The 57671-nt window shown below is 28.9% G+C and carries 51 protein-coding genes, 1 tRNA gene, 3 rRNA genes, 1 riboswitch and 1 other annotated feature (1 of these 57 running past the window's edge); of the genes, 47 read left to right on the forward strand and 8 right to left on the reverse strand.

Going from position 1 to position 57671, the window contains the following annotated elements:
• Positions 1 to 100 precede the first annotated feature (100 nt).
• From dnaA to AACH12_RS00045, 9 genes are all read left to right on the forward strand, one after another.
• Positions 101 to 1444: a chromosomal replication initiator protein DnaA gene (gene dnaA / locus AACH12_RS00005; protein WP_338536042.1), complete on the forward strand. Its 1344-nt coding sequence runs from the start codon at positions 101 to 103 to the stop codon at positions 1442 to 1444.
• A 234-nt stretch (positions 1445 to 1678) separates the two neighbouring features.
• Positions 1679 to 2785, forward strand: a complete 1107-nt coding sequence (gene dnaN / locus AACH12_RS00010) for a DNA polymerase III subunit beta (RefSeq protein WP_338536043.1) — start codon at positions 1679 to 1681, stop codon at positions 2783 to 2785.
• A gap of 33 nt (positions 2786 to 2818) precedes the next feature.
• Positions 2819 to 3061: an RNA-binding S4 domain-containing protein gene (locus tag AACH12_RS00015; protein WP_338536044.1), complete on the forward strand. Its 243-nt coding sequence runs from the start codon at positions 2819 to 2821 to the stop codon at positions 3059 to 3061.
• A gap of 254 nt (positions 3062 to 3315) precedes the next feature.
• Positions 3316 to 4428 (forward strand): DNA replication/repair protein RecF, encoded by a 1113-nt coding sequence (recF, locus tag AACH12_RS00020; protein ID WP_338536045.1) that lies wholly within the window; start codon positions 3316 to 3318, stop codon positions 4426 to 4428.
• Between the two features lie 13 nt (positions 4429 to 4441).
• Positions 4442 to 6355 (forward strand): DNA topoisomerase (ATP-hydrolyzing) subunit B, encoded by a 1914-nt coding sequence (gyrB, locus tag AACH12_RS00025; protein ID WP_338536046.1) that lies wholly within the window; start codon positions 4442 to 4444, stop codon positions 6353 to 6355.
• 13 nt (positions 6356 to 6368) lie between these two features.
• Complete coding sequence (gene gyrA / locus AACH12_RS00030) at positions 6369 to 8819, forward strand: DNA gyrase subunit A (RefSeq protein WP_338536047.1); 2451 nt, start codon at positions 6369 to 6371, stop codon at positions 8817 to 8819.
• Positions 8820 to 9017: 198 nt separating this feature from the next.
• Positions 9018 to 9332 carry an STAS domain-containing protein gene (locus tag AACH12_RS00035; protein ID WP_338536048.1) on the forward strand — a complete coding sequence of 105 codons (315 nt, stop codon included), beginning with the start codon at positions 9018 to 9020 and terminating at the stop codon, positions 9330 to 9332.
• A gap of 22 nt (positions 9333 to 9354) precedes the next feature.
• The gene (locus AACH12_RS00040; protein ID WP_338536049.1) at positions 9355 to 9762 is read left to right on the forward strand and encodes an ATP-binding protein; all 408 of its coding nucleotides are present in this window, start codon (positions 9355 to 9357) and stop codon (positions 9760 to 9762) included.
• Between the two features lie 37 nt (positions 9763 to 9799).
• Positions 9800 to 10612, forward strand: a complete 813-nt coding sequence (locus AACH12_RS00045; RefSeq protein WP_463670993.1) for a SigB/SigF/SigG family RNA polymerase sigma factor — start codon at positions 9800 to 9802, stop codon at positions 10610 to 10612.
• Between the two features lie 63 nt (positions 10613 to 10675).
• Here the strand turns inward: AACH12_RS00045 and trpS are convergent, their stop codons facing one another.
• Positions 10676 to 11656, reverse strand: a complete 981-nt coding sequence (gene trpS / locus AACH12_RS00050; RefSeq protein WP_338536050.1) for a tryptophan--tRNA ligase — start codon at positions 11654 to 11656, stop codon at positions 10676 to 10678.
• A 715-nt stretch (positions 11657 to 12371) separates the two neighbouring features.
• Between trpS and AACH12_RS00055 the strand changes: the two genes are divergently transcribed.
• The 8 genes from AACH12_RS00055 to nadC all read left to right on the forward strand — a co-directional run bounded on the left by AACH12_RS00055 (position 12372) and on the right by nadC (position 22596).
• Positions 12372 to 13905 (forward strand): 16S ribosomal RNA (locus tag AACH12_RS00055).
• Positions 13906 to 14021: 116 nt separating this feature from the next.
• A tRNA-Ala gene (locus tag AACH12_RS00060) sits at positions 14022 to 14097 on the forward strand.
• A 565-nt stretch (positions 14098 to 14662) separates the two neighbouring features.
• Positions 14663 to 17588, forward strand: a 23S ribosomal RNA gene (locus AACH12_RS00065).
• 175 nt (positions 17589 to 17763) lie between these two features.
• A 5S ribosomal RNA gene (gene rrf, locus AACH12_RS00070) occupies positions 17764 to 17880 on the forward strand.
• The 16S, 23S and 5S rRNA genes sit together here with 1 tRNA gene alongside, the layout of an rRNA operon.
• 522 nt (positions 17881 to 18402) lie before the next feature.
• Positions 18403 to 19074: a GntR family transcriptional regulator gene (locus tag AACH12_RS00075; RefSeq protein WP_338536051.1), complete on the forward strand. Its 672-nt coding sequence runs from the start codon at positions 18403 to 18405 to the stop codon at positions 19072 to 19074.
• 250 nt (positions 19075 to 19324) lie between these two features.
• Positions 19325 to 20239, forward strand: coding sequence for a quinolinate synthase NadA (gene nadA / locus AACH12_RS00080; RefSeq protein WP_338536052.1), 915 nt, complete (start codon positions 19325 to 19327; stop codon positions 20237 to 20239).
• Positions 20232 to 21749, forward strand: coding sequence for an L-aspartate oxidase (gene nadB, locus AACH12_RS00085; protein WP_338536053.1), 1518 nt, complete (start codon positions 20232 to 20234; stop codon positions 21747 to 21749). The genes nadA and nadB overlap by 8 nt, the downstream gene beginning before the upstream one ends.
• Before the next feature lie 13 nt (positions 21750 to 21762).
• Positions 21763 to 22596, forward strand: coding sequence for a carboxylating nicotinate-nucleotide diphosphorylase (gene nadC / locus AACH12_RS00090; protein WP_338536054.1), 834 nt, complete (start codon positions 21763 to 21765; stop codon positions 22594 to 22596).
• A gap of 725 nt (positions 22597 to 23321) precedes the next feature.
• On the opposite strand, the gene AACH12_RS00095 is transcribed toward nadC, so the two are convergent.
• Entirely contained in the window at positions 23322 to 23486 is a 165-nt protein-coding gene (locus AACH12_RS00095) for a uracil-DNA glycosylase (protein WP_338536055.1), read from the reverse strand.
• A gap of 94 nt (positions 23487 to 23580) precedes the next feature.
• On the opposite strand from AACH12_RS00095, the gene murI reads away from it, so the two are divergent.
• The 3 genes from murI (at position 23581) to serS (ending at position 26218) form a co-directional block, all read left to right on the forward strand.
• Positions 23581 to 24363: a glutamate racemase gene (gene murI / locus AACH12_RS00100; protein WP_463671006.1), complete on the forward strand. Its 783-nt coding sequence runs from the start codon at positions 23581 to 23583 to the stop codon at positions 24361 to 24363.
• A complete protein-coding gene (locus AACH12_RS00105) occupies positions 24360 to 24626 on the forward strand; it encodes a hypothetical protein (protein WP_338536057.1) in 267 nt (88 codons plus the stop codon). The genes murI and AACH12_RS00105 overlap by 4 nt, the downstream gene beginning before the upstream one ends.
• A 75-nt stretch (positions 24627 to 24701) precedes the next feature.
• Positions 24702 to 24889, forward strand: a binding site (T-box leader).
• Positions 24890 to 24943: 54 nt separating this feature from the next.
• Entirely contained in the window at positions 24944 to 26218 is a 1275-nt protein-coding gene (serS, locus tag AACH12_RS00110) for a serine--tRNA ligase (protein ID WP_338536058.1), read from the forward strand.
• A gap of 151 nt (positions 26219 to 26369) precedes the next feature.
• Here serS and AACH12_RS00115 read toward each other — a convergent pair whose 3' ends face one another.
• Positions 26370 to 27554, reverse strand: a complete 1185-nt coding sequence (locus tag AACH12_RS00115) for a pyridoxal phosphate-dependent aminotransferase (protein ID WP_338536059.1) — start codon at positions 27552 to 27554, stop codon at positions 26370 to 26372.
• Between the two features lie 206 nt (positions 27555 to 27760).
• Between AACH12_RS00115 and AACH12_RS00120 the strand changes: the two genes are divergently transcribed.
• The 7 genes from AACH12_RS00120 (at position 27761) to rsmI (ending at position 33734) form a co-directional block, all read left to right on the forward strand.
• Positions 27761 to 27973: a hypothetical protein gene (locus AACH12_RS00120; RefSeq protein ID WP_338536060.1), complete on the forward strand. Its 213-nt coding sequence runs from the start codon at positions 27761 to 27763 to the stop codon at positions 27971 to 27973.
• A 63-nt stretch (positions 27974 to 28036) separates the two neighbouring features.
• On the forward strand, positions 28037 to 29479 hold the full coding sequence (locus tag AACH12_RS00125) for an aminotransferase class I/II-fold pyridoxal phosphate-dependent enzyme (protein WP_338536061.1): 1443 nt from the start codon (positions 28037 to 28039) through the stop codon (positions 29477 to 29479).
• A gap of 87 nt (positions 29480 to 29566) precedes the next feature.
• A complete protein-coding gene (lepB, locus tag AACH12_RS00130; protein WP_338536062.1) occupies positions 29567 to 30124 on the forward strand; it encodes a signal peptidase I in 558 nt (185 codons plus the stop codon).
• A gap of 22 nt (positions 30125 to 30146) precedes the next feature.
• Positions 30147 to 31124 (forward strand): DNA polymerase III subunit, encoded by a 978-nt coding sequence (locus tag AACH12_RS00135; RefSeq protein ID WP_338536063.1) that lies wholly within the window; start codon positions 30147 to 30149, stop codon positions 31122 to 31124.
• A gap of 1 nt (position 31125) precedes the next feature.
• Complete coding sequence (locus AACH12_RS00140; RefSeq protein WP_338536064.1) at positions 31126 to 32148, forward strand: PSP1 domain-containing protein; 1023 nt, start codon at positions 31126 to 31128, stop codon at positions 32146 to 32148.
• Entirely contained in the window at positions 32120 to 32893 is a 774-nt protein-coding gene (locus AACH12_RS00145) for a tRNA1(Val) (adenine(37)-N6)-methyltransferase (RefSeq protein WP_338536065.1), read from the forward strand. The genes AACH12_RS00140 and AACH12_RS00145 overlap by 29 nt, the downstream gene beginning before the upstream one ends.
• Positions 32868 to 33734, forward strand: coding sequence for a 16S rRNA (cytidine(1402)-2'-O)-methyltransferase (gene rsmI / locus AACH12_RS00150; protein ID WP_338536066.1), 867 nt, complete (start codon positions 32868 to 32870; stop codon positions 33732 to 33734). The genes AACH12_RS00145 and rsmI overlap by 26 nt, the downstream gene beginning before the upstream one ends.
• Before the next feature lie 112 nt (positions 33735 to 33846).
• Here the strand turns inward: rsmI and AACH12_RS00155 are convergent, their stop codons facing one another.
• Positions 33847 to 34092 carry an AbrB/MazE/SpoVT family DNA-binding domain-containing protein gene (locus AACH12_RS00155; RefSeq protein WP_338536067.1) on the reverse strand — a complete coding sequence of 82 codons (246 nt, stop codon included), beginning with the start codon at positions 34090 to 34092 and terminating at the stop codon, positions 33847 to 33849.
• A gap of 161 nt (positions 34093 to 34253) precedes the next feature.
• Here AACH12_RS00155 and AACH12_RS00160 point away from each other — a divergent pair, with 161 nt between their 5' ends.
• The 6 genes from AACH12_RS00160 (at position 34254) to rsmA (ending at position 40025) form a co-directional block, all read left to right on the forward strand.
• Positions 34254 to 34649, forward strand: coding sequence for a hypothetical protein (locus tag AACH12_RS00160; RefSeq protein ID WP_338536068.1), 396 nt, complete (start codon positions 34254 to 34256; stop codon positions 34647 to 34649).
• Between the two features lie 48 nt (positions 34650 to 34697).
• Complete coding sequence (gene metG, locus AACH12_RS00165; RefSeq protein ID WP_338536069.1) at positions 34698 to 36629, forward strand: methionine--tRNA ligase; 1932 nt, start codon at positions 34698 to 34700, stop codon at positions 36627 to 36629.
• Between the two features lie 21 nt (positions 36630 to 36650).
• Complete coding sequence (locus tag AACH12_RS00170) at positions 36651 to 37418, forward strand: TatD family hydrolase (RefSeq protein ID WP_338536070.1); 768 nt, start codon at positions 36651 to 36653, stop codon at positions 37416 to 37418.
• Between the two features lie 75 nt (positions 37419 to 37493).
• Complete coding sequence (locus AACH12_RS00175; RefSeq protein ID WP_338536071.1) at positions 37494 to 38546, forward strand: 3D domain-containing protein; 1053 nt, start codon at positions 37494 to 37496, stop codon at positions 38544 to 38546.
• A 16-nt stretch (positions 38547 to 38562) separates the two neighbouring features.
• A complete protein-coding gene (gene rnmV / locus AACH12_RS00180; RefSeq protein WP_463670994.1) occupies positions 38563 to 39123 on the forward strand; it encodes a ribonuclease M5 in 561 nt (186 codons plus the stop codon).
• 26 nt (positions 39124 to 39149) lie between these two features.
• On the forward strand, positions 39150 to 40025 hold the full coding sequence (rsmA, locus tag AACH12_RS00185) for a 16S rRNA (adenine(1518)-N(6)/adenine(1519)-N(6))-dimethyltransferase RsmA (RefSeq protein WP_338536072.1): 876 nt from the start codon (positions 39150 to 39152) through the stop codon (positions 40023 to 40025).
• A gap of 72 nt (positions 40026 to 40097) precedes the next feature.
• On the opposite strand, the gene AACH12_RS00190 is transcribed toward rsmA, so the two are convergent.
• A complete protein-coding gene (locus tag AACH12_RS00190) occupies positions 40098 to 40646 on the reverse strand; it encodes a Holliday junction resolvase RecU (protein ID WP_338536073.1) in 549 nt (182 codons plus the stop codon).
• A 366-nt stretch (positions 40647 to 41012) separates the two neighbouring features.
• On the opposite strand from AACH12_RS00190, the gene AACH12_RS00195 reads away from it, so the two are divergent.
• Positions 41013 to 43217: a M6 family metalloprotease domain-containing protein gene (locus AACH12_RS00195; RefSeq protein ID WP_338536074.1), complete on the forward strand. Its 2205-nt coding sequence runs from the start codon at positions 41013 to 41015 to the stop codon at positions 43215 to 43217.
• A gap of 509 nt (positions 43218 to 43726) precedes the next feature.
• Complete coding sequence (locus tag AACH12_RS00200; RefSeq protein ID WP_338536075.1) at positions 43727 to 43957, forward strand: glutaredoxin family protein; 231 nt, start codon at positions 43727 to 43729, stop codon at positions 43955 to 43957.
• 99 nt (positions 43958 to 44056) lie between these two features.
• Here AACH12_RS00200 and AACH12_RS00205 read toward each other — a convergent pair whose 3' ends face one another.
• Positions 44057 to 44734, reverse strand: a complete 678-nt coding sequence (locus AACH12_RS00205) for a Crp/Fnr family transcriptional regulator (protein WP_338536076.1) — start codon at positions 44732 to 44734, stop codon at positions 44057 to 44059.
• A gap of 197 nt (positions 44735 to 44931) precedes the next feature.
• Here AACH12_RS00205 and hcp point away from each other — a divergent pair, with 197 nt between their 5' ends.
• Both hcp and AACH12_RS00215 read left to right on the forward strand, forming a co-directional pair.
• On the forward strand, positions 44932 to 46572 hold the full coding sequence (hcp, locus tag AACH12_RS00210; RefSeq protein ID WP_338536077.1) for a hydroxylamine reductase: 1641 nt from the start codon (positions 44932 to 44934) through the stop codon (positions 46570 to 46572).
• A gap of 294 nt (positions 46573 to 46866) precedes the next feature.
• Entirely contained in the window at positions 46867 to 49380 is a 2514-nt protein-coding gene (locus AACH12_RS00215) for a DsrE/DsrF/DrsH-like family protein (protein ID WP_338536078.1), read from the forward strand.
• A 437-nt stretch (positions 49381 to 49817) separates the two neighbouring features.
• Here the strand turns inward: AACH12_RS00215 and AACH12_RS00220 are convergent, their stop codons facing one another.
• Positions 49818 to 50468 carry an anaerobic ribonucleoside-triphosphate reductase activating protein gene (locus tag AACH12_RS00220; protein ID WP_338536079.1) on the reverse strand — a complete coding sequence of 217 codons (651 nt, stop codon included), beginning with the start codon at positions 50466 to 50468 and terminating at the stop codon, positions 49818 to 49820.
• An 11-nt stretch (positions 50469 to 50479) separates the two neighbouring features.
• A complete protein-coding gene (locus AACH12_RS00225) occupies positions 50480 to 52333 on the reverse strand; it encodes a ribonucleoside triphosphate reductase (protein ID WP_338536080.1) in 1854 nt (617 codons plus the stop codon).
• A 116-nt stretch (positions 52334 to 52449) separates the two neighbouring features.
• A riboswitch (cobalamin riboswitch) is annotated at positions 52450 to 52631 on the reverse strand.
• A gap of 138 nt (positions 52632 to 52769) precedes the next feature.
• Between AACH12_RS00225 and AACH12_RS00230 the strand changes: the two genes are divergently transcribed.
• The 10 genes from AACH12_RS00230 to AACH12_RS00275 all read left to right on the forward strand — a co-directional run.
• Positions 52770 to 53036: a metal-sensitive transcriptional regulator gene (locus AACH12_RS00230; protein ID WP_338536081.1), complete on the forward strand. Its 267-nt coding sequence runs from the start codon at positions 52770 to 52772 to the stop codon at positions 53034 to 53036.
• Positions 53037 to 53286: 250 nt separating this feature from the next.
• Positions 53287 to 53442 (forward strand): rubredoxin, encoded by a 156-nt coding sequence (gene rd / locus AACH12_RS00235; RefSeq protein WP_338536082.1) that lies wholly within the window; start codon positions 53287 to 53289, stop codon positions 53440 to 53442.
• 24 nt (positions 53443 to 53466) lie between these two features.
• Positions 53467 to 53877 (forward strand): Fur family transcriptional regulator, encoded by a 411-nt coding sequence (locus tag AACH12_RS00240; protein WP_338536083.1) that lies wholly within the window; start codon positions 53467 to 53469, stop codon positions 53875 to 53877.
• Positions 53878 to 53936: 59 nt separating this feature from the next.
• Positions 53937 to 54317: a desulfoferrodoxin gene (locus tag AACH12_RS00245; RefSeq protein ID WP_338536084.1), complete on the forward strand. Its 381-nt coding sequence runs from the start codon at positions 53937 to 53939 to the stop codon at positions 54315 to 54317.
• Positions 54318 to 54375: 58 nt separating this feature from the next.
• Positions 54376 to 54885 (forward strand): ferritin, encoded by a 510-nt coding sequence (locus tag AACH12_RS00250; protein ID WP_338536085.1) that lies wholly within the window; start codon positions 54376 to 54378, stop codon positions 54883 to 54885.
• A 102-nt stretch (positions 54886 to 54987) separates the two neighbouring features.
• A complete protein-coding gene (locus AACH12_RS00255) occupies positions 54988 to 56181 on the forward strand; it encodes a sensor histidine kinase (protein ID WP_338536086.1) in 1194 nt (397 codons plus the stop codon).
• Positions 56162 to 56821, forward strand: coding sequence for a response regulator transcription factor (locus tag AACH12_RS00260; RefSeq protein ID WP_338536087.1), 660 nt, complete (start codon positions 56162 to 56164; stop codon positions 56819 to 56821). Before AACH12_RS00255 ends, AACH12_RS00260 begins: the two co-directional genes overlap by 20 nt.
• Positions 56822 to 56949: 128 nt before the next feature.
• Positions 56950 to 57123, forward strand: coding sequence for a Flp family type IVb pilin (locus AACH12_RS00265; protein ID WP_338536088.1), 174 nt, complete (start codon positions 56950 to 56952; stop codon positions 57121 to 57123).
• 76 nt (positions 57124 to 57199) lie between these two features.
• The gene (locus AACH12_RS00270; protein ID WP_338536089.1) at positions 57200 to 57586 is read left to right on the forward strand and encodes a TadE/TadG family type IV pilus assembly protein; all 387 of its coding nucleotides are present in this window, start codon (positions 57200 to 57202) and stop codon (positions 57584 to 57586) included.
• A 51-nt stretch (positions 57587 to 57637) separates the two neighbouring features.
• Positions 57638 to 57671: the 5' portion of a pilus assembly protein TadG-related protein gene (locus AACH12_RS00275; RefSeq protein ID WP_338536090.1), read on the forward strand. The gene runs 851 nt beyond the window's last position; 34 of the gene's 885 nt are visible here — the first part of the coding sequence; it begins with the start codon at positions 57638 to 57640; the stop codon falls past the right edge of the window.

Below are 57671 nucleotides of genomic sequence, written 5' to 3' on the forward strand. Positions count from 1 at the left end.
ATCCACATTTTTTGTTGATAACATGTGGATTATAATTATTTTAATAGTAAATTTTATAAAAATTATAATTTTTTTTATGCTTTATTCTTTAGGAGGATTTATGAACATCAAGGAAATATGGAAAAACACACTATTAGTAATGAAAACCGAAGTGACAGAAGTTAGTTTTAATACATGGCTTAAAACTATTGAACCAATTACAATCAATGAAAATGTATTTATCTTATCAATACCAAATACTTTCAATAAGGAAATTGTAGAAGGAAGATATTCCTCTTTAATTGCAAATGCCGTAAAGCAAATTACTAATAAAAACTATTTACTTGAATTTATAGTTCCTAGTGAAAGTTCTAGTACAAATTTAACAATTGATAAAGATATTGAGCGCACAAAAATTATTAATTCTAATCTTTTTGATAAACCAATACTTAATCCAAAATACATTTTTAACGAATTTGTAATTGGTAACAGTAATCGATTTGCTCATGCTGCTTCTCTTGCAGTTGCTGAGTCACCAGCTAAAGCATATAATCCTTTATTTATATATGGAGGGGTTGGACTAGGAAAAACTCATCTTATGCATGCTATAGGACATTATATTTTAGAAAAAAATCCTGCTGCAAAGGTTGTTTATGTCTCAAGTGAAAAATTTACTAATGAATTAATTAATTCTATAAAAGACGATAAAAATGTTGAATTTAGAAATCGATATAGAACTATCGATGTTTTATTAGTTGATGATATTCAATTTATCGCTGGTAAGGAAAGAACACAAGAAGAGTTTTTCCATACTTTTAACGCTTTATATGAAGCTAATAAACAAATAATAGTTTCAAGTGATCGACCACCAAAAAATATTCCTACTTTAGAAGAAAGATTACGTTCTAGATTTGAATGGGGATTAATTACTGATATACAGGCACCTGATTTCGAAACTAGAATCGCAATTCTAAGAAAAAAGGCAGAAACTGATAATATTCAAATTCCTAATGACGTATATGAATTTATAGCTAAAAATATTAAATCAAATATTCGTGAACTAGAAGGAGCTTTGACTAGAATTATTGCATATTCTTCTCTTACTAATAAAGAAATAAATGAAGATCTTGCGCTCGAAGCTTTGAAAGATATAATTTCTTCTTCTAAACCTAAAAAAATTGATTCTGAGTATATTATTAAATTTATTTCTGAATACTTTAATATTAAAGAAGTTGATTTAATTTCAAAAAAGAGAACTAGAACAATTTCATATCCAAGACAAATTGCTATGTATATTTGCAGAGAACTCACTGATTTATCACTTCCTAAAATTGGAGAAGAATTTGGCGGAAGAGATCATTCTACCGTAATTCATGCATATGATAAAATTTCAAATGAAATGAAAAACAATTTAGATACAAATAATAAAATTAATAAAATGATTAAAGATATACAAAATGAATAATTAACATAATTATGTTAGTTATTATTTATAAATTGTTTATAAGTTTTATCATTTTTTATATACTGTTTTTTATAAATATAACTATAGTTATTAACATGTTAATATTCTTTTAAATTGTTATCAAAACTATATTCTGTTCGTTATTAACATATTAACAGTGCCTATTACTATTACTATTTATTATTATTATATATATTTATCTCATTTATAACATTCTTTAAGGAGGTTATCCACATGAATTTCTCATGTAACCAAACTATATTATCTGATTCTATTAATATAGTTCAAAAAGCTGTTTCTTTAAAAACTACAAAACCGATATTAAAAGGAATTCTTTTAAAAGCCTATAATAACCAATTAAAGCTAGTAGGTAATAATTTAAGTATTGGTATTGAAAATACCATAGAAGCTAATGTAAAAAAAGAGGGATCAATAGTGATATCTTCAAAACTATTTGGAGAAATTATTAGAAAATTACCTAATGAAACTATTAACTTTAGTGTTAATGAAAATAACGTAATTGATATTACTTGTTTAAATACTAAATTTTCTATACAAGGTCAATCAGCTCTTGAATTTCCTGAAATTGAAGAAATAGATAATACTGAAGAATATGAAATTAATTCGCTTATATTTAAAAATATGATTCGTCAAACTATATTTGCAATAAGCTTAGATGATTCAAGACCTATACTTACAGGTTCGTTAATTGAAATAAAAAATGATAATTTATCAATGGTATCAATTGATGGATATAGATTATCATTAAAAAATATTTCAATTGATTCAGATTTTGTAAATAAAGCTGTAATACCAGGAAAAACATTAAGTGAAGTAAATAAAATATTATCTCAATTAAATGAAAATAATGAAAAAATAAAAATTTCTATAACTGATAAGCATATAATGTTTAACATAGAAAAAATTAAAATAATATCAAGATTATTAGATGGAGAATTTATTAAATATGATCAAATTATTCCAAATGAATTTAATAGTATTGTAAAAATTAATACTTCTGAATTACTGCGTAGCATAGAAAGGGCTTCTCTTTTAGCAATAGAAAGTAAAAGTAATACAATAAAAATGATATTTAAAAACTCTAATTTAAATATATCTACTAATGTTGAAATAGGTAGTGTTGATGAAAATGTAGATATCGAATTAAAAGGTAAAGAAATTGAAATAGGTTTTAATCCTAAATACTTAATGGATGCACTAAAAATTATAGACAGTGAAGAAGTAATAATGAAACTTACTACAAGTGTTAGTCCTTGTATAATTAAACCAGTTGATGACGAAAGTTATACTTATTTAATTTTACCAGTTCGATTATCATAAAGTAATTTTAAGCATAAAATTAATGGAGGAAAAATGAAAGTTATTGAAATAAAAACAGAATTTATAAAATTGGATCAATTTTTAAAATTTTCAAATGTTATTGGCTCTGGTGGAATAGCAAAATTAATAATAAAAGATGGTCTTGTAAGAGTTAATGATGAAGTGTGCCTTCAAAGAGGAAAGAAAATAAGAAATAATGACTTAGTAGAAATAAGTTTTTATGATGATAATGGAAATATTGATAAAATTATAAAATTAAAAGTTAAACAAATATAATAAGTTGAAAGTAGGAATTTTTCCTACTTTTTAATTTGTTATGAGCTTAAACACTTTCAGCGCTTTGCCACGGGCTTTTAGCCCTATGCAAAATTATAAAATAATTCGTTTTCGTGAGTTAACTCACTACACTACTTATTTTATAATTTTACGCACTGCTTTTATTTTTCGCGAGATTTGTTTATTGCTTTTTAAAAGTGTATAATGGAGTAGTTTAGAATTGCATTTATTTTGCATAATAATAGGAGTGAGAAGTGTATATTAAAGAGATCAAACTTATAAATTTTAGAAATTATGAAGAATTAAAAATTGATTTTTCTAATAACGTTAATATTATTATGGGAAATAATGCTCAAGGGAAGACTAATTTAATTGAATCTATTTATTTATCAGGGTTTGGTAAATCCTTTAGAACTTCAAAAGAAAATGATATTATTAATATAAATAAAGATTTTTTATTTGTTAGAATTACATTTGTAAAAAAAAATAGAGAAAATACTATTGAATACAAAATAATAAATAATAAAAAAAAGGAAATTAAAATAAATAATAATAGTATAAAAAAAATTTCAGATTTACTTGGAATAATAAATATTGTTATTTTTTCTCCAGATGATTTAAAATTGATTAAAAATTCTCCTTTAGAAAGAAGAAAATTTATTGATAGAGAATTAAGTCAAATGAATAATGCGTATTGTAAAAATTTAATAGAATATCATAAAATTCTAAATCATAGAAATAAACTGCTTAAACAAATATTTTTTAATAATAAATTAAAAGATACTTTAGATATATGGAATAAAAAATTAGTTGAAATTGGGATTGTTATAATTATAAAAAGAAGAGAATTTATAAAAAATTTATCTTCTATATCAAATAAAATTCATAAAAATATTACTAATAATTTAGAAAATCTAAGTATTATATATGAACCAAATATAAAAAGTAGTTTATCAAACAATAATAAAAATATAGAAATTGAATTTAGTGAATTATTAACTAAAAATATTGAAGTAGATATAAAAAGAGGTTATACTTCAATTGGTCCACATAGAGATGATATAAGTTTTTTTATTAATGATATAGATGTAAAAAAATATGGATCACAAGGTCAACAGAGAACTTCAGTACTTTCATTAAAATTATCTGAAATAGAATTAATTTACAATGAAACGAAAGAATATCCTATTTTGTTACTTGATGATGTTATGAGTGAATTAGATATAAATAGACAGAATGATTTAGTTAAAACTTTAAATAAAGTTCAAACTATAATAACCACAACAGATGTTAATAATATTCATATAAATAATATTAATAAATCAACTTTATTCAAAGTTGATTCTGGAAAAATAGTAAAAATATAGTCTGGGGGTAAAAATGACTAATAAAGTAAATCAGGAGTATAATGCTGATCAAATACAAGTTTTAGAAGGACTTGATCCAGTTAGAAAAAGACCGGGAATGTATATTGGTTCAACAAGTTCAAGAGGATTACATCATTTGGTTTACGAAATTGTAGATAATAGTATTGATGAAGCAATGGCAGGTTTTTGTAGTGAAATTGATGTCATAATAGGAAAAGACAATACCATTAGTGTTACAGATAATGGTAGAGGTATGCCAGTAGATATGCATCATAAATTAAAAAAATCTGCAGTTGAAGTAATACATACAGTACTTCATGCAGGTGGAAAATTTGGCGGCGGCGGTTACAAGGTATCTGGTGGTCTTCATGGTGTAGGTGCATCAGTAGTAAATGCACTTTCTGAATGGTTTATTGTAGAAGTAAAAAGAAATAATAAAATTTATGAGATAAAATTTGAAAGAGGAAAAAAAACAAGTGATTTAAAAGTTATTGGAGAAACTGATATAACTGGTTCAAAAACAATATTTAAACCAGATCATTTAATTTTTGAAAATTTAATTTATGATTATTCTATTTTAGAACATAGATTAAGAGAATTAGCTTTTTTAAATAAAGGTATAAAAATAAATCTTTCAGATGAAAGAAATGAGGAAATTAAGAAAATTTCTTTTCATTATGAGGGTGGAATAAAAGAATTTGTTAGCTATTTAAATAAAAATAGAACTACTATCCATGAAAAAATAATATATGGAGAGCAAGTTAATTTAAAAAATAGTGTTGAAATTTCTCTTCAATACACAGATGGATATAATGATAATGTTTTTACTTTTGCTAATAACATAAATACGCACGAAGGTGGAGTTCACTTAAGTGGATTTAAAAGTGCATTAACTAGATCAGTTAATGATTATGCAAGAAAAAAAGGTATTTTAAAAGAAAAAGATGATAATCTTAATGGTGAAGATATAAGAGAAGGTATTACAGCAATAATATCAGTTAAACTTGAAGATCCTCAGTTTGAAGGACAAACTAAAACAAAGCTTGGAAATAGCGAAATTAGAGGAATTGTAGAATCTTTTACTTTTAGTATGGTATCAGATTATTTAGAAGAAAATCCTATTGAAGCAAAAGTAATAATAGAAAAATGCCAAAGAGCTGCAAAAGCAAGAGAAGCTGCAAGAAAAGCAAGAGAATTAACAAGAAGAAAAGGTTTACTTGATGGTTTTACACTTCCTGGTAAACTAGCAGATTGTTCTGAGAAAGATCCTAGTCTTTGTGAAATATATATTGTCGAAGGGGATTCTGCCGGTGGTTCTGCTAAACAAGGTAGAAATAGAGCAACTCAAGCAATACTTCCTCTAAGAGGAAAAATTTTGAATGTTGAAAAATCTAATTTTGCTAGAATATTTAATTCTACTGAAATTAGAGCAATGATTACAGCATTTGGATGTGGAATAGGTGATGAATTTAATATAGAAAAACTAAGATATCATAAAATTGTTATAATGACGGATGCCGATGTAGATGGAGCTCATATTTCAACACTTCTTTTGACATTTTTATTTAGATATATGAGACCATTAATTGATAACGGTTATATTTATATAGCACAACCACCACTTTATAAAGTTAAAAAAGGGAAAACAGAGCATTACACATATTCTGATAAAGAGTTAGAATTATTATTAGCAGACATAGGAAAAACAGGAATAAGTATTCAAAGATACAAAGGTCTTGGAGAAATGAATCCTGAACAACTTTGGGATACTACTATGGATCCAGAAACAAGAACTATGATTAAAATAAATATAGATGATGCTATTGATGCTGATTTAACTTTTTCCACATTAATGGGTGAAAAAGTTGAGCCTAGAAGAGAATTTATTGAAGAAAATGCTAAGTATGTTACAAATTTAGATTTTTAGAGGGGTAATAATTTTGGAAAATAGAGATAAAATTATTAATATTGATATTAGTAAAGAAATGAAAAAATCTTATATTGATTATGCTATGAGTGTAATTGTTAGCCGTGCACTTCCAGATGTTAGAGATGGATTAAAACCAGTTCATAGAAGAATATTATATTCTATGAATGAAAATAATTTTACTCCAGAAAAACCACATAGAAAATCAGCGCGTATTGTCGGTGATGTACTTGGTAAGTATCATCCACATGGTGATTCTTCTGTTTACAATGCCATGGTTAGAATGGCTCAAGAATTTTCTATTAGACATCCATTAATTGATGGACATGGTAACTTTGGATCTATTGATGGAGATAGTGCAGCTGCAATGAGGTATACTGAAGCAAGGATGACAAAACTTGCAACAGAAATGCTTAGAGATATAGAAAAAAATACAGTTGATTATACAATGAATTTTGATGAAACTTTAAAAGAACCTGTTGTACTTCCATCTAGATTTCCTAATCTATTAGTAAATGGTTCAAATGGTATTGCTGTTGGTATGGCAACGAGTATTCCTCCACATAATTTAGGTGAAATAATTGATGGTACAATAAGATTAATTGATTTTCCCGATAGTAATGTAGAAGATTTAATTGAGATTGTAAAAGGACCTGATTTTCCAACTGGTGCTACTATTATGGGAATGGAAAGTTTTAAAAAAGCTTATAGAACTGGAAAAGGTAGTGCTGTAGTAAGAAGTAAAATAGATATAGAAGAAATAAGAAAAAACAAAATGGCAATTATTGTAACAGAAATTCCATATCAAGTAAATAAATCAAAATTGCTTGAAAATATTGCTGATTTAGTTAAGAATAAAAAAATTGATGGTATTACTGATTTAAGAGATGAAAGTGATAGAAATGGAATTAGAGTTGTAATTGAACTAAGAAAAGATGCAAATGCAAATGTAATATTAAACAAATTATATAAACATACTCAATTGCAGAGTACATATTCAATGAATCTAATTGCATTAGTAGATGGAGTTCCAAAATTATTAAATTTATATCAAATACTTTATTACTATTTAGAACATCAAAAAGACGTTGAAACTAGAAGAGTTAATTTTGATTTAAATAAAGCAGAAGCGAGATCACATATATTAGAAGGTTTAATAATAGCATTAAGTAATATAGATGAAATTATAAAATTAATAAGAGGTAGTAATAGTACGGCAGAAGCAAAAAAAAGCCTAATTGAAAGATTTGAATTATCAGAAATTCAAGCTCAGGCTATTTTAGATATGAGGCTTCAAAAATTAACTGGACTTGAAAGAGGTAAGATTGAATCAGAACATAAAGAATTACAAAAATTAATAAGTCATTTAATTGAAATTATTCAAGATGAAAAATTACTATTAGCTATTATAAAAGAAGATTTAATAAGAATAAAAAATAAATTTAATGATGAACGAAGAACAAAAGTCGAATTTATGATGGATGAAATTGATTTAGAAGACTTAATAGAAGAAGATGAAGTTGTAGTTACTCTAACACATAAAGGCTATATTAAGAGAGTTTCTTTAAAAGAATATAGCTCACAAAAAAGAGGTGGAAGAGGAAAAGCTGGAATGATAACAAAAGATGAAGATTTTCTAGAACACATCTATACTACATCTACACATGATTATATTTTATTTTTTACTAATCTAGGTAAAGTTTATAGACTAAAAGGTTATAATATTCCTGATGGTTCAAGAATTTCAAAAGGGACAGCAGTTGTTAATTTACTGGAATTAGATAGTGATGAAATAGTAACATCAATTATACCTATAAAAGATTTTGAAAAAGGTTATTTAATGCTTTGTACTAAAAATGGTATTGTTAAAAAAACTTTACTAAATAAGTATGATACATCAAGAAAGTCAGGTTTAATTGCAGTAAATTTAAAAGAAAATGATGAACTTATATCTGTAAAAGTTACAGATGGTAATGATGAAATTATGATAGTAACTGAAAAAGGTAAATCAATTAGATTTAAAGAATCTGATGTTAGAGAAATGGGAAGAACTGCTACTGGAGTTATTGGAATTAGACTTGATAATAGTGACAAAGTAGTTATGCTTGAAAAAATTAAAGAAGAATCTAAACTACTTGTTGTAAGTAAAAATGGTTATGGAAAACGAACTAAATTGAAAGAGTATAAAGTTCAATCTCGTGGTGGTAAAGGTATAAAAACTTACAATGTAAGTGCTAAAACTGGAAATTTAATAGGTGCGTTAATTGTTAATGAAGATGATGAACTTATTATTATTAATAATAATGGAATACTTATTAGAATAATAGTTTCAGAAATTTCCGTTTCAGGTAGAGCTACAAGTGGTGTTACACTTATGAGAACGGATAAAGAAAATTATGTAGTATCTATTGCTAAAGTAATAGAAGAAGAAGAAGAAGAAATTGAAATAAAAATAGAAGAATAATGTTTAAAAATGAAAAAAGGGGTTATATATTAATTATAACCCCCTTTAATATGTTTTAGATATTTGAATCCGTAAGGATTCTTTTTTTTGTTTGAATAAAAATTTTACTTATAAATATAAAATAATACTAACTTTTTATTCGACATCAATATTTTTATGATATTATATAATAAAAAGGAAAAGATAGGAGGAATAATTTTGTCACTTGTAATTAATAAAAATTTAATTGAATCTGAGGATATTTGGTCTATTGATTTAGAAGGCGATGTTGATATTAATACATCTAATAAACTTAAAGAAGAAATTAATAGTTTATTAGATGAGAGAGAAGCAAATGTAGAATTAAATTTTAAGGAATTATCTTATATAGATAGTACAGGCCTTGGGGTGTTAATTAGTATATTAAAAAGAGTTAAAAAAAATGAAAATAAAATAGTTGTAAAAAATTCGAAGAAAAATGTTTTTAAACTTTTTAAAATTACAGGATTAGATAAAGTATTTGAATTAAAATAATTATTAAGAGGTGAAATAAAAAATGAAAGATAGTATTTTAATTTCATTACCATTGAAATCAGAATATATTAGTGTTGCAAGATTAACGGCTTCAATAATTGCAAATAAAGTAGGTTTTGATATAGAAGAAATTGAAGATATAAAAGTTGCAATAGGTGAAGCATGTAATAATGCAGTTCTACATGCTAATAAAGAAGGAGAGTTTAATATTAAGTTTGAAGTAAGTGAAAATACATTTGAAGCTGAAATAATTGATAATGGAAGAGGTTTTGAATATAATAATTATAAAACTCCAGATTTAGAGAATCCAAAAGATCATGGTTTAGGAATTTTTATTATGAAAAGTTTAATGGATAATGTGGAAGTTAATTCTATAAAAAATATTGGAACTTCAATAAAATTAACAAAAACATTAATAGGAGTACAATAATTATATTTAATTAATTAATTAATTAGGGGCTGATTAAATGGATAGTGTAACAACCTCAAATATTAATATCGATATTAAATCAATAGATATGAGTAATTTAAAAAGTATAGATGCAAAATTACTTTTTAGAATTTATAAAGATTCTAAAAGCATTGATATTCGAAATGAATTAATAAAGAGATATATTTATATAGCAGAAATTCTTTCTAAAAAATATATAAATAAAGGTATAGACTATGAAGATCTTTTTCAAGTCGCGTCTTTAGGTTTGATTTATGCAATAGAAAGATTTGATGTAGATAGAGGTTTTGAATTTTCAAGTTTTGCAACACCTACAATAATTGGTGAAATAAAAAAGTATTTTAGAGATAAAGGTTGGTCAGTAAGAGTACCAAGAAGAATTCAAGAACTATCTAAAAAAATAATTTTCGCTAAAAGTAAATTACAACAAGAACTTCAAAAAATTCCTAAAATTAAAGATATTGCAGAATATTTAAATTGTACCGAAGAGCAAGTTCTAGAAGCTATGGAAGCTTCACAAGTCTATACGCCAAAGTCATTAGATATAAGTTATGACAGTAAAGGTGATGATAAAGATATTCAATTACTTGACATTGTTGGTAAAGAAGATAAATATTTTGATGTATTTGAAAATAAAGATTTTATTGATAAATGTTTTATGAAATTAAATGAAGTAGAGAAAAAAATTATCTATGGTAGATTTTTTGAAAATAAAACTCAAATACAAATAGCAAATGAATTAAATGTGTCACAAATGACGATTTCTAGAATGGAGAAAAAAGTAATAAAAAAATTTAGAAAAGAGTATTTGAAAATTAGTGAAATATAAATAAAAAGAAAGAAAAATGAAAAAGAATTTCATTTTCCTTTCTTTTTTTAGTATGATGATTTTTTAAAATGTTATAAAGCCCATATTTTTTTTTGCTTTATCAAGAACTTTAGTTGCAACTTCATTTGCTCTTTTTGAACCTTCTTTAAGCACATCAAAAGCTTCACCACTTTTTAAAATTCTAGTATAATCATTTTGAATAGTAAATAAAGAATCATTAATTGTATTAACAAGATCTTTCTTTAAATTTCCATAACCTTGATTAATATACTTAGTTTCTAATTCTTCAATAGAAATATCAGTAAGGCTTGAATATATAGTTAATAAATTACTTACACCAGGTTTATTAGCTAAATCATATTTAATTAACATTTCACTATCAGTTGTAGATTTCATAATTGATTTTTTAACTTTATTTGGAGAGTCTAATAAAGAAATTTTACTATGAGTATTAGGATTACTTTTACTCATTTTTGTTGTAGGATCATCTAAAGACATGATTCTAGCACCTTTTTTAGATATTAAAGGCTCAGGTATAACAAATGTGTCTCCAAATTTATTATTAAATCTAATGGCTATATCTCGAGTTAGCTCCAAATGTTGTTTTTGATCATCACCGACAGGAACATAGTTGGTATCATAAAGAAGTATGTCAGCAGCCATTAAAATAGGATAAGTGTATAAACCTGTAGAAAAAGCTTTTTTTCCTTTGCTTTTTTCTTTAAATTGCGTCATTCTACTTAGTTCGCCTAAGTATGTGTTACATTGTAAAAGCCAAGCTAATTCAGCATGTGCGGAAACTTGAGATTGTAAAAACAAAGTTGACTCGTTTGGATTTATACCAATAGCCATATATAATGCAGCAAGTTGTAGTGAATTTTCATATAATTTTTTTGGATCTTGTGGGACAGTTATTGAGTGTAAATCAACAACACAGTAGTAACAGTCTTTATATTTTTGAAGATTTACAAAATTTTTCATAGTAATATAATTACCTAAAGTGATTTCTCCAGAAGGTTGAACGCCAGATAAAACTCTTTTCATAAAGTACCTCCTTAATAGTTATTAAATTCAATAGAATTTTTTATTTAGTCTTAATGGTATTATATATATTTTCAGATTTAAAAACAAGATATTTAAAATATGAAAATATATAGAAGTAAGTGAATAAAAAAATTGACTTATAAATTCTAAACAATACTCTTTTGAGTTTAGAATATCCAATTTCAAAAATGAGGCAGATTAGAATTTTAAGTATTTAAAAAAACTATATTAATGTAAGAAAAAGAAAAATTATATAATTACTATTAATAAAAGTATTAGATTTATAATATCATAAAAAAAGTGTTGACATTGAATAATAATAATGATATTCTATAACAGTTGCTGATGAGAGCGAGAGCGAGTCAAGGCAACAAAGAAAGTTTTAAGAAATAAAAAAAACATGTTGACAAAGCAAATGAAAATGTGTTATGATTATTGAGTCGTCCGGTGAGGAAGACAAAGAAAAATTGAACTTTGAAAACTGAACAGTAAAAACGTAAGGTTTGATAGAATTAACGAGTAGTTTTAATTTATCGACGAGCGAAATGAAGGAATGTATTTAATACATGACTGAGTTGAGTGAGGAAGAGAAATTAAAAATACGAAGTAAATTGTATTAAACAAGCGGAACCTAGTCAAAATGATGAAGGAAACAAACTTGCGAGCAAGTATAAAAAACGAACTTGAAGAAACAAGTATAAAAACGCCAGCAAATTTTTTTAAGAGTTTGATCCTGGCTCAGGATGAACGCTGGCGGCGTGCCTAACACATGCAAGTCGAGCGTGAAGTTAATGAATGAACCTTCGGGCGAATGAATTGATGGAAAGCGGCGGACGGGTGAGTAACGCGTGGGTAACCTACCCTATACAAAGGGATAGCCACTGGAAACGGTGATTAATACCTTATAAGACCACAGAATTGAGTGATTCAGTGGTAAAAGCTCCGGCGGTATAGGATGGACCCGCGTCTGATTAGCTAGTTGGTAGAGTAACGGTTTACCAAGGCGACGATCAGTAGCCGACCTGAGAGGGTGATCGGCCACACTGGAACTGAGACACGGTCCAGACTCCTACGGGAGGCAGCAGTGGGGAATATTGCACAATGGGCGCAAGCCTGATGCAGCAACGCCGCGTGAGTGATGAAGGCTTTCGGGTTGTAAAACTCTTTTCTAAGGGAAGATAAAAGACGGTACCTTAGGAATAAGCACCGGCTAACTACGTGCCAGCAGCCGCGGTAATACGTAGGGTGCAAGCGTTATCCGGAATCATTGGGCGTAAAGGGTGCGTAGGTGGTTTAACAAGTCAGAAGTGAAAGGCAACGGCTCAACCGATGTAAGCTTTTGAAACTGTTAGACTTGAGTGCAGGAGAGGAAAGTGGAATTCCTAGTGTAGCGGTGAAATGCGTAGATATTAGGAGGAACACCAGTGGCGAAGGCGACTTTCTGGACTGTAACTGACACTGAGGCACGAAAGCGTGGGGAGCAAACAGGATTAGATACCCTGGTAGTCCACGCCGTAAACGATGAATACTAGGTGTCGGGAGTCGAATCTCGGTGCCGGAGCTAACGCATTAAGTATTCCGCCTGGGGAGTACGTACGCAAGTATGAAACTCAAAGGAATTGACGGGGACCCGCACAAGCAGCGGAGCATGTGGTTTAATTCGAAGCAACGCGAAGAACCTTACCAAATCTTGACATCTATATGACCTATTCTTAATCGAGTATTTCTCTTCGGAGACATATAAGACAGGTGGTGCATGGTTGTCGTCAGCTCGTGTCGTGAGATGTTGGGTTAAGTCCCGCAACGAGCGCAACCCCTATTTTTAGTTGCCATCAGGTCAAGCTGGGCACTCTAGAGAGACTGCCGGTGACAAACCGGAGGAAGGTGGGGATGACGTCAAATCATCATGCCCCTTATGATTTGGGCTACACACGTGCTACAATGGTCGGTACAACGGGCAGCTAAGGAGTGATCTGGAGCGAATCCTAAAAAGCCGATCTCAGTTCGGATTGTAGGCTGCAACTCGCCTACATGAAGTTGGAGTTGCTAGTAATCGTGAATCAGAATGTCGCGGTGAATGCGTTCCCGGGTCTTGTACACACCGCCCGTCACACCATGGAAGTTGGGGGCACCCGAAGCCGGTGATCTAACCACGTAAGTGGAGGAAGCTGTCGAAGGTGAAATCAATGACTAGGGTGAAGTCGTAACAAGGTAGCCGTATCGGAAGGTGCGGCTGGATCACCTCCTTTCTAAGGAGACTAAAGGTTTATTACTGTTCAGTTTTGAAAGTTTAATACTTTCAAACTAAAAAGATGATTTGTGAAGTAAGTGACACAGAAGTGTCAAGCAAATTATCACAAATTATGGGGGCGTAGCTCAGTTGGGAGAGCACCTGCCTTGCACGCAGGGGGTCAGGAGTTCAAGTCTCCTCGTCTCCACCATAGATGCAAAGTTATAACGAAAAATCATGATATTACAACAATGTTATAATATCATGGTGGAAAATATAATGATGCATTTGCTAAATACAACTTTAATAAGTAGTTGTATGATGCATTCGCTAATACAACTAAAAAAACTGTTGTATGATGCGTTCGCTAAACTAATGTTTAGCTCTTCGCGCTAACGCACGAAATCAAATTTTAAATTATACGCATTATACAAATAAATTTGTAAATGCTTAATAAGTTAAAATTTGGCATCTGCTAAAAGTTCGCGCATATTGTTCTTTGAAAACTGCATATGGATAAAAAACGAGAAGACAAAAGAAACAAATGAAACAAGTTTAAAAAGCGAAAGCTGTTTAAATAAAGTTATTACTATTAAAGTAGTAACACTCATCGTTTAACGAAGTTTATGCAAATAAATTAGTTAAACAAAAGGTTTTCATTAAAATTTACGAACAGTTCAAGGAAACGATGAGCTAAAAAGCGCGCGTATCTAATACGCAAGTGATTTAGCGAAGAGATGACGAAGAAATGTGAAGTAAATTATAATGAAAAAAAAGGTCAAGAGAATAAGAGCATAGGGCGGATGCCTTGGCACTAGGAGCCGATGAAGGACGTGGTAAGCTGCGAAAAGTTTCGGGGAGCTGCAAGCGAGTGTAGATCCGGAAATGTCCGAATGGGGAAACCCGGCTAGTTTAATAACTAGTCATCCATAACTGAATAAATAGGTTATGAGAAGGAAACTCAGGGAACTGAAACATCTAAGTACCTGAAGGAAGAGAAAGAAAAATCGATTCCCTAAGTAGCGGCGAGCGAACGGGGAAGAGCCCAAACCGACATCTACGGAAGTCGGGGTTGTGGATAGAGAATAAAGTGATGGAGGTAGTCTAGCCGAATCGTATGGGAATGCGAACCGAAGATGGTGAAAGTCCAGTAGGCGAAAGATGAAGACCCGCGACTCTAATCCAGAGTACCACGGAGCACGTGAAACTTTGTGGGAAACAGGGAGGACCATCTCCCAAGGCTAAATACTACCTAGTGACCGATAGAGAATAGTACCGTGAGGGAAAGGTGAAAAGAACCCCGGGAGGGGAGTGAAAAGAACCTGAAACCCTATGTTTACAAGCACCGGAAGTTCCATACGAGAACAACCGGGTACTTTTTGTAGAACGGGCCAACGAGTTACGATATGTAGCGAGGTTAATTGTTTAAGACAAGGAGCCGAAGCGAAAGCGAGTCTTAAGAGGGCGAATTAGTTGCATGTCGTAGACCCGAAACCGGGTGACCTATCCATGAGCAGGGTGAAGCAAAAGTAAAATTTTGTGGAGGCCCGAACCCATATCTGTTGAAAAAGGTTGGGATGACTTGTGGATAGCGGAGAAATTCCAATCGAACTCGGAGATAGCTGGTTCTCCCCGAAATAGCTTTAGGGCTAGCCTTAAATGATGAGATCCGGAGGTAGAGCACTGAATGGCCTAGGGGTTTTCACCGACTACCGAAGCCTATCAAACTCCGAATGCCGGAATCTTTAATTTAGGAGTCAGACTACGTATGATAAGATTCGTGGTCGAAAGGGAAACAGCCCAGACCAACAGCTAAGGTCCCAAAATGTAGATTAAGTGGGAAAGGATGTGCAGTTGCTTAGACAACTAGGATGTTGGCTTAGAAGCAGCCACTCATTTAAAGAGTGCGTAATAGCTCACTAGTCGAGTGATTGTGCGCCGAAAATTACCGGGGCTAAAATCTACTACCGAAGCTTTGGCATATACTATCGTATATGGGTAGGGGAGCATTCTGCATGGAGCGAAGCAGTACCGTAAGGAGCTGTGGACTTTGCAGAAGAGAGAATGTTGGCATGAGTAGCGAGAGGCAGGTGAGAATCCTGCCCACCGAAAACCTAAGGGTTCCTGAGGAAGGTTCGTCCGCTCAGGGTAAGTCAGGACCTAAGGCGAGGACGAAAGTCGTAGTCGATGGACAACAGGTAAAGATTCCTGTACCACCGTTTATTGTATGAAAGAAGTGGTGACACAGAAGGATAGGTTAAGCGTACGAATGGAAGAGTACGTCCAAGCACAGAGTTAGATATGTTAGGTAAATCCGGCGTATTGTTCATATGATGTGTGATGGGGAGTGAAAAACAAGTAACGAAGTAACTGATTTCACACTGTCAAGAAAAGCCGCTATTTAGATAAAAGGTGCCTGTACCGTAAACCGACACAGGTAGGTAGGTAGAGAATACTAAGGTGAGCGAGATAACTATTGTTAAGGAACTCGGCAAAATGACCCCGTAACTTCGGGAGAAGGGGTGCCGATCTAGGTTCAGAGCTAAGGTCGGCCGCAGAGAATAGGCCCAAGCGACTGTTTACCAAAAACACAGGTCTCTGCTAAATCGAAAGATGAAGTATAGGGGCTGACGCCTGCCCGGTGCTGGAAGGTTATGAGGAGATGTTAGCGTAAGCGAGGCATTGAATCGAAGCCCCAGTAAACGGCGGCCGTAACTATAACGGTCCTAAGGTAGCGAAATTCCTTGTCGGGTAAGTTCCGACCCGCACGAAAGGCGTAACGATTTGGGCGCTGTCTCAACAATAGACTCGGTGAAATTGTAGTACCGGTAAAGATGCCGGTTACCCGCAGCAGGACGGAAAGACCCCGTGGAGCTTTACTGCAGCTTGGCGCTGGACTTTGATATATAATGTACAGAATAGGTGGGAGACTGTGATACATGAACGCCAGTTTGTGAGGAGTCGCCTTTGGGATACCACCCTTTGTATATCAGCGTTCTAACCTGGTACCGTGATCCGGTACAGGGACAATGTCAGGCGGGCAGTTTGACTGGGGCGGTCGCCTCCCAAAGAGTAACGGAGGCGCTCAAAGGTTCCCTCAGAATGGTTGGAAATCATTCAAAGAGTGCAAAGGCAGAAGGGAGCTTGATTGCGAGACATACAGGTCGAGCAAGTACGAAAGTAGGACTTAGTGATCCGGCGGTACCGAATGGAAGGGCCGTCGCTCAACGGATAAAAGCTACCCCGGGGATAACAGGCTTATCTCCCCCAAGAGTCCACATCGACGGGGAGGTTTGGCACCTCGATGTCGGCTCGTCTCATCCTGGGGCTGAATTAGGTCCCAAGGGTTGGGCTGTTCGCCCATTAAAGAGGCACGCGAGCTGGGTTCAGAACGTCGTGAGACAGTTCGGTCCCTATCCGCTGTGGGCGCAGGAAATTTGAGAGAATCTGTCCTTAGTACGAGAGGACCGGGATGGACATACCAATGGTGTATCAGTTGTTCTGCCAAGAGCATAGCTGAGTAGCTAAGTATGGAAAGGATAAGCGCTGAAGGCATCTAAGCGCGAAGCCCCTCTTAAGATAAGATTTCCCATCACTTCAAGTGAGTAAGACCCCAGGTAGAAAATCTGGTTGATAGGTCTAGGGTGAAAGTGCAGCAATGTATGAAGCTGATAGATACTAATAGGTCGAGGTCTTGACCACAAGAAAAAAACGTTTAATCCATATGCAGTTTTGGAAGAACAATTCCAAATATATTTGATAGAATTTACGAGTAATTCGAGATATTAACGAGTGGAAAGAATGAGCGTATTAAATACGTGAATGAAAGACACGAGGAAAATAACGAAGAAAGACGAAGTAAATTGTAGCAAATGAATCTAGTGATGATGGCAAGAAGGCTACACCTGTACCCATACCGAACACAGAAGTTAAGCTTCTTAGCGCCGATGGTACTTGGGGAGCAGTCCCCTGGGAGAGTAGGTCGTTGCTAGTTTTCGAAAGAAAAAAGCGGTGCAACAAAAAACAGAAAACACATAATACAAGCTTGCTTGTAAATTATGTGTTTTCTGTTTTTTGTTATAGCGACTAAAGGAGCGACAAGGCAAAGCAAAGCTTGGCCGGTGCACCGCAATATAGGAGTAGCGATATAATAATTGATAATACAAGCTTGTTTGTAAATTATATTCTTCTTTCTTTTTGTTATAGTGACTGAAAGGAACGACAAGGCAAAGCGAAGCTTGGCCGGTGCGCCGCAATATAGGAGTAGCGATACAATAATTGATAATACAAGCTTGTTTGTAAATTATATTCTTCTTTCTTTTTGTTATAGTGACTAAAAGGAACGACAAGGCAAAGCTTGGCTGGTAACCGATGAATAATAGTAACGATAGAAATTGAAGTAATAATGAAAAATAGTCACTTTACTTTCCATTGCAACATTGACACATAATTTAAACTAATATAGAATGTAGTAGAATATAGCAAATAATCTTTAATTATATACATGGAGGAAATCATGGATCTGTTTGATCAAAAAAAAGAGAATCGTTCGCTTACTTCAATAATTTTTGAAAAAATTAGAGAAGATATATTAAATAAAAAATATAAATTAGGTGAAAAAATAGTTGAGGCAAAGTTAGCAGAAGAACTTGGTGTTAGTAGAACTCCTGTTAGAGAAGCACTTAAGCAATTAGAGCTTGACGGTTTAGTTGAAAATATTCCAAATAGAGGAGTTGTAGTTAAAGGAATTACAACACAAGATATTGAAGATATATATTTAATAAGAATGGAAATTGAAGGAATTGCTGCTAAGTGGTGTTCTGAGAGAATGAATGGTGAAGAACTTGAACAATTAAAAGAAGTTTACGAACTAATGGAATTTTATACATTTAAAAATGATGTTGAAAAATGTTTCGAGCTTAATACTAAATTTCATGAAATTATATATACTGCAACAAAAAGTAGGTATTTAGAACACGTTTTAAGGGATTTTCAGATATTTATGAAATCTACTAGAAGTGAATCATTAAGGTCAGAGGGCAGGCTTGATACCGCATTAAATGAGCATAAATTAATACTAGAAGCATTTTTAGAGAGAAACGGCGATAAGGCTGTTGAAAGAATTAAGAAACATATTGATAGTTCAAGATTAAATATAAAGAAAATTAAAAGCGCTACTGAAAAGTAGTGTTTTTTTTATCAATTTGTGTTAAATAATTATCATTTTTTGATTTATTTCTTATAATGTTGTAATATACAATTAGACTGTTTAGTTATTATTTATTGATAAAATCAAACGTTTTTCAAATAAAAAGTTTAATTTTACATGAATAAGATAATAAATAGGAAAAATACACTTGTTATTTTATTAACGAGAATTACGTATTATTATACAAACATTTACCTATATGACATTAATTTATTTAAAGGAGTTTCTAATGAACAGAAATGAAATGGTTGAAGAAATAATTAGACTTAAGGAGAAGAAAAATGCAATAATTTTAGCACATAATTATCAAATACCTGAGGTTCAAGATATTGCTGATTTTGTGGGAGATTCTTTGAAATTAAGCCAGATTGCTTCAGAAACTGATAAAGATTTAATTGTTTTTTGTGGTGTAAAATTTATGGCTGAAAGCGCAAAAATACTTTCGCCTGAAAAGAAAGTTTTACTACCAGTAATAGATGCAGGTTGTCCAATGTCTGATATGATAACAGGAGAAGATTTAAAAAAATATAAGGAAGAAAACCCAAATGTACCTATTGTGACGTACGTGAACTCTTCTGCTGAAGTTAAGGCATACAGTGATATTTGTTGTACTTCGTCTAACGCTTTAAATGTTGTTAAATCTTTAGATGCTAAAGAAATACTATTCGCTCCAGATAAAAATTTAGGAAGTTATATTGCAGGTAAAATCACGGATAAAAAAATTAGACTTTGGCATGGATTTTGTATTACTCATGAGAGAGTTGAAACAAGCGAAATAGATTCAGCTAGAGAGAGAAGACCAGGTGTTAAAATATTGGTTCATCCTGAATGCAATCCTAAAATTGTTGAAAAAGCTGATTTTGTTGGAAGTACTTCACAGATTATTGATTATGTAAAAACATCTTCTGATAGTGAATTCTATATTGGAACAGAAATGGGTATTTTACATTCGATGAGAAAAGTTGCACCAAATAAAGAATTGCATTTACTTTCAAAAAGTTTAGTGTGTTACAATATGAAGAAAACTTCATTAGAAGATGTATATAATGCTTTGAAAAATGATGTAAATGAAATTAATATAGATGAAGATATTAGAGTAAAAGCATATAATGCATTAAAAAGGATGTTGAGTATAAATGCTTAATAGATATATTACAAATTTTATAGTTACAAAAAATAGTAAAAAATATGACGCTATTGTTATTGGTAGCGGAATAAGTGGAATGTTTGCAGCATTAAATATTGATAAGAAAAAGAAAATTCTTTTAATTTCTAAAAGTAATTTATCAAATAATAATAGTAATTTAGCACAAGGCGGAGTTGCTGTAACAATAAAAGGAAAAAATATTCAAGATCATGTTGACGATACTTTAAAAGCTGGAAGTTTTCATAATGAACTTGAAGTTGTTAAAGCCACTATTGAAGATTCAAATGAAATTGTAGATTTATTATTAGAATACAATGTTCCATTTGACAAAGAAGAATCTGGCAATTTATTATTTACTAAAGAAGGAGGACATTCGTCTAGGCGTATAATTCATGCAAGAGATAAAACAGGAGAAATTATTATAGAATATCTAATAGCTGAACTTGCTAAAAGAGACAATATTGCAGTTTACGACAATTGTTTTGCTATTGATATACTTACTAATAAAAATGTAGCTTCGGGCTTAGTTATAGATAATGATAGTAAAAAAGAAGTTATACTTTCAAATAATATAGTACTTGCTACAGGAGGAATTGGAAATTTATTTATTAATTCTACTAATTCAGATATTAGTAATGGTGATGGTATTGCAATGGCAAAAAGAGCCGGTGCCGAACTTTATGATATGGAATTTGTTCAGTTTCACCCTACCGCACTTAATATTGCAGGTACTAATAAATTTTTAATTTCTGAAGCAGTAAGAGGAGAAGGTGGAATCTTATATAATTCTCAAAATGAAAGATTTATGGAGAAGATACATCCTTTAAAGGACCTTGCTCCAAGAGATGTTGTTTCAAAGGCAATATATATGGAATACAAGAAAGGTAATGAAGTTTATTTGGATGTGCGTCATTTAGACAATGAATACATTAAAGATAGGTTTCCAAAAATTTATAACCATTGCTATGAAAATAATATTGATATTACAAAAGAATTAATTCCAGTAGCACCTGTTCAGCATTATTTTATGGGTGGAATTAAAACTGATTTAAGTGCTAAAACTACTGTTGAAAATTTGTATGCAGTTGGAGAATGTGCAAGAACAGGATTACATGGTGCTAATAGACTAGCAAGTAACTCCTTGCTTGAAGGAGCAGTTTTTGGATTAAGAGCAGCAAAACATATTAATGAAAAAGAAATTAGTAAAGATAAGATTAATAATTATGAATATAAAAATGAATTAGTATGTGATGAAAGTGACTATGAGTTATTAGAAAAAAAAATTAAAAATATTATGTCAGAAAATGCATTTATAATAAGAAAAGAAAATGAATTACTTGAAAGTAGCGAAGCGATTAATAAATTAATTAATGATATTGCTAAATATAATTGTGATACTAGAAAAAAATGTGAAGTTATTAATATGGTCACTGTTTCAAGTGAAATAATAGAATCTGCATATAGTAGAAAAGAGTCGTTAGGAAGTCATAATATTGAAAACGTATAAAGGATGAAAATATATGATTAATCAATTTTTAGTTGATGAAATTTTAATTAATGGTTTAAAAGAAGATATTACTTATAATGATATTACAACAGATAATTTAATTGATAAGAATAGTAAATCGGTAGCTTTTATTACATTTAAAGAAGATGGAGTAATTTGTGGTACCAATTTAATAGAGCGTTTATATGAATTGTTAGATATAAATATAGATGTAGAATTATTAGTAAATGAAGGCGAATATATATTAAAAGGGAAAGATGTCATCAAATTATCTGGTTCGACAAGAAATTTGTTGAAAGGTGAAAGATTAGGATTAAATATACTTCAGAGGATGTCTGGAATTGCAACTTTATCCAAACTATTTAGTGATAAAGTAAAAGCTTTAGATGTAAAAATTGTAGACACTAGAAAGACAACTCCTAATTTAAGAATTATTGAAAAATATGCAGTTACTGTAGGAAATTGTTTCAATCATAGATATAATCTTTCAGATAGTGTAATGATTAAAGATAATCATATTAAAGCGGCAGGGTCAATTAAAAATGCCGTTAAAATAATAAGAGATAAAATTGGTCATACTATAAAAATAGAAGTTGAAGTTACAAATTTAGATGAATTAAGAGAAGCACTAAATGAAAATGCAGATATTATTATGTTAGATAATATGGACAACAAAACAATGTTAAAAGCTGTAGAAATAAACAATAAAAAAGCAATATTAGAAGCATCTGGTGGAGTAAATATAAATACAGTTTATGATATTGCCTTAACGGGAGTGGACATAATATCAGTAGGAGCGCTAACACACTCAGCAAAAGCATTAGATATAAGCATGAATATACTATAACAAAAAGCAGTGCGACAAATAATATAAAAATAAGCCTGTGAGTTTACTCACAAAGGCGGATTTTTATATTATTTGTCATAGGGCGTTAGCCCGATACTCAGCGAATCGAACGAAGAGAGATTGGCGAGTATAAGCACTACATTTATTTAAATATTAAAACACTGCCTGTGAGTTTACTCACAAAGGCGGATTTTTATATTATTTGTCATAGGGCGTTAGCCCGATACTCAGCGAATCGAACGAAGAGAGATTGGCGAGTATAAGCACTACATTTATTTAAATATTAAAACACTGCCTGTGAGTATGCTCACAAAGGCGGATTTTTATATTATTTGTCATAGGGCGTTAGCCCGATACTCAGCGAATCGAACGAAGAGAGATTGGCGAGTATAAGCACTACATTTATTTAAATATTAAAACACTGCCTGTGAGTATGCTCACAAAGGCGGATTTTTATATTATTTGTCATAGGGCGTTAGCCCGATACTCAGCAAAACGAACGAAGAGAGATTGGCGAGTATGAGCACTGCATTTATTTAAATATTAAAACATTGCCTATGAGTTTACTCACAAAGGCGGATTTTTATATTACTTGTCATAGGGCGTTAGCCCTATACTCAGCGAATCGAACGAAGAGAGATTGGCGAGTATGAGCACTGCATTTATTTAAATATTAAAACATTGCCTGTGAGTTTACTCACAAAGGCGGATTTTTATATTATTTGTCATTTTTTCTCTATAAATGCTTTACATGGATTACCAGAAGATTTTAATACAATGATAGATGGCATTTGCTTTGATTTGAATTTGAAAAATTTACATCCTTTTGGATTAATTTTGTCCCATGTTATATAATAATATATACATTTGTTGCAGTTGATTTTATTCATAAGGCCTCACCTTTATAGTATTAGTAAATTGATATATTTATTATATAATATTTATTATATAATTTATATATTAATAGAATTTGGATGTGATTGTATTTTGGATAATAAAAATTCGATAGGTATATTTGATTCTGGAATGGGAGGTATATCTGTTCTTGCTGATTGCATTAGAATTTTACCGAAAGAAAATTTTATATATTATGGAGATTCAAAAAATGCACCTTATGGCATAAAAACAACAGAAGAAGTAATGGAATTATCAGAAAATGTATGTAATTATTTGATTAAAAAAAATGTAAAAGCAATAGTTGTTGCATGTAATACGGCGACTAGTGCCTCAATAAATATATTAAGACAAAGATATAATGTGCCAATTATAGGTATGGAGCCTGCAATTAAACCTGCGATAGAGAATTACGATGGACTGATTGCAGTTCTTGCTACAGAAGTTACGCTACGAGAAAAAAAATTTAATAATTTGTTAAAAGTATATGGAACAAATAGAAAGATAGTAAAAATTCCTTGTCCTAATTTAGTTGAGATTGTTGAAAATGGAATCGTAGATGGAAAAATAGCAATTAGGGAAATAGAAAAATGTTTTGAAGTTATTGATATATCAAAGATTTCAACAATAGTTTTAGGGTGTACTCATTTTGTGTTTTTAAAAAGCACTATAAAATCAATTGTAGGAAATGCTATTAATATAATAGATGGAAATGTTGGAACTGTAAATAATTTAAAAAGTATTTTAAAAAGTAATAGAATATTGAATACGGAAAATTCTAATCAACATATAGAATTTAATAATTCAGGTAGTGAAGAAGATGTTTTAAGGTCAAAGAAATTATTGAAAATTTATAGTGAAAATGCTAAGTGATACTAGAAGAGAGTGATGATTTGGAAAATATAGATAGAAAAAATTTTAAAAATTTAAGCTTGAAAATTGAAAAATTAGTAAATGAAAACTCGTTAACATATAATCAAGAAAAAATAATTAGACTTAGATATGGTATTGATAATGAAAAACCAGCTTCTTTTAAAGAAATGATTAAAATATTAAAAATATCCCCTAAAGAGTTAAAGAAGGAAATAAACATATCGGATAGAAAAGTATTTAATTTAATTAAGTCAAAGTTATAAGCATAAATATAATTTTATTCTTAAGAAATTTGACTTCATGAAATTATTATGTTATCATATTTCAAAATATATATATAAGTATTTGGGAAAAGTAAAATAATTTTGTTTTTTAGAGAGTCGGTGTTAGGTGTAAATCGATATTCAAATTTTTTGAATCTACCCATTAAATCTAGGTAATTCTAGACGGTACCAGCCGTTATTGGTTCGAGTGGATTATTTAATCAACTAGGGTGGCAACGCGGAAATTACTTTTCGTCCCTTTCAAGGGATGAGGAGTTTTGTTTTTTTTTTGAATACTATGTTTTAAGGAGGTTAATATGTTAGATATAAAAAGAATAAGAGAAAACTTCGAAGATGTTAAAGGAAGGATTGCACTTAGAGGAAAAGGTGATTTTGGATTAGAATCTATTATTGTAAAAGATAAAGAAAGACGAGATATTTTGCAAAAGGTTGAGCAAATGAAAAATAAACAGAAATTGGCTTCTAAAGAGATTCCAACGTTAAAAAAAGAGGGAAAAGATACAAGTAAATTAATGGAAAGCTTAAAAAAACTTTCAGAAAATATTAAAGAACTTGATGATAAAGTTAAAATAGTTGATATTGAACTTAAAAATATGTTACTTGCTATTCCTAATATGCCTGTAGACGGAACACCTGTTGGAAATTCAGATGAAGATAATATAGAAGTTAAAAAATTTATGGAACCTAATGTATTTGATTTTGAACCTAAAGCTCATTGGGATATTGGTCAAAATTTAGATATTTTAGATTTTGAAAGAGCAACAAAAATTGCTGGTTCAAGATTTACTGTATACAAGGGAACTGGCGCAAAACTTGAAAGGACTCTTATTAATTTTATGCTTGATCTTCATATAGAAGAGCATGGCTTTATTGAAGTTATGACACCTTTTATGGTAAATAGAGATGCAATGATAGGAACGGGTCAGCTTCCAAAATTTGAAGATGACATGTTTCATATTCCATCAAAAGATTTCTTCTTAGTTCCAACTGCAGAGGTACCTGTTACAAATCTTTATATGAATGAAATTTTAAGTGAAGATGAACTCCCAATTTGTCATACAGCTTATACACCTTGTTTTAGAAAAGAAGCAGGATCTGCTGGAAGAGATACTAGAGGGTTAATAAGGCAGCATCAATTTAATAAGGTTGAATTAGTTAAATTTGCAAGGCCAGAAAATTCATATGATGAACTTGAAAAATTACTGCTTTCTGCTGAAGATGTTCTTAAGAGATTAGAATTACCATATAGGGTTGTAAAATTATGTGGCGGAGATTTGGGCTTTAGTTCTGCAATGACTTATGATATCGAAGTTTGGATGCCAAGCTATAATAGGTATGTTGAGATATCATCTTGTTCAAATTTTGAAGATTATCAAGCTAGAAGAGCTAATATCAAGTATAGAGATAATTCAACAAAGAAAGTTAAGTATGTTCATACTATAAATGGATCAGGCTTAGCTGTCGGTAGAACGGTTGCAGCTATATTAGAAAATTATCAACAAGCAGATGGAAGTGTTAAAATACCAAAAATATTAAAACCTTATTTTAATGGAAAAGATTATATTAAATAAAAAATATGTAATGAAAAACTATAAATTATTACAAGTTGTTAATTGAATCTAATACTGAATTATCATAAAAAAAATACTAAGTTTATATGGAGATTAACCATATTAAACTTAGTATTTTTACATTTTTAGAATAATTATTATATATTTTAAGTTACTTTTTAACTGTTTCAATATATTTTGCGATTCTGTTTATGCCTTCTTCAACATCATTTATATCAGCAGCATAAGACATTCTTAGAAAATCATCATTACCGAATGCAATACCTGGAACCAAAGCTAATTTAAATTTATCAAGTAGTACATTACATACTTCAATTGAAAAACTATCCTTAAAGTTTACATTTTTTTTAATTTTACTAATATCCATGAAAATATAAAATGCTCCATCAGGTTGAATTATATCAATTTCATCTATTTTGTTAAACATTTTAATTGCAAGGTTTCTTCTTTTAGTATACCCTTCTAACATTTTTTTAGTGTCATTAGTGCAAGATATTAAAGCTTCTTTTCCAGCTGCTTGAGAAACAGTACAGGGATGAGAAACCAAGTGACCTTGAATACTAGAAATAATTTTTGCAAGATCCTTTCTACAAGCAGTATATCCAAGTCTCCAACCAGTCATAGCAGCAGATTTTGATAAGCCATTTATAGTAATAGTGTAATTATAAATATCTTTTGATAAACTTGCTATTGAAGTGAAATTATCTACATATAATATTCTTTCATAGATTTCATCAGCTAATATAAAAATTTTATTTTCAACGCATATATTGGCTATTTCTATTAATTCTTCTTTTGTGTATACAGCTCCGGTTGGATTTGAAGGATTAGTAATAAAAATTGCCTTTGTTTTATTTGTAATTGATTTTATTAATTCTTCTTTTGTTAATTTAAAATTATTTTCTTTTTTCGTATCAACAAATATTGGAACTCCACCAGTTAATTTAACCATTTCAGGATAGCTTACCCAGTATGGTTTTGGAATAATAACTTCATCTTCAGGATTTAATAGAGCAATTAATGTATTTGTTATTGCATGCTTAGCTCCGTTTGATATAACTATTTGATCAATATCATATTCTAAATTATTTTCTTTTTTTAATTTGTCTATAATAGCTTTTCTAAATTCTTTATTTCCCGCTGCAGCATCATATTTAGTAATATTATTGTGAATAGCTTCGATTGCGGCATTTTTAGCATTTTCAGGAGTTAAAAAATCTGGTTCACCTATGCTTAAATTAAGTATATCAATACCACTATTTTTAAGTTCTTTGACTTTTGTGCTAATACCAATTGTAAATGATGGACTTATGTTACTTATTTTTTTTGAAAACATATTGAAACCTCACTTTTATTGATTTATTTAATAAAACACATTATCTTTCTTTTATCCGATTATAACATTTAAGAGCTAAAAAACACATTAATAAATTAGAAAAAAACAAAATAATCTTAATTTAATAAAAATATTTAAGGATATACTTATTTATGTCGATATTTGCTATAATGAAATGTAATTACTATTATTAATGTGGGGTTATTATGGGATTTTTTAAAATTGTAGTTTTAATTTTTATTTTTTTTATATGTATTTCTATGTTTATTTATTTTATTAGAGATATTTTTAAAGATTATTTAATAGCAAGAAAGAGAGAAAATATTAGAAGAACAAAAAGATTTAAAAGTATTAAAGGTGGAAAAATACTTAATGAAAGCGTTTCAAATGATAAAGATAGATTAAGATTATATAGATAAACAATGTGTAAAAATTGTGTTATATATAGTGTGTATACCTATAAAAAGAAAGGAAAAGCTATTATGGATTTATATAGTGGTATAAAAAAAATTTTAGATGAAGAATTAATATCATTTCATGTTCCTGGTCATAAAAATGGTCGTTTGTTAAAAGAGTATTTCAAAGATATTGATATATTAAAAATGGATTTAACAGAAATTGAGGGAAGTGATAATTTACATTCACCAAATGAAATAATATTAGAAAGTCAAAAAAAAGCCTCTAGATATTATAATTCTTTAGAGTCTTTTTTTATTGTTAATGGAACTACTGCGGGTATTCTTAGTATGATTTCAGCATCGCTTGAGATGAATGATACTATTTTAATTACTCGTGATTGTCATAAATCAGTGCACAATTCAATTTATATTAATAAATTGAATGTATTATATGCACCAGTTAATTTTGATGACAAAACGAAATTAAATATTGGACCAGATGAAGAAACAATGTTTAATATTATTGATAAGAATCCATCTATAAAAGCAGTAGTATTAACGTATCCGTCTTATAGCGGAGTCTGTTATAATATAAATAAAATTATAGAATATGCACATTGTAAAAATATAATAGTGCTAGTTGATGAAGCTCATGGAGCACATCTTAAACTTAATAATAAATTACCTAGTTCTGCTGTGGATTTAGGTGGAGATATTATTGTTCAAAGTACTCATAAAATGCTTATTTCACTTACACAAAGTGCTATTATACATTACAATAGCAAAAGAGTTGATTTAGATAAATTTAAATATTTTTTAAGTGTTTTTCAAAGCAGCTCTCCTTCATATTTATTAATGACATCTTTAGATATAAGTATAGATATGGCAATTGAGAATGGCGAAAATTATGTTGATTTATATTTAAAAGAGTTTGAAATATTCAAGAGCAAATTATGTACTCTTAATAATTTTTATCTTCAAAATTCATATATTATGCAAAGTTATAGTAATATTAAAGTAGATCCTTTTAAAATTAATATTGGTATAAATTGTGGAGCGATTCTAGGCTATGAATTGGAAAAAATACTAAGAAAAAAATATGCTATTCAAATTGAATATTCAACCGAAACTATGATTTTACTTATAGCTTCAATTGCGACAACAAAAAATGATCTTGATAGATTATTCACTTCGTTAAAAGAAATAGATATATATCTAAATCAGAAAACTATGGATAAAAAAAAGAATGAATTTGAATTAATTTTATTAAATAAAATTCCAAAACAAAAATATAATAGCTATATTACCAAAACATTTAATTTTGAAGAAATATTATTATCAGAAAGCGTTGGGAGAGTATCATATGATTTTATAATTCCTTATCCTCCAGGAATTCCAATTTTAGTGCCAGGTGAAATTATTAATTTGTCATTAGTAAATAAGCTTGAAAAAATGCTTTTTAGTGATTTTAAAGTGGAAGGAATAACAAATAAGCCGAATTATTCATTAAGAGTTGTAGAAATATAATGTTTGTTAAGTAAATTTCTGATATAATTAACTGATTAGAATAATTCTATTGATTGGATAGTAGTATGTTTTAAAGGAGATTAAATAATGAAAAAAGAGATAATAGAGTGGATAAAATCAATAATATTTGCAGTTATTTTTGTAGGTTTAATAAATATGTTTTTTGTACCTACAATGGTTTATAGTATATCAATGAACCCAACATTAGTAGAAAAAGATTTGTTAATATTAAAAAGAACAGAAAATGTTAAATACGGTGATATTGTTTCGTTTAAAAGTGATTTAAAAATTACATCAAGTGATGTGAAAAAACTTAATATAATTCAAAGGCTTTATGTGAATACGAATTCTAGTAAGAATTTGATTAAGCGGGTTATAGGAGTACCTGGAGATTCAATAAAAATAGAAGATGAAAAAGTATATATTAACGGTAAACTTATGGATGAACCTTACTTAGGGTCTCCAACAAATGGAACAATTTATATTGAAAAGCTTGGAGATAATGAATACTTTATGATGGGGGATAATAGAAGTCATAGTTTAGATAGTAGATACCCTTCAGTTGGTACAATTAAAGGAGATAAGATAATTGGTAAAGTATTATTTAGAATACTTCCATTTAATAAAATTGGTAAAGTGAATTAATTATTCAAAAAAGTAGGTATTTATGAGTATAAGTAGCGTAATAGGACACAAAAAGAATATTAAATTTTTGCTTAAAACAATTAGAAAAGATGAAATATCTCATAGTTATATATTCGAAGGTTCATCTGGAATTGGTAAGAAGAAAGTTGCTTTAGAAATATCAAAGTATATATTATGTAAAAATGCGACAGATGATAGTTGTAACATTTGTAAGAGTTGTGTGGAATTTAATACTTTAAATCATTCAGATTTTATGCTTATTGAAGCTGAGGGTAATTCAATAAAGAATGAAAAAATCGAAGAATTTCAAGAATTTATTCACATAAAACCAAATGAAAATGACAAGAAAATTGTTGTAATTGATAATTCTGAACTTATGACAATAAGTGCGCAAAATAGAATATTAAAAATATTAGAAGAACCACCTAAGTATGCATTAATTATACTTATTACTGCAAGAAAATCTTCACTTGTTCAGACAATTGTATCAAGGTGTCAAAGTATTAATTTTAATAATTTATTAGATGAAGAAATTAACGAATTCTTGATTAATAATGGAGTTGATTTTGAAAAATCTAGGATATTTTCAAAATTTTCAAATGGTTCAATTGTTTTAGCAAGAAAACTAATAGATAATGATAATTTTATGAATTTAAGAGATAAAGTTATGGAATTATCCAATATACTGATTTATAAAAAAAAGTGTGAATTATTTGATATGCTAAAGAACTTTGAAGACCTTAAAAATAATCAATATGAAATTTTAAATTTGCTTGAGATATGGTTTAGAGATTTACTTTTATTAAGCTTATTTGATGACGAAAAAGTTCTTTTTAATATTGATAAAGTAGATATACTAAAAAAACAATCGAAAACAATCGAAATTAATAAATTAGTACAGTGTTTGGAGTTTATTTCTAGTTCTAGGAATAAACTTGAGAAATACGTAAATTATGCACTTGTTTTAGAAGATTTGTTCTTAAAAATTCAGGAGGTTTAAAATGATAGAGGTTGTTGGAATAAGATTTAAAAAAGCGGGAAAAATTTATTATTTTGATCCCGATAATATTGAAATAGAAAGAGATGAAAATGTAATAGTAGAAACGGCTAGAGGCATAGAATATGGAAAAGTTGTTATTGGAAAAAGAAATGTTCCAGATGACGAAATAGTTCAACCACTAAAAAAGGTTTTAAGGGTTTCTACTGAAGAAGATGATATTACGCATGCACAGAATAAGAAAAAGAAGAAAGAAGCTTTTGAAATATGCGTTGAAAAAATAGAAAAACATGAAATGGACATGAAACTTATTGATGTTGAATATACATTTGATAATAATAAAGTAATTTTTTATTTTACTGCTGAAGGTAGAGTTGATTTTAGAGACTTGGTAAAAGATTTAGCTTCTGTGTTTAAAACAAGAATAGAATTAAGACAAATTGGAGTTAGAGATGAAGCAAAGATGGTTAATGGAATCGGACCTTGTGGCTTAAGACTTTGCTGTGCAAATTGGCTAGGTGATTTTGCTCCAGTTTCTATAAAAATGGCAAAGGATCAAAGTTTATCTTTAAATCCATCAAAAATATCTGGAGTATGTGGTAGATTAATGTGCTGCTTAAAATATGAATATAATACTTATAAAGATCTTAGAAAAGTAATGCCTGTACGTGGGGAAAAAATAATAACTCCTAGTGGAAAAGCAATAGTTGTTAATAGTAGTATTTTACATGAAAATGTTAAAGTGAGATTAATCTCTGAGGATAAAAAACATGAGTTAGAAGATGAAATCTTGATATTTGGAAAAGACGAAATTAAGAGAATTGAAAAAATTAAAAATAAAGACGATCATGAAAAATTAGATGTTGAAACTATGAAAGAACTTGAAGAGTTAGATGAAACAAAAAAATCTAGTAAAAAAAGACCAACTAATAATAAGAAAAAGAACTATAATAGACAAGATAATAAAAAGAATGATTATAAAAAACAAGAGGTTAAAAGTGAGCAAAAATTTGTTAAAAGAAAATGAAAGAATTGATGATTTACAACTTAATGGGCTTAAAATAATTCAAAATAAAAAAGGGTTTTGCTTTGGGATAGATGCAGTACTATTATCTAATTTTGTAAAAATAAAAAATAATCAAATTGCAGTTGATCTTGGAACAGGAACAGGAATAATTCCTTTACTAATATCAGAAAAAACAAATGTTAAGAATATTATAGCATTTGAAATACAAAATGAAGTTTATGATATGGCCTTAAGAAGCGTGAAGTTAAATAATTTAGAAAACAAAATTACTATAATAAACGATGACTTAAATAACGTAGAAAAACATATTAAGAAAAATTCTATTGATGTTGTTATTTCTAACCCGCCATATTTTACTAGCGGAGGAGCATTACTTAATCCTAGCGACTATAAAGCTATATCAAGACATGAAGTAATGTGTACTTTTGATGATATAGCAAGAAATACTAATTATATGTTAAAACCCGGTGGTCAATTTTTTTTAATTCATAGACCACATAGATTGGTTGATGTTATATGTACACTAAGAAAATATAAATTAGAGCCAAAGGAAATTAGATTTGTAGCTCCAAAGAGAGGCAAGAAACCAAATATTATGCTTATTAAGGCATCAAAATTTGGAAATTCAGAATTAAAATTTTTAGATCCACTTATAGTTTATAACGATGACGGAACATACACAGATGAAATATTTGATATTTATGATGGTGTAAAAATAGATGTTTTTGATAAAAGAGGAAAATAATATGGATATTATGGGAACATTGTATATATGCCCTACTCCGATTGGAAATTTGGAAGACATAACACTTAGAGTTATTAGAATTTTTCAGGAGGTAGATTTAATAGCGGCTGAAGACACAAGGCATACAATTAAAATATTAAATCATTTAAAAATTGAAAAACCTTTATTAAGTTATCATGAACATAATAAATTTAAAGTTGAACAAACATTAATTTCAAAACTTAAAAATGGGAAAAATATTGCATTAGTTTCTGATGCAGGAATGCCTGGAATTTCAGATCCAGGTGAAGAATTAATTAAGAGATGTATAGAAGAAAACATAGAAACCTATTGTCTTCCAGGCCCAAGTGCACTAATAAACGCAGTTGTTTTATCTGGACTTTCAACAAGAAGATTTTCTTTTGAAGGTTTTTTGGGTAAGTCTAAAAAAGAAAGGGTTAGTAGATTAGAAAAAATTAAATATGATGATCGAACTTTAATTTTTTACGAAGCTCCACATAGATTAAAAAACACTTTAAAAGATATTTACGCGGTATTTGGTGATAGAAAATGCTCTGCAGCAAGGGAATTAACAAAAAAGTTTGAAGAATATAATAGAATGAATTTAAGTGATATGATTGAATACTATAAGGAAAATAATCCGCGTGGTGAATTTGTTCTAGTTGTTGAAGGCGCATTAAATGAAGAAAAAAATGAAATTGAATTTACAGTTTCTATAAAAGATCAGTTAAATGAATTAATAAGAGAAGGCATGGAGAAAAAAGACGCAATAACCTACATTGCCAAATTAAGAAAAATCCCGAAAAAAAATGTGTATAAAGAATCTTTTGATAATGATTAATTAGTAATTTCTTGGATTTAGAGAAAATTTAGAATACTATGGCACAAATAAAATAAAAAAAGTTGAAATTATATAAATTTCAACTTTTTTATAAGTTATCATAAAAACAAAATTACTTAAGATTACCAATTTCTTTGATACATTCTGGACAAACGTTTTTACCTTTAAGATTAATAACGTTTTTTGCTTGACCACAGAAAATACATGCTGGTTCATATTTTTTAAAAATAACAGTATCTCCTTCTGTAAAAATCTCAAGTGAATCTTTTTCAGCGATGCTTAGAGTTCTTCTTAACTCAATTGGTATTACAACTCTACCTAGCTCATCTACTTTTCTTACGATGCCTGTTGACTTCATAAATTCCTCCTATTGTGCAATAATATTATTCTTCCCAATTAAATAATACTAAAGTTGTAAATAAAAGTCAATGTTTATTTTTAAAAAGGCTTATTTGTATAAATAATTTATGATACAATAAACATGTATTTTAGCTATATTATTGAAAGAGGTGATTGCTTTTGAATGGAGAAATTATATTTACATTAAAAGATATTGGTATGTTTGTTTTGTGGCTTTTATTATGTGGTATATTAGTATATATTATTTTACTTCTTAAGAATTTATATTCATCGCTAAAAGTGGTAAAAGGTATAATAAAAAATAATGAAGAAAGTATTAATAAAGTTTTAGATGAATCCCCTGGTATTTCAAAAAATATTAATGATATTTCTAAAGAAGTTGCATATGATTTATCAGTTTTCAAAGGAACAATTGATAATATCGCTGAAACTAGTGAATCTGTAACTGGTGTTATAAAAGATAATAATACAGTAGTTGATAGTATGTCGTCTGTATTACATACTGCTACTATGGCTAAAAAGGCAGTAGATAAATTTTTAGCTAAAGATGAATAGATATTAATAAAAAAATGTAGAATTTTATATAGTTTTAGGAGGTAAATTATGAGTAAAGGAAAGTTTTATGTAACGACACCAATTTATTATCCAAGTGCAAAGCTGCATATTGGTCATACATATACAACTGTAGCAGCTGATGCAATTGCAAGATTTAAAAGGGTTGCTGGCTATGATGTTATGTTTGTTACAGGTACAGATGAGCATGGTCAAAAAATTCAGACAGTAGCTGAAAATTTAGGCAAAAAGCCAAAGGAATTTTTAGACGAAATTGTATCAGATATAAAGAAGCTTTGGGAAACAATGGAAATCTCGTATGATACTTTTATTAGAACAACTGATGATTTTCATGAAAAAGCTATACAAGATATATTTATTAAACTTTACGAAAAAGGTGATATTTATAAAGGTGAATATGAAGGAATGTACTGTGTACCTTGCGAGTCATTTTGGACTGAGACACAGTTAGTTGATGGAAATTGTCCTGATTGTGGAAGACCTGTTGAGAAGACTAAAGAAGAAGCATATTTTTTCAAATTATCTAAGTATCAAGATAGGTTACAGGAATTGCTTGAAAGTGATGGGTTTCTTGAACCAAAATCAAGAGTAAATGAGATGGTAAATAACTTTATTAAACCAGGACTTGAGGATTTATGTATTAGTAGATCATCTTTCGATTGGGGAATACCTGTTCCGATTGATACAAAACATGTAATTTATGTGTGGCTAGACGCACTTAGTAATTATATTACAGCATTAGGTTATCCTGAAGACAAAGATGGTAAATTTAAAGAGTTCTGGCCGGCTGATGTTCATTTAGTTGGAAAGGAAATAGTAAGATTTCATACTATTATTTGGCCAGCTATGTTAATGGCGCTTGACTTACCACTTCCTAAAAAAGTTTTTGGACATGGCTGGATACTTCTTGAAGGCGGAAAAATGTCTAAGTCGGTGGGAAATATTGTAGACCCTGTTGTACTAATTGATAGATATGGTGTTGATGCATTAAAGTACTTTTTGCTTAGAGAATATAGTTTTGGACAAGATGGAATATTTACAAATGAAGTTTTACTTAATAGAATTAATTCTGATCTTGCAAATGACTTAGGAAATTTAGTAAGCAGAACAGTTGCTATGGTTGAAAAATACAACGATGGAATTATTATTGAATCTAGTGGTAAAACAGAATTTGATGACTCTTTAAAGGAACTTTCAGTTAATGTATATTTAAAAGTTGAAGAGAAAATGGATAAATTAGATTTTTCAAATGCGCTTGAAGAAATTTGGAAGCTAGTTAGAAAAACTAACAAATATATAGATGAAACATCACCATGGATACTTGCAAAAGATGAAAAAGAGAAAGCAAATCTTGACAAGGTACTTTATAATCTTACTGAATCTATTAGAATAATTTCAGTATTAATTCAGCCTTTTATGGTGCATACAGCAAGAGAAATATGGAAGCAAATTGGTATTGAAGAAGGCAAATATACAAATTGGGAATCTGTAAGTAAATTTGGAATACTTCCATTTGGAACTAAAGTTAAAAAAGGAAAATCGCTATTTCCACGAATTGATATAAAAAAAGAATTAGAAGAACTTGCTAAAAGTCTTCCTAAAAAAGAAAAAAGTAAAAAAAAGAATAAGAAAAAATTGATTAAAGCTGAAATTACTATTGATGAGTTTGATAAATTAGATTTAAAAGTTGCAGAAATTTTATCAGCGTCTAAACATCCTGATGCAGATAAACTACTTGTACTTAAACTTAAAGTTGGAGAAGAAGAAAGGCAAGTTGTTTCTGGTATTGCAAAATATTATGAATCAAGTGATTTAGTCGGAAGAAAGGTTATTTTGGTTGCAAATTTAAAACCAGTTAAACTTAGAGGAATTAAATCTGAGGGTATGATATTAGCAGCAGCAGATGGAAAAAATCTTGATTTAGTAACTACAGATTTAGAATCGGGAATTACTGTTTCATAGTTATACTAGTTAGGAGGCGTTATGTTATTTGATTCTCATGCGCATGTAGATTCTATTAAATTTGATAGTGATAGAGAATTTGTAATTAATAGAGCATTAAGTAGTGGAGTTTCATTAATTATGAACCCTGGAGCAGATTTAGAATCTTCTAAACGTTCAATTGAGCTTAGCAATAAATATGATTTTATATACTCTGCAGTAGGAGTTCATCCACATGAAGCGGAGAATATGAGTGAAGAAACATTAAAAATATTAGAAGAAATGACTGGGAATGATAAAGTTAAAGCTATTGGAGAAATTGGACTTGATTATTATTATGATCATTCTCCAAGACAAGTACAAAAGTACTGGTTTAAAGAGCAGTTATTACTTGCTAAGAGATTAAAATTACCAGTTATTATACATGACAGAGATGCAAATGAAGATGTTTTAAGAATTTTAAAAGAAGTTAATTCTTTTGAAACAGGGGTGTTAATGCACTGCTTTTCTGGAAGTTTAGAATTAGCTCGTCAGTATGTTAAGTTAGGCGCTTATTTATCAATAGCAGGTCCCTTGACATATAAAAATGCTAGGAAAACTGTTGAAGTAGTTCAAAATGTTTCTATTGATAGATTACTTATTGAGACGGATTCTCCTTATTTAACACCTACTCCTTTTCGCGGAAAACGAAATGAACCAATGTATGTAAGATATACATGTGAAAAAATGGCGGAGCTTAAAAAAATGTCTTTTGATGATGTTGCAAATATTACATTTAATAATGCAAAAGAAGTATTTAATATTGTATAATGTAAGTATATTTGATATCTTAGTTTTATGAATAAATAAAACTAAGATATTTTTATCTATTTGTAAGGAGGACTAATGAGAAAAAAAGATATAATTATACTTTGTATAATTATTTTATTTAGCAGTCTTAGTGTGTATACTTATTCAAAATTCCAAGTGAAAGATATTGTTATCATTGATAATGATAAAAAAATTGTTTTAAAAACACCACTTAAAAGAATTGATAAAATTTTGGATATAGCAAATATAGCATTAAATGAAAAAGACAAGGTTATCCCATCGGTTGATACAAAAATTGATAAGAATTTTGAAATAACGATAATAAGAGCAAAGAAAATTGAAATAGATTATGATGGAATAGAAAAAGAGGTTTTTTCAACAAATAACTTAGCGATTGATGTTTTAAAGGAATACTCTATAAATATAGGTGAATTTGATAAAGTTTTGCCATCAAAAAATATAGTTGTTAGTGATGGAGATATTATAAAAATTATCAGAGTTGAAAAAAAATTAGTTACTGAGAAAAAAATTGTAAAATACGATACAATAATAAAAATGACTACAAAACTTAAATCTGGACAAATAAAAAAAATATCAGATGGATTAGATGGATTAACAAATGTTACTTATAATATTACGACTGAAGATGGAAAAGAAGTTTCGAGAAAAATTATAAAAAACGAAATTGTTACTGAAAGTAAAGCTGAAATTATAGAAAAAGGTATTGATAAACTTTTTGTTACGAGTAGAGGTATGCCATTTAGATATAAATCTGTTATTATTATGAGGGCTTCAGCATATGATTTATCTTTTGCTAGCTGTGGTAAATATCCCGATAACCCTGAATATGGAATAACTTTTTCTGGAACAAAAGCACATCCTGGTGTTGTTGCTGTTGATCCTAAAGTAATACCTCTAAAGTCAAAATTATATGTTGAATCATTAGATAGAACTAAAGATTATGGATTTGCTTCCGCCGAAGATACAGGAAGTGCTATAAAAGGAAATCGAATTGATTTATTTATTGGAGATAATAAAGCGGCTATGAGATATGGGAGAAGAAATGTTAGAGTATATGTTATAGACGATAATGTTACTGACGAGTTAATAAAAGGGTATGGTAAATAAGGTGAAAAATGAAAAAATGATTATTAAGGAAGTTATTATTGTTGAAGGAAAAGATGATGAAAGAGTAATAAAAAATAGTGTTGATGCAGAAGTTATTACAACAAGTGGTTGGGGATTAAATGATAGAATTATTAAAAGAATTATAGAAGCTAATAAGAGGTGTGGTATAATTATTTTTACTGATCCGGATTTTGCGGGTGAAAAAATTAGAGAAAGATTAAGTAAAATGTTAGATAATCCAAAACATGCATTTTTATCTAAAGAAGAAGCCACTAAAAATGATAATATTGGAATAGAAAATGCTTCAAAGGAAAGTGTTATTAACGCTTTAAAAAAGGTTAGACCAGAGAAAAGAGATTATGATAAGACTTTTACAAATGAAGATATGTTTGAAAATGGGTTAACAGGGAATAACAATGCAGCTATAAATAGAAATGAAATTGGTAAAATTTTAGGTATTGGCTATGGTAATTCAAAGCAATTTCTTAAAAGGTTAAATAAATATGGTGTTACAAGAAGAGAATTTGAGAATGCGATTAATGAATATAATGCTATAGCTAATAACACAAATATTTAACAATATTTGGATTAAAGGAGTTTAAAATGAGATTAACATCACCTAGTACGATTAAATATATTATGGAAAAATATAATTTTAGATTTTCAAAAAGGTTAGGTCAAAATTTTCTTATTGATAATACTACAGTAGAAAATATTATAAATGGATCTGGAATTACGAATAACGACAATGTTATTGAAATTGGACCTGGTATTGGGGTTATGACGTATGATATGGCAAAGATCGCAAATAAAATTGTTGCAATTGAAATAGATAACTCACTTCTTCCAGTTCTAGGAGAAACATTAGAAGAATTTGAAAATATCAAAATAATTAATGGCGATGTTTTAAAGCTAGATATTAATAAAATAATTGAAGAAGAATTTGGAGGTAAGTTTCCAAAAGTAATTGCCAATTTACCATACTATATAACTACTCCTATTATAATGAAACTACTTGAAGAAAATGCAAATGTTACTGATATAATTGTTATGGTTCAAAAGGAAGTTGCTGAGAGAATAGTATCTAAACCTAGTAAAAAATCATATGGTGTCTTAAGTGTAGCAGTTCAGTACTACGCTAAGGCGTCAACTGTTATGAAAGTTCCAAGAAGTGTTTTTATGCCACAACCAAGTGTAGAATCAACAGTAATACATTTAAAAATTAGAGAAAATCCTCCTGTAAAATTACTTAGTAAACCTTTCTTTTTTAGAGTTGTGAGAGCTGCATTTGCCATGCGAAGGAAAACTCTTTTAAATACAATATCAGGTGGAAATCTTGGAATAAATAAAGAACAAACTAAAGAATTATTAAGTAACAGTAATATTGATTCGATTAGAAGAGGAGAAACATTATCAATTGATGAGTTTGCATTGTTAAGCAATAATATATATAAATTTGTTAATGATGTAGAAAACTAAAATACTAATAAGTAAAATAATAAACAGTAATATTTGACTATAAAATCATTTATTACTGTTTAAGTTTTTTTATTAAAGATTGTTTAAGTTATTTTTTTTGTTTTTTAAATAAGTATTTAGTACGGGTAGGTAATTTAGTATACCGTTTGTTGGGCGGTTAATAAGGTATTCTTTTGGTATGCTTTTATAGGGTATAGATTTTCTTTCTCCATTTTCACTTTTTATATAGTAGGTATATAGCAGTTCAAAAGGAATAACAAAATATTCATCAAATATTTTAAAGTGAACAATTAAAAATGACAAACCAGATTGATCACTATAATCTTTCATAAATTCGATTTGATGTTTATGAATATTTTTTAGTGGAATACTTTTTAGATTAGTTTCTTTAGCATCATATGCAACAGCAATTCCTTGTATAATTCCTAAAAAATCAACTGTAGATTTTTTTTCAAAAAAAGCTTTTGTAATATTTCTATTTTTATCTATCTCTGTAACTTTAATTGGCACAGATATTTTATCAATTCTAGCTAATTTTTGTTGTTTGTAAAATTCATTTGTTAAAGTCAATAAATCTTCGAGTACACTACCTCTTAAACCACGTGAATTCCAAATTGTCATAAGTACCTCTTTATATATTTTTTATAATAATTATAACATTTTTACTTATTAAATCATATTTTAAATGATATAAAATTGTTAACAACATGTTGATAATGTGGATAACACGAACAATTTATATTAAAAAATTAAAATTTAGATAAAGAATTGCTATTATTTATTACATAAGTGAACAATAAGAAGAGTTTTTGAATTTAATTTTGTATTATTTTAGTTTTAACATATTTAATATAAAAAATATAATATAATATTCAAATCTAAGGTATAATTGAAGTATGTATTTTCAAACTATTTTAAGTTTTAAAATGTTAATATGTTAATAAATGTTGATAAAATTGTTGATAAAAATGTTAAGAAGAGGTGTATATGAAAAAAAAATTTTATATAGTTGTTTTAGTGATATTAAGTTTATATTCTATTCCAACATATGCAGAATCTAAGTATAGTTTTATAAAACCGTCGTTTATGATTACAATAAATGATGTACAAGTTGAAAATGACAATACAAATTATCCACTACTTATTTATAATGATATAACTTATTTACCTATGACTTGGAACAATTCTAAATCACTTGGTCTTGAAGTAAGGTTTGATGATAAGAATATCTATATAAATAATACAAATTATAGTTATAAGTTTGTTAATGAAAGTGTAGAAAAAAAAACAATTGGAAATTTTATTGCAAATTTACCAAAACGAAATATTATAGTCAATGGAATCAAAATAGAAAATGAAAATCAAAAATTTCCAGTATTAATGTACAATGATATATTGTATTTTCCATTAACTTATACTTATATTAATAATATTTTTAAATTTGAAATTTCATATGCTGTAAATGATGGATTAAGAATAAATTCATTAAATAATATTTTTAAATTAAATAATGAAAATCCTATTGTTAGTTTGGTAAATAATGCAGCAGATGATACTAAAACTGATATTATCACGTCAAAAAATGTATATAATACAAATAATCGAGCTTATATAAAAAATATAGAAAGTTATGTAAATAGGATTGAGATAGAAATAAATAATTTAACTCCTGAAATACTAGATAATGGAGATAAAATTTATTATAAAAAGGATATTACTGGTACAACTATTGGCAAATATATATGGAAGAATGGTAATTATTATATAGGAGAATTTGATCCTAAATATCTTAATTTTAAGGGTGTGGGCTTAGAAGTTGTAAAAAATTCTTTTAAATATATAGGAGAATTTAAGGGTGAGGGTAAAAAAGAACTTGGAGTAACATATTTTGATGATGGTACTGCAAGTAAAATTACAGAGTTTATTAATGGTGTAGATGAAGAAGTAAATATAAAATACACAAAAAAGAAATCTAAAATAGCAAATAACCAGAAAGTTTTAATAATTATGACAGAATTTAATGATGTTAAATTTAAAACTTCAGAAAAACAATGGTATAATTTTTTCTTTGGAAATGATAATTCAGTTAAAGCTTTTTATAAGTATACTTCAAATGGAACTGTGAATTTTATACCTGTTGAAGAAACTCAAAATATAAAAAATGATGGGATTATTAGAGTTACACTTAATAAAAACCATTATAATTATAAAGATGATGTTTCTAAGAGTGATGAAGTATTTATTGATTCAATTAGTGAAGTTGATAAATACATTGATTTTAAAAAATATGATTTAAATAATAATGGTTTTATTGATTCAAATGAACTTATAATAGTAAATGTAGTTGCTGGATATGAATATGTAGAAGATAATGCAGATGCACCTTCTATTTACGCTCATATGTCGAGTGTTTCAAATAGTAAGTTGTTTTTAGATGAAACAACAATTAGCTCATTTGCCATGATTGGTGAATTAAATTATGATTCTTCAATTAGTCCAAGTACATATATGTCAACTTTAGCAGTTGCTTGTCATGAAATTGGCCATATATTTGATTTATTAGATTTATATGATACAGACTATACATCTGAAGGAGTTGGCCCATTTTCTTTAATGTCTACTGGTACAAATTTATATACCCAAAATGGTAAAATCGGGGAAATTCCAATAGATTTTGATCCTTGGAGCAAAGAAAAATTAGGATTTATTAAACCTATTAATATAAGCACATCAGGTGAATATGATTTGTATTCTAAAAATACTGGGAAATATAATGTTTTAAGAATTGATATTAGTAAAGATGAATATTTTCTTTTAGAAAATAGAAAGTTCGTTGATTATGATTTAGCTTTATCAAAATTTGCAAGCAAATCAGGTGTTTTGATTTGGCATATTGATAATAGCGTTATAAATGAAAAAAGTAATGCTAATGAAGTTAATAACGATGAAGATAGAAAAGGTGTTGATCTAGAAGAGGCAAATGAAAGTAAGAATGGATATGGACTTTTAGATGTTAATTCTAAAAAAAATAAAGATAAATTTAATCCATTCTTTAGATCAGATACTTATAATATTTTTAATAATACAAGTAAACCTTCATCAAAACTAAATAATGGAAAAGATAGTGGTATAAGTGTTGAAATACTTGAAGATGGAGATGTAGTAAAATTAAAAATAAATATTGATAATTAATATATATACCTTAATATAATAAAAGTTTTAAAATTGTTCACAAAAAGTTCATTGACACTTGATTTAATGTATCATATTATAAAGACACACCCCGTACGGTAGGGGGGCAGAAATATGATGAGGTGAATAAATGAAAATAGTAACGACTGATACGGCTATAAAAGAGCTTGAAAGCATTAAAGGAACTAAAAATTTAGAAACAATGGACGTTAGAATATATATTCAAGGCTATGGTTGAGGTGGACCTACATTTGGTATTGCTCTGGATGAGCATAAAGAGAATGATTATAGTATTGAGATTCCATCTGGTAAAGTAGTAGTTGAAAGTGAATTAATTGATATTTATGAAGGTTTTGAAGTTGATTATGCAAATAGCTGGCTTACAAAAGGATTTGTCGTTAAACCATATATGGGTGGATCAACTTGTTCATAATATAAAATTAAATAATAGTAGTATAATATTATTAATATAACACTAAAAAATAAATAGCACATAGGGAGGAAGCAAAATGGAAAAAAAAGTTGTGATTTATACAAGTAGTACATGTGGGTATTGTCATATGGCGATTGATTATTTTAAAGAAAATGAAATTGAATATACTGAAAAAAATGTTTCAACAGATGCTGTTGCTAGAAAAGAATTAATGTCACAAGGATTTATGGGAGTACCAGTAATTTTTGTTGATGAAGAAGTAATACAAGGTTTTGATAAAAATAAATTGGAAGAGCTTCTTAACTAATAAGAAAAAAATGAATAATAAAAAGGCGGATATACTTAATAGGTATATCCGCCTTTTTTGTAGGCCTACTATGCTTTAAAATATATATAAAACAGTAAATTAACCAAGCTCCATTTCAAAATCATCCATATTGACAATAGTAATATAATTTTTATCAACTTTAATAAGTCCTTCTTTTTCCATTTTTATAAGTTCTCTTGAAAGAGAAGGTCTTTGTACAGCCATATGTTCAGCCATATGTTTTCTAGAAAGCTTTACTTTAACTCTTAGTGAATTTTGATTTCTAGATTCAGAAATTAAATATGTACAAATTTTTTGTCTAATAGTATCAAGTGAAAGCATTTTTACTTTGCTGTTAAGAACAAATAATTTTGTAGATAATAAAAATAAGAAATTTTCAAGTACAACTGGGTGATGCATTAATAGATGAAGAATTTTATCTTTTTTAAGTAGTATTAGTTTGGAATTAGTAATGGAAACGATTGATATAGGATATTTATTATAACTAGAAAAAATAAGGGCTTCTCCAAATATATCGGATTCCTCCATTTGCATAACAGTTGAAATTTTTCCACTAGGAAAAATTGTTTGAAGTTCAACAGTACCTTCTAAAACTATTCCTAATGAATCACAGTCATCTCCCTCAAAAGCGATTATAGAACCTTTTTTATAAGTAATAGTTTTATTATCAATAAAACCCAATATATGATTAATATTGTCATCGGACAATTTTTTAAAAAGGTCGCAATTTTTTAGTGCATTAGAAACTTTATTCATAAATTTCTCCTTTTATTTTTTTTAGTAACATATGTTACATCTTTATTTAAAATAAAGAATTATAATAACATTGTGAAATAGATATTTAATTTTTCTGTTTACTTTACTTATAAGTTGGGTAATTAGCAAAAGACGTGTATTTCACGTTTAATTATAACATAATAATATTTTTTTAATAAGCTTAAGGAGGATTTATAATGTCAATGTATTGTTTTCAGTGCCAAGAAACAATTGGTAACAAGGGATGTACAAAAGTAGGTGCTTGTGGAAAAACAAGTGATGTTGCTAATTTACAGGACTTACTAATATTTGTGCTTAGAGGACTGTCTGCTGTTAATTACAAAGCAAGAGAAAAAGAATTAAATTCTAAATTAGCAGATAAAGTTATTTTTGAAGGATTATTTAGTACTATAACAAATGCTAACTTTGATAAAGAAGTTTTTGTGAAAAAAATAAAGGAAGCTTTAAAATTAAGAGATGAAATAAAAGAATCTTTAGTAAAAAATGGACTTGAAGTTTCTAGTCATGATTCAGTTTCATGGTTCTCAGATGATGTTAATGAATTTGAAGAAAAAGCGAAAACTGTTGGTGTTCTTGCAACAGAAAATGAAGATATAAGATCACTTAGAGAATTAATAATTATTGGAGTAAAAGGAATGGCAGCATATGCAGAACATGCATTAAATCTTGGATATGCAGATGATGATTTAGAAAAATTTATGGAAGAAGCTTTAGTTGCTACAACTAAAGATTTAAGTGTTGATGAACTTGTTGCATTAACTTTAAAAACTGGTGAATATGGTGTTAAAGCAATGGCACTTTTAGATACAGCTAATACAACTACTTATGGTAACCCAGAAATTACGGAAGTAAATATTGGTGTTAAGTCTAATCCTGGTATACTTATTTCAGGCCATGACTTAAAAGATATGGAAGAATTATTAGAGCAAACAAAAGGAACTGGAGTAGATGTTTATACTCATGGCGAAATGCTTCCTGCAAATTATTATCCAAAATTTAAGAAATATGATCATTTTGTAGGTAACTACGGAAATGCATGGTGGAAACAAAAAGAAGAGTTTGAATCATTTAATGGACCAATTCTTTTTACTACAAACTGTATAGTTCCTCCTGTTGAATCTCATAAATCAAGAATATTTACAACTGGTTCTTCAGGATTCCCAGGATGCGTTCATATTGCTGATAGAGAAGAAGGTAAGCAAAAAGATTTTTCTGAAATTATTGAGCTTGCAAAAACGCTAAAATCACCAGTAGAAATAGAAAAAGGAACAATAGTTGGAGGATTTGCTCATAATCAAGTGTTTGAATTAGCTGATAAAGTAGTAGATGCTGTTAAAAGCGGAGCTATTAAGAAATTCTTTGTAATGGCCGGTTGTGATGGAAGACATAAAAGTAGAAATTATTACACAGAATTTGCAGAAAAATTACCAAAAGATACTATTATATTGACTGCAGGTTGTGCAAAATTCAGATATAATAAACTTAATTTAGGAGATATTGGTGGAATTCCTAGAGTTCTTGATGCTGGCCAATGTAATGATTCATATTCATTAGCAGTTATTGCTCTAAAACTTAAAGAAATCTTTGAATTGAATGATATTAATGAATTACCACTTGCTTATAATATAGCATGGTATGAGCAAAAAGCTGTTATCGTATTACTTGCTCTACTTAGCTTAGGTGTTAAAAATATTCACTTAGGACCAACACTTCCAGCTTTCCTTTCACCTAATGTTGCCAATGTACTTATTGAAAACTTTGGTATTGCAGGTATTGGAGAAGTAGAAGATGATTTAAAATTATTTTTAGGTGAGTAGTATTATAAATAAATTTATAAGGTTTTTAGTTTTCTAGAAATTATTAAAAAAGATAAAATAAAAAAGTCCACTACATTATGAATTAGATTTATAATGTAGTGGGCTTTTTTTAAAACGTTTTAACCAATCAATTTAGGGTATGTATGACTGAGAATAAAAATATAAATTTAACAAAATAGTTTGACAATTAACAGATAAAGTAGTAAGCTATTATCATACCCCCTACCAAGGGGGATGAACGTTGAACGATGTTTATTTTTTCACGAAGTGATTTTTAATATATAGGAGGTTATTATGGCTAAAAAAGTACTTATAGTCGGTGGAGTTGCAGGCGGAGCTGGAACTGCAGCAAGACTTAGAAGAATGGATGAAACAGCTGAAATTATTATGTTTGAAAGAGGAGAATATATTTCTTTTGCTAACTGTGGACTGCCATATTATATTGGCGAAACAATTGAAGAGAGAGATGCTCTCTTGGTTCAAACTCCAGAAGCAATGGAAGCTAGATTTAATATTGATGTAAGAGTCCAAAATGAAGTTTTATCTATTGATAAAGAAAATAAGATATTAGAAGTAAAAAATTTAAAAACAGATGTAACATATAAAGAAAGTTATGATGTATTGGTTCTTTCACCTGGTTCAACACCACTTAAGCCACCAATTCCTGGAATAAATGCAAGCAATATATTTACACTTTGGAATATTCCAGATACAGATATAATAAAAGAATATGTTGACAGAAAAAAGCCTAAAAAAGCTGTAGTAATTGGCGGTGGATTTATTGGAATTGAAATGGCTGAAAATTTACATGATAGAGGCATTGAAGTTTCAGTAGTTGAGATGGTAAACCAAGTTATGGCTCCTATTGATTTTGAAATGGCTGAAATTGTTCATAATCATTTAAGACAAAAAGGAATTAATTTGATTCTTGGAGATGGGGTAAAACAATTTACAAATGAAAAAGGCTTAACTGCAGTAGAACTTCAAAGTGGACTTAAACTTGATACAGATATGGTTATGCTTTCTATTGGAGTAAGACCACAAAGTAATCTTGCAAAAGAAGCTGGACTTGAATTAAATCAAAGAGGCGGAATTGTTGTTGATGAATATTTAAAAACATCTGATGAAAATATTTTTGCACTTGGAGACGTAATAGAAGTAATTGATTTTGTAAATGGCGGAAAAGCTATGATTCCTCTTGCTGGACCTGCAAATAAACAAGGAAGAATTGTTGCTAACAATATTTCAGGAGAAATGGAAAAATATAAAGGAACTCAGGGAACTTCTATAGCAAAAGTATTTGATTTAACAGTTGCAAATACAGGTGTAAATGAAAAAAACTTAATTAGAATGGGCAAAAAAATTAGAGAAGATTATGACGTTGTAATACTTCATTTAAAATCTCATGCAGGCTACTATCCAGGTGCTATACCACTTACATTAAAACTTGTGTTTGCAATGGATGGAAAAGTTCTTGGTGCACAAATAGTTGGATATGATGGAGTAGATAAGAGAATTGACGTTATAGCTACAGCAATAAGATTTAATGCTACTGTTGATGATTTGAAAGAGCTTGAATTAGCATATGCTCCTCCATATTCTTCTGCAAAAGATCCAGTTAATATGGCTGGCTTTACTGCAAATAATATGTTAACTAAGAAATTTAAGTCTATTAATTATAATGAATTAGAAGATATAGATTTTGATAAAGATATTATTCTTGACGTTAGAGAAGATATTGAAAGAGAACTTGGTTTTATTAAAGGTTCAATTAATATTTCGGTAGATGAATTAAGAAATAGATATAAAGAATTAGACAAGAGCAAAAGAATAATAACATATTGTGCAATTGGACTTAGGGGATATATTGCAGCAAGGATTCTTGAAAATTTAGGTTTTGAGAACGTTTGGAATTTAAGCGGTGGATATTCTACTTATGCAAGCGTATATTGTCATGATGAAGATAGTGAGTATTGTGAAAACGTCTCATGTGAAGAGGGATATTGTCCAGATACAGATTTTTCAGAAACTGGAGATGTTGAAAATAAAAAAACTGTAAGGACAGGTGAAGTAGTTAAACTTAATGCTTGTGGACTATCATGCCCTGGACCTATAATGAAAGTATATAAAGCAATAGAAGCTATGAATGATGGTGATGTATTAGACGTAAAAGCAAGTGACCCTGGATTTGCAAATGATATTGCCACATGGACTAGAAGGACAGGAAATACTCTACTAAGTTCAGGCAAAGAGGACAAGAACTATATTGCTTCTATTATGAAAGGAATTGAAGGAAGGGTAGAAAAAGAACCAGTAAAAACACAAATAGTGAATCCAAATGATGGAAAAACTATGGTAGTCTTTAGTGGAGATTTAGATAAAGCATTAGCTTCACTTATAATTGCAAATGGTGCAGCTTCAATGGGTAGGGAAGTAACAATGTTCTTTACATTCTGGGGGCTTAATATCCTTAGAAAAAATAATAAAGTATCAGTAAAAAAAGATCTTGTATCGTCAATGTTTGGAGCAATGATGCCAAGAGGAACAAAAAAATTAAAACTTTCTAAGATGAGTATGCTTGGTATGGGCGGAAAAATGATTAGAAAAGTTATGAAAAATAAAAATATAGATTCTTTAGAAGAATTATTACAAAGTGCACTTGATAATGGTGTAAAAATGATTGCTTGTAATATGTCAATGGATATAATGGGAATAACAGAAGAAGAACTAATAGATGGAATAGACTTAGGTGGAGTAGCAACATACCTAGGAGCAGCAGAAGAATCAAATGTAAATTTATTTATATAACATAAAGCGGTGCAAAAAAAGTGACAAACATTATCGATCAAGCTAGCTTGAAAGAGAGAATGTTTGTCACTTTTTTTATAGGGACTGAAAGTCCCATACTTAGCGAATAGCACGAAGTGCGTTAAGCGCGCAGCGCGAATTCGCAAGTATAGGCACCGCAAAACTAGATAGAAAATATTATAGATTACTTGCTCACAAAATCGAATTCGTTTTACTTTTTTCATTGGGAATTTATGACCAATACAAGGCGAATGGAAGCAAACGAAGTTTGTGAGTTCGCCGGTAGCACCGCTATAAATTGAAAGCGAAAGTCCCATACTTAGCGAATAGCACGAAGTGCGTTAAGCGAATAGCGCGAGTTCGCAAGTATAGCACCGTAAAACCATGAAAGACAAACATTATTGATCAAGCTAGCTTGAAAGAGAGAATGTTTGCTACTAAATAATATCAGTATTCCTTGTAAATATATTAAATTCATTTCCAATATCTAAAACAAATTCATCGCTATATGCCTTAAGAGTATCATCATTTATTTTTCGATATTGCTGAAGATAGTAAGGTGAATTATTAGTATATTTAAGTATTTCTTTTATATCATTTTTACTAACACTTGGGTAAAATGTTGTTCTAAATTCATGATTTTTAAAAGATTGTATAAGCTTAATACTATTTTTAATAGAATCAAAAGATTTTCCGCAAAGCTCATTATATTTGTCTGGTGATGTTTTAATATCCATAGCTATATAGTCTACAAGTTTGTTATCTATTAAATCCTTTAATATTTTTGGATTTGTTCCGTTTGTATCTAGTTTGATTTTGTAACCCATTTCTTTAATTGCAAAACAAAAACCGTATAAATCACTTTGAAGAGTTGGCTCACCACCGCTAATAGTTACAGCATCAATAAGATTTTTTCTTTTAATAAGTAAATCGAAGATTATTTTTTCGTTAATTAGTTCAAATTTAGTTTCAAGATTTTTATTGTGACAATAAGGACAATTCATGTTACAGCCCTTTGTAAAAATAACTAAACTAATATTTCCCGGGTAATCTATAAATGAAGTTCCTAAAAAAGATGCAATATTCATTTTTTCACCTCCTATAGAACTTTTTCTATATTGAACTTGATTCTTTCTTCAAATTCGAGTACCTTGCCGTTATTATAGCTTTGAATAGGTCTATAATAACCAACAACTCTACTGTAAACATCAAGTTTTTCTCCACACTTAGGACATTCTAAGATTTCACCTTTAAAGTAACCATGATGTTTACAATGAGAAAATGTTGGTGTATATGAAAGGTAGGGGAGTTCATAGTTAGAAAATATTTTTTTTATTAAATTAGATATAACGCTTCCATCTTCAATTTTATCTGCAGTATAAAGATGAAGTACAGTTCCGCCTGTATATCTAGATTGAAGTTCATCTTGAAGATCAAGGGTATCAAATATATCTGAAGAATAATCTACCGAAAGTTGACTTGAATTTGTATAGTAAGGTGTCTTGTCATTTCCCCTAGTAATAATATCTTTATACATTTTTTTATCTTTAAGAGCTAATCTATAAGCAGTGGATTCGGCGGGAGTTGCTTCTAAATTGTACATATTTCCAGTTTTTTCTTGAACATCACTCAAATAATCTCTTAAATAATCCATAATTTCAATGGCAAATTTTTGTCCTTTTTCAGATGATAAATCTTTATTTATAAAGTTTAATACAGCTTCGTTCATGCCAACTAACCCAATTGTTGAAAAATGATTAGACCAGTATGAATTATTTGCAAATTTTATATTTCTAAGATATTGTCGGCAGTAAGGATAAAGCCCTTGATTAGTCCATCTTTCAATGTATTTTCTTTTAAGTTCAAGTGATTTAATTGCAATTTCAAGAGCTGAATTTAGCATTTTAAAAAACTGCTCTTCTGTTCTAGCTTTATAGCCTATGCGTGGAAGATTTAATGTTACAACGCCAATACTTCCTGTAAGAGGATTAGATCCAAATAATCCACCGCCCCTTTTTCTAAGTTCTCTATTATCAAGCCTTAATCTACAACACATACTTCTAGCATCTTCAGGAGAAAGATCGGAATTAACAAAATTTGCAAAATAAGGGATGCCAAACTTTACTGTAACATCCATCCAAAGTTTAACTACAGCACTTTCCCATGGAAATAATTCATCAACGTTTAATGTTGGAATAGGAAATGTAAAAATCCTACCTTCGCTGTCACCTTCTATCATAGCTTCTATAAATGCTTTGTTTATCATATCCATTTCATTTTGAAATTCTCCTAAAGTTTTATCAGTAGGTTTTCCGCCAATAACAACTGGAAGATATTTCATATTATTTGGACAAGAAAGGTCAAAAGTTAAATTTGAAAATGGACTCTGGCCACCAATTCTCATAGGCATATTAATTTCAAATATAAAAGATTTTATTATTCTTTTTAATTCATTAAACTCCAAATTATCATAGTATACAAAAGGAGCAAGATAAGTATCAAATGATGAAAAAGCTTGTGCGCCTGCATTTTCAAGTTGTGTTGCAAAAATACTATTTGCGAGTTGTCCTAGTAAAGTTGATAAATGTTTTGCTGGTGCGCTAGAATGCTTAGGTCCAACAAGACCTTCCATAATTAGTTGACCTAAATCCCAACCAGAGCAATAAGGCCCTAAGAAACCCATATCATGAATATGAATTTCACCACTCTTATGTGCATTTGAAATTTCGATAGGATATATTTCATTCAACCAATAGAGTTTAATAAATTCTTCTCTAGTATAGTTATATAAAGCCATTACAGATTTTTCTGAACTATTTGCATTTTCTTTTATCTGCCAATCTTTTTCTTCTAAATAATCATTCATAAGATCAATAGTAGCACTAATTAAAGAGTTTTTCTTTTCCTTAAATTCGTTAATTTTTCCATTTCTTTTTCTTACACGCATAATCATATAATCACTCCCAAAATAATAATAATAGATGGGTGAAAACTCATGAAAAAAACCTATCTTCAAAAACAAAAAGATAGGCAATAAAAACTTAAAACATGATACTTCCCACCGAAGTTTATGACAAAAAGTTATAGGCAGGTCTCCTGACTTATGAATCACTTTACTAATCTTTCCTTCCCGTAAAAAAACAGTGGTATATAAGATTTTCATCATCAATTACAGTAGCGGGGGCTGTAGAGGAATATCACCTCTTTCCCTATTATCTCTTAATAAGAGCACCTAGAACACAATATGTTGTTGTTTCTAGTTTATCATACACAATATATGCTTTCAAGATAATTATTACTTTGTAGAAAATATATTTATATTTTAGATTTTTAAGGAGTATGGTATTATTATATAGAGATGATATCAAGAGAGTAGAGAGAGGTAAAAAATGAGCAAAGATAATAAAAAATTAATAAATAGGCTTAAGACGATTAAAGGTCATATCGCTGGTGTTGAGAGAATGGTAGAAGAAGGAAAAACATGTGATGAAGTTCTTATACAAATTGCTGCAATAAAGTCTTCAATAAATAAAGTTGGACTTCTTATAATGGAAGAAAACGCACTTGAGTGTCTTCATTCAGTTGAAGAAGGAGAAATGGTAAGTAAAGAAAAAGTTGAAGAAGTAATTAAAACATTCATTAAATATTCAAAATAAAATTGAAAGTTACTGGGGGAATCTTTATTTTTCAGTAGCTTGTTTTTTTATAGATTTAATATTAATTAACTTAGTAAAAAAAACAAAAAGAACTGATATAGTTGTTTGAATCTTATTTTTTGGGATAAATGTATTTAATAGATTGTATTATAAATTCGTTGACACTCAAAAAAAATTGTGCTATTATTAACTTGTAACGATTACAAAGTTGAAAAAGTTAAGACAACTATATATTAAGGAGGAATTTTATATGAAGTATGTATGTGAACCTTGCGGTTATGTTTATGATCCAGCATTAGGAGATCCAGATGGTGGAATTGCACCAGGTACAAAATTTGAAGATATTCCAGAAGATTGGGTGTGTCCAGTTTGTGGTGTTTCAAAAGATATGTTCGTTCAAGAGTAATTTAACTTATAAGAAAGGTATATTATGAATAAAATAGCGAATGTTAACGAATTTTTAAAAAGCAACAATATTAAACCATCATATCAAAGAATTAAAATTTATGAGTACTTATATAATACAAAAGAACATCCAACTGTTGATATTATATATAGAGCTCTTATTGATGAAATTCCGACTCTTTCAAAAACAACAGTTTATAATACTTTAAATTTATTTGTTGATAGTAAGATAGTGTCTTTAATCACAATAGAAGATAATGAAACTAGGTATGATGCAGATACATCTTTACATGGACATTTTAAATGTGAAAGATGTGGTAAAGTTACAGATTTTAAATTAGACTTATCAGATATTGTTATTAATGAAATGGATGAATTTCAAATTAATCAAAGACATATATACTTTAAAGGTATATGTAATAAATGTTTAAATTAATTAAAACGATAATAATCTGATAAAGGTTATTATCGTTTTTTATTTGGGAGGGAAAAATTATGGCAAAAAGAAATGAAGTTTATAAATGCGAAATATGTGGGAACATTGTAGAAGTAAATAATGGTGCTGGCGGAACATTAGTATGCTGTGGTCAGGATATGAATCTTCTTGATGAAAAAAATGCTGATTCAACTACTGAAAAACATGTTCCGGTAATTGAAAAAATAGATGGTGGATTCAAAGTAACAGTTGGTTCAACACTTCACCCAATGACTGAAGAACATTTTATTCAATGGATTGAATTAATTGCAGATGGAAAAAGCTATAAAGAATTTTTAAAACCAGGTGATAAACCAGAAGCTATATTCTTAGTTAGTGCTAAGAAAGTAACAGCTAGAGAGTATTGTAATCTACATGGTCAGTGGAAAAATGAGATTTAGAAAAATATAGTTTAAGATTAATGTTTGAATTATAATATATAGTGAAAGGATGAATCAAGTGATTAATAAAAAATTAGAAGAAGCTTTTAACAAACAAATAAATGCAGAATTTTATTCAGCGTATCTTTATTTATCAATGGCAGCATATTTATCAAAAGAAAATTTTGAAGGATTTGCATCATGGATGAAAGTTCAATTTGAAGAAGAACAGTTTCATGCTTTTAAAATGTATGATTATTTACTTGAAAGAGGCGGAGAAGTTAAACTTGAATTAATAGAAAAACCTCAAACTGAGTGGAATGGTATTATTGATGTGTTTGACGCAACTTTAAAACATGAGAGACATGTAAGCGCATTAATCAATAAACTTGCTGATGTAGCTGATGAAGTAAAAGACAGAGCGTCTCTTTCTTATCTTCAGTGGTTCATTGATGAGCAAGTTGAAGAAGAGTCAAACGCTGAAACTATTCTTAAGCAATTAGAATTTGTTGAAGGAAAAGGACATGGAGTTTTAATGCTTGATAGAGAACTAGGTTCTAGAGTGTTTACACCGCCTACAACAGTGTAAAAAAAGACTGTAATCAAAATTTATTGATTACAGTCTTTTAATTTAAAATTTATGGGTATATATATCTTTACATAGTTATAAAAAATATTAAGGGTGAAATTTATGATAAATGAAAATAAATCAAATAAAATTAAAGATAAAAGAGTAAAAGAGATTTTTTCTAAAATTTTGGAATCTATTGATTCTAGTAAAATACAAATTAACATTATTTTAGATAATACAAGACAAGAGTATGAAACTCTAGTTAATCAGCTAGAAAATATTAAAATAGAAATTGATATAGTAATAAAAACTGTTGATATATTAGTAAATGAAGATAAATCAATGAGAATTAAACTTGTTAAAGCAACAAAAAATTATAAAAATAATCCTTCCTTTGATTTAAAAAAAATTTATGATGAGGCTTATGCAGTAAAATCAAAACTACTTGAGGCAGAAAATAAAGAGCGAAATTTAAGAGATCGAAGAGATAATATTGAGTTATCTTTAAGAAAAGTTTATGGAAATATAAAAATAAGCGAAAAAATACTACATCAAATTGGTATAGCTAGTAGTTTTTTAAATGGTGAAATAATGTCTGCAATGGAAGGTATGGACTTTGAAAGTGAAATGCTGGTCGGAGTAAAAGTTTTAGAAGCCCAGGAAAATGAAAGAAAAAGAATAGCAAGGGATATTCATGATGGCCCAGCGCAGCTTATGGCTAATTTAATTATGAGAACAGATATATGTGAAACTATATTAAAGAAAGATTTTGAAGAAGGTATTAAAGAGTTACGAGAGCTAAAAATTGCAGTTAAAAAATCTTTAAAAGAAGTTAGAGATATTATTTTTGATTTGAGGCCAATGTCATTAGATGATATTGGATTAAACCAAACTATAAAAGAATTTATAAATATTGTTTCAAGAGATTTAGAAATGAAAATTAATTTCAATTTCGAAAAAATAAATTATGAAGTAGAGTCTATAATAAAAGTTGCAACATATAGAATAATTCAGGAATTACTAAATAATATTAAAAAACATTCAAAGGCAAAAAATGTTAGTATTGACCTTAAATACGGGAAAAAATATCTTTCTATTAAAGTAGAAGATGATGGCATTGGATTTGATGTTAGAAATGTTTTAAGTGAGATTAAATCTAAATCGAACTCATTTGGACTTATAGGCATTTATGAAAGAGTAAATCAGCTTCAGGGTGAAATTAATATTACCTCTGAAAATAATAAAGGTGTAGTTTTTAAAATCAAATTACCAATTAGTAGAGAGGTGATATTAGATGAAAAAAACGGAAATTAGAGTATTTATTATTGATGATCATGAAATAATACGTGAAGGAATTAAGAGAATTTTAAGCTTTAATGAAAAAATTAAATTAATAGGAGAATCAAATTCAGGGGTAAATATTATAAAAATATTAAAAAATTATAAACCAGATGTTCTTTTGCTTGATATGAGAATGCCTGAAATTGGCGGTTTAGATGTAATAAAAATTATTAAAAGTGAGAATTTAGATGTAAAAATAATAGCTCTAACAATTGAGGATGATAAGAAAACAATTTTAAGTGCTATTAATTTAGGTATAGATGGATATGTATTAAAAGAGTCTGCTGGTGAAATAATTTCAAGGGCTATTGAAGAAGTTTATAAAGGTGAAAAGTATATTGATCATACACTTGTAAATTTATTGTTTTCTAAAGTAAAAACAAATAATAATTCCAATATTTTTGATGTTTTAACTAAGAGAGAATTTGAAGTGCTATATTTTATTTCAAAAGGCTTATCAAATAAAGAAATTAGTAATGAATTATATTTATCTGAAAAAACAATAAAAAACTATATTACTAATGTTTTTAGAAAGTTAGAAGTAAACGATAGGGTTAAAGCCACTATATTAGCTATAAAAAACAATATTGAAGAATTTTATCCTAATTCATAATGTATTGATTTTATATATTCGGGACTAAGGTCCCTATTTTTTATGACCTTTGAAATCTTTTTGTTTTTGTTATTTAAACTATAATTAAGTTATAAATAACACTAAAAGAAGAACAGGAGGTCATTATTATGTTAATCACTTTATTTAATTTATTATCTCAAAAGGTTAAAAATGAAGATGGTCAAGGAATGGTAGAATATGCATTATTAATTGGTTTAATTGCGATAGCAGTAATAGCTGTTTTAGCACTACTTGGACCTGCAATTGCAGCAAAATTCCAAGCTATTATTGATGCCTTATAAGAAATCAAGCTCTAGTCAAAGTGATTAGAGCTATTTTTTTAAAAATAACTATTCTTAACTATTGAGAAGGTGTCTTATGAAAAAGTTAAATAGTAAAGGGCAGTCTTTAGTAGAATTTACAATTGTACTTCCTATTATTCTTGTATTGATATTAGGATTACTTGAATTTGGATTGATATTAAATTCTTATATTACAATTAATACTATATCAAGAAATGGAGCTAGATTAGCATCAGTTGGCGCATCAGATTTAGAAATAAACCAGGAATTAATAATAGATGCTCCTAATATAGATTTTAATAAAGTTACTGTTACAATATCACCTAATGAATCGGATAGATTAAGAGGAGAAAGTGTAAGGGTAGATATATTGTATAAATATAATGTTAATATTCCATTTATCAATTTAATAATAGGGAGTGAAGTTGATTTAAAATCTAGTAACTCTATGAGAATTGAATAAAAGGTAGAAAGAATTCGTTTATTAACTATTATTTTAAGGAATAGTGATTTTATGAACAATAAGGGTAATGCTTCAATTTTGCTTG

Origin of the sequence: Helicovermis profundi, from assembly GCF_033097505.1 — a bacterium.
Classification (GTDB): domain Bacteria; phylum Bacillota; class Clostridia; order Peptostreptococcales; family Acidaminobacteraceae; genus Helicovermis; species Helicovermis profundi.

Bases quoted from the DNA above. Each gene is read 5' to 3' on its own strand.
- AACH12_RS00270 (WP_338536089.1), top strand. From the start codon at position 57,200: ATGAAAAAGTTAAATAGTAAAGGGCAGTCTTTAGTAGAATTTACAATT.
- AACH12_RS00190 (WP_338536073.1), bottom strand. From the start codon at position 40,646: ATGACAATTTGGAATTCACGTGGTTTAAGAGGTAGTGTACTCGAAGAT.
- AACH12_RS00140 (WP_338536064.1), top strand. From the start codon at position 31,126: ATGATAGAGGTTGTTGGAATAAGATTTAAAAAAGCGGGAAAAATTTAT.
- rsmA (WP_338536072.1), top strand. From the start codon at position 39,150: ATGAGATTAACATCACCTAGTACGATTAAATATATTATGGAAAAATAT.
- hcp (WP_338536077.1), top strand. From the start codon at position 44,932: ATGTCAATGTATTGTTTTCAGTGCCAAGAAACAATTGGTAACAAGGGA.
- AACH12_RS00075 (WP_338536051.1), top strand. From the start codon at position 18,403: ATGGATCTGTTTGATCAAAAAAAAGAGAATCGTTCGCTTACTTCAATA.
- AACH12_RS00120 (WP_338536060.1), top strand. From the start codon at position 27,761: ATGGGATTTTTTAAAATTGTAGTTTTAATTTTTATTTTTTTTATATGT.
- nadC (WP_338536054.1), top strand. From the start codon at position 21,763: ATGATTAATCAATTTTTAGTTGATGAAATTTTAATTAATGGTTTAAAA.
- AACH12_RS00260 (WP_338536087.1), top strand. From the start codon at position 56,162: ATGAAAAAAACGGAAATTAGAGTATTTATTATTGATGATCATGAAATA.
- AACH12_RS00095 (WP_338536055.1), bottom strand. From the start codon at position 23,486: ATGAATAAAATCAACTGCAACAAATGTATATATTATTATATAACATGG.
- AACH12_RS00205 (WP_338536076.1), bottom strand. From the start codon at position 44,734: ATGAATAAAGTTTCTAATGCACTAAAAAATTGCGACCTTTTTAAAAAA.
- AACH12_RS00220 (WP_338536079.1), bottom strand. From the start codon at position 50,468: ATGAATATTGCATCTTTTTTAGGAACTTCATTTATAGATTACCCGGGA.
- rsmI (WP_338536066.1), top strand. From the start codon at position 32,868: ATGTTTTTGATAAAAGAGGAAAATAATATGGATATTATGGGAACATTG.
- lepB (WP_338536062.1), top strand. From the start codon at position 29,567: ATGAAAAAAGAGATAATAGAGTGGATAAAATCAATAATATTTGCAGTT.
- AACH12_RS00170 (WP_338536070.1), top strand. From the start codon at position 36,651: ATGTTATTTGATTCTCATGCGCATGTAGATTCTATTAAATTTGATAGT.
- metG (WP_338536069.1), top strand. From the start codon at position 34,698: ATGAGTAAAGGAAAGTTTTATGTAACGACACCAATTTATTATCCAAGT.
- nadA (WP_338536052.1), top strand. From the start codon at position 19,325: ATGAACAGAAATGAAATGGTTGAAGAAATAATTAGACTTAAGGAGAAG.
- rd (WP_338536082.1), top strand. From the start codon at position 53,287: ATGAAGTATGTATGTGAACCTTGCGGTTATGTTTATGATCCAGCATTA.
- AACH12_RS00015 (WP_338536044.1), top strand. From the start codon at position 2,819: ATGAAAGTTATTGAAATAAAAACAGAATTTATAAAATTGGATCAATTT.
- AACH12_RS00230 (WP_338536081.1), top strand. From the start codon at position 52,770: ATGAGCAAAGATAATAAAAAATTAATAAATAGGCTTAAGACGATTAAA.
- AACH12_RS00040 (WP_338536049.1), top strand. From the start codon at position 9,355: ATGAAAGATAGTATTTTAATTTCATTACCATTGAAATCAGAATATATT.
- AACH12_RS00245 (WP_338536084.1), top strand. From the start codon at position 53,937: ATGGCAAAAAGAAATGAAGTTTATAAATGCGAAATATGTGGGAACATT.
- AACH12_RS00195 (WP_338536074.1), top strand. From the start codon at position 41,013: ATGAAAAAAAAATTTTATATAGTTGTTTTAGTGATATTAAGTTTATAT.
- dnaA (WP_338536042.1), top strand. From the start codon at position 101: ATGAACATCAAGGAAATATGGAAAAACACACTATTAGTAATGAAAACC.
- AACH12_RS00225 (WP_338536080.1), bottom strand. From the start codon at position 52,333: ATGATTATGCGTGTAAGAAAAAGAAATGGAAAAATTAACGAATTTAAG.
- AACH12_RS00045 (WP_463670993.1), top strand. From the start codon at position 9,800: ATGGATAGTGTAACAACCTCAAATATTAATATCGATATTAAATCAATA.
- AACH12_RS00115 (WP_338536059.1), bottom strand. From the start codon at position 27,554: ATGTTTTCAAAAAAAATAAGTAACATAAGTCCATCATTTACAATTGGT.
- AACH12_RS00125 (WP_338536061.1), top strand. From the start codon at position 28,037: ATGGATTTATATAGTGGTATAAAAAAAATTTTAGATGAAGAATTAATA.
- trpS (WP_338536050.1), bottom strand. From the start codon at position 11,656: ATGAAAAGAGTTTTATCTGGCGTTCAACCTTCTGGAGAAATCACTTTA.
- AACH12_RS00175 (WP_338536071.1), top strand. From the start codon at position 37,494: ATGAGAAAAAAAGATATAATTATACTTTGTATAATTATTTTATTTAGC.
- AACH12_RS00135 (WP_338536063.1), top strand. From the start codon at position 30,147: ATGAGTATAAGTAGCGTAATAGGACACAAAAAGAATATTAAATTTTTG.
- AACH12_RS00240 (WP_338536083.1), top strand. From the start codon at position 53,467: ATGAATAAAATAGCGAATGTTAACGAATTTTTAAAAAGCAACAATATT.
- dnaN (WP_338536043.1), top strand. From the start codon at position 1,679: ATGAATTTCTCATGTAACCAAACTATATTATCTGATTCTATTAATATA.
- AACH12_RS00215 (WP_338536078.1), top strand. From the start codon at position 46,867: ATGGCTAAAAAAGTACTTATAGTCGGTGGAGTTGCAGGCGGAGCTGGA.
- AACH12_RS00155 (WP_338536067.1), bottom strand. From the start codon at position 34,092: ATGAAGTCAACAGGCATCGTAAGAAAAGTAGATGAGCTAGGTAGAGTT.
- AACH12_RS00255 (WP_338536086.1), top strand. From the start codon at position 54,988: ATGATAAATGAAAATAAATCAAATAAAATTAAAGATAAAAGAGTAAAA.
- AACH12_RS00200 (WP_338536075.1), top strand. From the start codon at position 43,727: ATGGAAAAAAAAGTTGTGATTTATACAAGTAGTACATGTGGGTATTGT.
- rnmV (WP_463670994.1), top strand. From the start codon at position 38,563: ATGATTATTAAGGAAGTTATTATTGTTGAAGGAAAAGATGATGAAAGA.
- gyrB (WP_338536046.1), top strand. From the start codon at position 4,442: ATGACTAATAAAGTAAATCAGGAGTATAATGCTGATCAAATACAAGTT.
- AACH12_RS00265 (WP_338536088.1), top strand. From the start codon at position 56,950: ATGTTAATCACTTTATTTAATTTATTATCTCAAAAGGTTAAAAATGAA.
- serS (WP_338536058.1), top strand. From the start codon at position 24,944: ATGTTAGATATAAAAAGAATAAGAGAAAACTTCGAAGATGTTAAAGGA.
- nadB (WP_338536053.1), top strand. From the start codon at position 20,232: ATGCTTAATAGATATATTACAAATTTTATAGTTACAAAAAATAGTAAA.